At 37.0% G+C, this 57,671-nt stretch carries 36 protein-coding genes (2 of these 36 cut by a window edge); 33 read left to right on the top strand and 3 right to left on the bottom strand.

Annotated features, from left to right (window positions below; genetic code table 11):
* The 27 genes from AN34_RS15855 to AN34_RS15720 all read left to right on the top strand — a co-directional run.
* Window positions 1-159: the final stretch of an SCO family protein gene (locus tag AN34_RS15855; protein WP_029286937.1), read on the top strand. Its footprint begins 537 nt before the window's first position; the window shows 159 of its 696 coding nt (coding positions 538-696); the start codon falls outside the window, past its left edge; its stop codon occupies window positions 157-159.
* A 72-nt stretch (window positions 160-231) separates the two neighbouring features.
* On the top strand, window positions 232-774 hold the full coding sequence (locus AN34_RS15850; protein WP_029286936.1) for a DUF420 domain-containing protein: 543 nt from the start codon (window positions 232-234) through the stop codon (window positions 772-774).
* Between the two features lie 158 nt (window positions 775-932).
* Complete coding sequence (locus tag AN34_RS15845) at window positions 933-1,526, top strand: RNA polymerase sigma factor (protein WP_029286935.1); 594 nt, start codon at window positions 933-935, stop codon at window positions 1,524-1,526.
* A gap of 63 nt (window positions 1,527-1,589) precedes the next feature.
* Window positions 1,590-2,768 carry a FecR family protein gene (locus tag AN34_RS15840; RefSeq protein WP_029286934.1) on the top strand — a complete coding sequence of 393 codons (1,179 nt, stop codon included), beginning with the start codon at window positions 1,590-1,592 and terminating at the stop codon, window positions 2,766-2,768.
* A 343-nt stretch (window positions 2,769-3,111) separates the two neighbouring features.
* A complete protein-coding gene (locus AN34_RS15835) occupies window positions 3,112-6,732 on the top strand; it encodes a SusC/RagA family TonB-linked outer membrane protein (protein WP_029286933.1) in 3,621 nt (1,206 codons plus the stop codon).
* Window positions 6,733-6,742: 10 nt separating this feature from the next.
* The gene (locus AN34_RS15830) at window positions 6,743-8,203 is read left to right on the top strand and encodes a RagB/SusD family nutrient uptake outer membrane protein (RefSeq protein ID WP_029286932.1); all 1,461 of its coding nucleotides are present in this window, start codon (window positions 6,743-6,745) and stop codon (window positions 8,201-8,203) included.
* Window positions 8,204-8,205: 2 nt separating this feature from the next.
* Complete coding sequence (locus tag AN34_RS15825) at window positions 8,206-9,564, top strand: putative zinc-binding metallopeptidase (protein WP_051666680.1); 1,359 nt, start codon at window positions 8,206-8,208, stop codon at window positions 9,562-9,564.
* Window positions 9,565-9,580: 16 nt separating this feature from the next.
* Window positions 9,581-10,897 (top strand): DUF4302 domain-containing protein, encoded by a 1,317-nt coding sequence (locus AN34_RS15820; protein ID WP_197285543.1) that lies wholly within the window; start codon window positions 9,581-9,583, stop codon window positions 10,895-10,897.
* 366 nt (window positions 10,898-11,263) lie between these two features.
* Window positions 11,264-11,659 carry a type VI secretion system tube protein TssD gene (tssD, locus tag AN34_RS15815; RefSeq protein ID WP_029281978.1) on the top strand — a complete coding sequence of 132 codons (396 nt, stop codon included), beginning with the start codon at window positions 11,264-11,266 and terminating at the stop codon, window positions 11,657-11,659.
* A gap of 292 nt (window positions 11,660-11,951) precedes the next feature.
* Complete coding sequence (gene tssD, locus AN34_RS15810) at window positions 11,952-12,347, top strand: type VI secretion system tube protein TssD (RefSeq protein ID WP_029281980.1); 396 nt, start codon at window positions 11,952-11,954, stop codon at window positions 12,345-12,347.
* Between the two features lie 333 nt (window positions 12,348-12,680).
* Window positions 12,681-14,546, top strand: a complete 1,866-nt coding sequence (locus tag AN34_RS15805; protein WP_051666678.1) for a type VI secretion system Vgr family protein — start codon at window positions 12,681-12,683, stop codon at window positions 14,544-14,546.
* 2 nt (window positions 14,547-14,548) lie between these two features.
* A complete protein-coding gene (locus tag AN34_RS21720; protein ID WP_157263336.1) occupies window positions 14,549-14,725 on the top strand; it encodes a hypothetical protein in 177 nt (58 codons plus the stop codon).
* A 2-nt stretch (window positions 14,726-14,727) separates the two neighbouring features.
* Window positions 14,728-15,648 carry a hypothetical protein gene (locus AN34_RS15800; RefSeq protein ID WP_029286928.1) on the top strand — a complete coding sequence of 307 codons (921 nt, stop codon included), beginning with the start codon at window positions 14,728-14,730 and terminating at the stop codon, window positions 15,646-15,648.
* 1 nt (window position 15,649) lies between these two features.
* A complete protein-coding gene (locus AN34_RS15795; RefSeq protein ID WP_157263335.1) occupies window positions 15,650-16,585 on the top strand; it encodes a hypothetical protein in 936 nt (311 codons plus the stop codon).
* Window positions 16,586-17,527, top strand: coding sequence for a hypothetical protein (locus tag AN34_RS15790; RefSeq protein ID WP_029286926.1), 942 nt, complete (start codon window positions 16,586-16,588; stop codon window positions 17,525-17,527).
* Window positions 17,528-17,531: 4 nt separating this feature from the next.
* A complete protein-coding gene (locus tag AN34_RS15785; protein WP_029286925.1) occupies window positions 17,532-18,011 on the top strand; it encodes a DUF4280 domain-containing protein in 480 nt (159 codons plus the stop codon).
* 3 nt (window positions 18,012-18,014) lie between these two features.
* Window positions 18,015-20,798, top strand: coding sequence for an OmpA family protein (locus AN34_RS15780; protein ID WP_029286924.1), 2,784 nt, complete (start codon window positions 18,015-18,017; stop codon window positions 20,796-20,798).
* Between the two features lie 3 nt (window positions 20,799-20,801).
* Window positions 20,802-21,410 carry a hypothetical protein gene (locus tag AN34_RS15775; protein ID WP_157263334.1) on the top strand — a complete coding sequence of 203 codons (609 nt, stop codon included), beginning with the start codon at window positions 20,802-20,804 and terminating at the stop codon, window positions 21,408-21,410.
* Between the two features lie 373 nt (window positions 21,411-21,783).
* A complete protein-coding gene (locus AN34_RS15765; RefSeq protein ID WP_029286921.1) occupies window positions 21,784-22,839 on the top strand; it encodes a hypothetical protein in 1,056 nt (351 codons plus the stop codon).
* 475 nt (window positions 22,840-23,314) lie between these two features.
* Entirely contained in the window at window positions 23,315-25,444 is a 2,130-nt protein-coding gene (locus AN34_RS15755) for an OmpA family protein (protein WP_029286919.1), read from the top strand.
* A 2-nt stretch (window positions 25,445-25,446) separates the two neighbouring features.
* Window positions 25,447-26,451 carry a hypothetical protein gene (locus AN34_RS15750; protein WP_029286918.1) on the top strand — a complete coding sequence of 335 codons (1,005 nt, stop codon included), beginning with the start codon at window positions 25,447-25,449 and terminating at the stop codon, window positions 26,449-26,451.
* Between the two features lie 147 nt (window positions 26,452-26,598).
* Window positions 26,599-28,119 (top strand): WG repeat-containing protein, encoded by a 1,521-nt coding sequence (locus AN34_RS15745; RefSeq protein ID WP_029286917.1) that lies wholly within the window; start codon window positions 26,599-26,601, stop codon window positions 28,117-28,119.
* A gap of 230 nt (window positions 28,120-28,349) precedes the next feature.
* Window positions 28,350-29,387 carry a hypothetical protein gene (locus AN34_RS15740; protein WP_157263333.1) on the top strand — a complete coding sequence of 346 codons (1,038 nt, stop codon included), beginning with the start codon at window positions 28,350-28,352 and terminating at the stop codon, window positions 29,385-29,387.
* Window positions 29,388-29,663: 276 nt separating this feature from the next.
* The gene (locus AN34_RS15735) at window positions 29,664-29,936 is read left to right on the top strand and encodes a hypothetical protein (RefSeq protein WP_029286915.1); all 273 of its coding nucleotides are present in this window, start codon (window positions 29,664-29,666) and stop codon (window positions 29,934-29,936) included.
* A gap of 3 nt (window positions 29,937-29,939) precedes the next feature.
* Complete coding sequence (locus AN34_RS15730) at window positions 29,940-30,338, top strand: hypothetical protein (RefSeq protein ID WP_029286914.1); 399 nt, start codon at window positions 29,940-29,942, stop codon at window positions 30,336-30,338.
* Between the two features lie 139 nt (window positions 30,339-30,477).
* Window positions 30,478-31,140 carry a DUF2461 domain-containing protein gene (locus AN34_RS15725; protein ID WP_029286913.1) on the top strand — a complete coding sequence of 221 codons (663 nt, stop codon included), beginning with the start codon at window positions 30,478-30,480 and terminating at the stop codon, window positions 31,138-31,140.
* A gap of 57 nt (window positions 31,141-31,197) precedes the next feature.
* Entirely contained in the window at window positions 31,198-32,037 is an 840-nt protein-coding gene (locus AN34_RS15720) for an OmpA family protein (protein WP_029286912.1), read from the top strand.
* A 150-nt stretch (window positions 32,038-32,187) separates the two neighbouring features.
* Here AN34_RS15720 and AN34_RS15715 read toward each other — a convergent pair whose 3' ends face one another.
* Entirely contained in the window at window positions 32,188-34,767 is a 2,580-nt protein-coding gene (locus AN34_RS15715) for a hypothetical protein (protein ID WP_029286911.1), read from the bottom strand.
* A 214-nt stretch (window positions 34,768-34,981) separates the two neighbouring features.
* On the opposite strand from AN34_RS15715, the gene AN34_RS15710 reads away from it, so the two are divergent.
* The 4 genes from AN34_RS15710 to AN34_RS15695 all read left to right on the top strand — a co-directional run bounded on the left by AN34_RS15710 (window position 34,982) and on the right by AN34_RS15695 (window position 54,482).
* Window positions 34,982-48,502: a putative Ig domain-containing protein gene (locus AN34_RS15710; protein WP_082468437.1), complete on the top strand. Its 13,521-nt coding sequence runs from the start codon at window positions 34,982-34,984 to the stop codon at window positions 48,500-48,502.
* A 41-nt stretch (window positions 48,503-48,543) separates the two neighbouring features.
* Window positions 48,544-49,545, top strand: a complete 1,002-nt coding sequence (locus AN34_RS15705; protein WP_029286909.1) for a PorP/SprF family type IX secretion system membrane protein — start codon at window positions 48,544-48,546, stop codon at window positions 49,543-49,545.
* Between the two features lie 11 nt (window positions 49,546-49,556).
* On the top strand, window positions 49,557-51,557 hold the full coding sequence (locus tag AN34_RS15700) for an OmpA family protein (protein ID WP_029286908.1): 2,001 nt from the start codon (window positions 49,557-49,559) through the stop codon (window positions 51,555-51,557).
* 120 nt (window positions 51,558-51,677) lie between these two features.
* Window positions 51,678-54,482 (top strand): lantibiotic dehydratase, encoded by a 2,805-nt coding sequence (locus tag AN34_RS15695; RefSeq protein WP_029286907.1) that lies wholly within the window; start codon window positions 51,678-51,680, stop codon window positions 54,480-54,482.
* Here AN34_RS15695 and AN34_RS15690 read toward each other — a convergent pair.
* Window positions 54,466-55,362, bottom strand: a complete 897-nt coding sequence (locus AN34_RS15690) for a sensor histidine kinase (protein WP_197285542.1) — start codon at window positions 55,360-55,362, stop codon at window positions 54,466-54,468. The genes AN34_RS15695 and AN34_RS15690 overlap by 17 nt on opposite strands.
* Window positions 55,363-55,720: 358 nt before the next feature.
* On the opposite strand from AN34_RS15690, the gene AN34_RS21715 reads away from it, so the two are divergent.
* Complete coding sequence (locus tag AN34_RS21715) at window positions 55,721-55,861, top strand: hypothetical protein (protein ID WP_157263332.1); 141 nt, start codon at window positions 55,721-55,723, stop codon at window positions 55,859-55,861.
* Window positions 55,862-56,022: 161 nt separating this feature from the next.
* Here AN34_RS21715 and AN34_RS15685 read toward each other — a convergent pair whose 3' ends face one another.
* Window positions 56,023-56,763: a LytTR family DNA-binding domain-containing protein gene (locus AN34_RS15685; protein ID WP_036677393.1), complete on the bottom strand. Its 741-nt coding sequence runs from the start codon at window positions 56,761-56,763 to the stop codon at window positions 56,023-56,025.
* A gap of 445 nt (window positions 56,764-57,208) precedes the next feature.
* Between AN34_RS15685 and AN34_RS15680 the strand changes: the two genes are divergently transcribed.
* A protein-coding gene (locus AN34_RS15680; protein ID WP_051666673.1) for a type I restriction enzyme HsdR N-terminal domain-containing protein crosses the window boundary here: on the top strand, window positions 57,209-57,671 show its 5' portion. The gene runs 26 nt beyond the window's last position; 463 of the gene's 489 nt are visible here — the first part of the coding sequence; it begins with the start codon at window positions 57,209-57,211; its stop codon lies beyond the right edge, outside the window.

The raw sequence follows: 57,671 nt of genomic DNA, 5'->3' as shown, positions 1-57,671 counted from the left end.
CCACACTTCATTTTTGGAAATAAAATCTTATTAATTGATGTTCAACATCGCATTAGAGGGATATATGAAACAGATAGTCCGGATGCTACCGCAAAGCTTGAAGATGAGATAAAGGTACTTATAGCAGAGTATTTAAGGACTGTTAATGACGGCAGGTAGGGGAGTCTTTAGTCGCTAGTGTAAAATCGGGATTAATTACATTAACAAATAATAAAGAGATTTAAAATATTCATGGAAAATAGTTCAATTGAAAAAAAGTATAGCAAGTGGATCATCATTCTTTCGATCTTTATACCTGTAGCTGTTGCGTTTTTATTTGTGGTTAAGCTAAAGGATTTAGGTATAGATGCGCCAACTCTTCCTTTTTTACCACCTATTTATGCCACCATTAATGGTATTACCGCTGCGTTATTGGTGATAGCCGTTTGGGCTATTAAAAATGGTAAAATCACTTTGCATCAAAACCTGATGAAATCGGCCATCGGTTGTTCTTTATTGTTTCTGGTGATGTATATTGCCTACCATATGACAACGCCTTCCACTAAGTTTGGAGGGGATGGAGCCATCAAATATGTTTATTTCTTTATTTTGTTAACACATATTCTGTTGTCTATAGCCATTATTCCTTTGGTATTGGTTACCTATGTAAGGGCACTAGCTGAACGATTTGACAGACACCGCAAAATTGCCAGGATCACTTTTCCCTTATGGCTTTATGTGGCCATTACTGGTGTAGTGGTATATTTGATGATCTCTCCATATTATCAATATTGATACGATTTTAATTTTTAGCTTATTTTTAGTGAAACATTAGCCAATATTATGTATTATTGGTACATGTTTATGACATCCTGATACGGATGAATAAATATATCTCTTTTGATATCCCTCGTGATTTTAATTAACGAAAACGAATGATGACCAATTGATATATGGCCTTTAAGGATAGTGAAAAAGAGCGGGAACTGCTTATGGCAATTGTTGGAGGAAGCGAGAAGGCATTTTCTATTCTATTTTTTAATTATCTTTCTGTTTTGCAGTCTTTTGCGCTCAAATTTACCAAATCGGAGCATGCTGCAGAAGAGGTCATTCAAGATGCTTTTCTGCGTATATGGCTAAACCGAGATAAACTTGAACACGTTGATAATGTAAAAGCCTATCTATATAAATATGTATCAAATGAATGCTTAAGCTTTCTCAGAAAAAAAATTAAGGAAGAAAAAGCCATAGGCTTTTTAAAAATTCATCATGCCGATCAGGAAAATGTGACCCTTGACGTCATCCATCTCAACGAAATAAATCGTATTATTACTGCAACAGTCTCTAAATTACCAAACCAACGACGAAAAATTTATGAATTAAGTAGGGTGGAAGGTAAAAGTATTCCTGAAATAGCCGAAATTTTAGATCTATCTGCCAGTACCGTTAAAAATGCACTTGTTATTGCTTTAAGAAGTGTTCGGGAAAGCTTAGTTAAACATGGAATATCTCTTTTTTTGATTTATTTGATCAAGGGGATTCATTAAAAATAAAAAAAATAATTTTTCGATAGTCCTGATTTGTCTTTTGTGCTTCTTAGTATCAGATCTATGGAAGAAAGAGTATTATTTCTGATAAATAAGTTTCAGTCTGGCCAAATGGTGGAAGCTGAAAAGACTGAATTACTTCTCTTCATAGAAGATCATCCTGACGCTGTTAGTGAAGAAATTTTGAATTTACTCATGGCACATGATTCACTGGATACCAATGATGATGAAATACAGATTAATCATCATAAATGGGATTCAATTCTCCAGAAAATTGTATCTGTAGATCATTTAAAATATCAGCGAAAAAGCTCCATCTCCCTTTATTATAAATGGGCGGCAGCGGCTATCTTAATTCTGGCTTTAACTTCCATATTCATTTATAAAATACGAGAAAAGTTACCTGTTTTTACAACTGATATTGCACCAGGTGGAAACAAGGCAATACTTACCCTGGCTAACGGGAAAAAAATCTCACTAAGTGATGTGGCTAATGGAAATGTGATTAAAGAAGCTGGCCTTTCCATTTCAAAAACAGCTGATGGTCATTTGGTTTACCATGTGATGAATGAGGATCAGTCTACAGGTGGTAATGAAACCAATACCATTACAACACCAAACGGAGGCGAATGGCAAATACACTTGCCAGATGGCAGTGATATCTGGTTAAATGCAGCATCCTCACTGGAATATCCATTAAATATGGGCAAAGCCTCTATACGAAGTGTGAGATTAAAAGGGGAAGCATATTTTGAAGTGGCTAAAGATAGCGCTCATCCATTTGTTGTAGAAACAGAAAAGCAAAAATTAGAAGTATTAGGTACCCACTTTAATATTAATAGCTATGCAGATGAACGCACAACCAGAACAACGTTATTAGAAGGTAGTGTTCGCATTTCCTCACGCACTAATTTAGCAGAATATGAAATTTTAAAGCCTGGTGAACAATCTGTATTATCAGCTCAGGGAATTAAAATCAATACGGTAGATACTGATGAATCTGTTGCCTGGAAAAAAGGGTATTTTATGTTTAATAATGAGAAGCAGGAAAGTATCCTCCGTAAAATATCGAGGTGGTACAACATCAAAGTGGAATACGCAGACGAAGAAGCAAAGGATGTAATGTACTACGGAACAGTAAGCAGATTTGATAAAATTTCTCAGGTATTACACAAATTTGAACAAACCGGTGAGGTTCGTTTTGAGATGCAAGGCAATAAGCTTATCGTTTACAAAGATTAAAGCATAAAGATGAGGACGTAACTAACCCTTATCTATAAAAATATTACTAACTATCAACCTTAACCTAAACCAAAAAACTATGTACAAACTTCGACAACACTACTAACATTCAGAAGCCAACAAAATAAAAAAGGAGTGCTTGCAACACCCCTTTAATTTTGCTGTCTGGCTATTTCGGTAAACCGGAATCGATCAAAAATCAATTATTTCCTGAATAAACCACGATACCACATGATGCGCTTAAACAATAAGTGTGTATCGATAAAAAACAGACTATTAAATGTACAAAATTTATATAAGAATTTTATGTACGCATCGCCGCTACATACCTAAATTGCTATTGATGATGAAGTTAATTACGGTCATATTACTGGCCTCCCTGATGCAGGTTAGTGCAGCTTCGTTTGGACAACTGATTACGTTGAATGAAAAAAACGTAACGCTGGAAAGAATGATTAAAGAAATTAGAAAGCAATCTGGTTACGATGTTTTATTATCAACCAATAAGATTAAAAGTACCACTACGTTTAATGCTAATTTTAATCAATCAAACATAACAGAAGTGATGACGAAGATCATTGCTGGCAGAGATTTAAGCTATTCTATTGAAGATAAAACGATCTTAATTAAACCAAAAGATAAATCAATCTTAGATAAAGTAGTTGATTATTTTGTAGCTGTAAAGATAACGGGTAAGGTTAAAGACAAAAGCGGCAATGCGCTTCCTGGCGTAAGTGTTAGAGAAAAAGGTGTATCAAATGCGGTTTCTACTACTTCATCAGGAGATTATACCATCACCGTAAAAGAAGGAGCTATACTCGTTTTTAGCTATGTTGGATATAAATCAACAGAAATTGAAATTGGAAATAAAACCATCGTAAATGTAACTTTAACAGAGGATGCTGAACAACTTAGTGAAGTAAATGTAGTTTCAACTGGTTATCAGGACCTGAATAAAAAGTTATTTACAGGTGCTGCCACTTCGCTTAAGGCATCTGATGTGAAAAGAGATGGTATAAATGATGTGAGCCGAATGCTGGAGGGGCGGGTTGCTGGGGTTTCTGTACAAAACGTATCAGGTACGTTTGGCGCTGCGCCAAAAATCCGGGTTCGTGGTGCAACCTCCATTTCCGGAGATAATAAGCCATTATGGGTAGTAGATGGGATTATCCTTGAAGATGTTGTAAACATTTCCAATGAGCAATTATCCACTGGTGATCCTTCAACTTTGGTTGGATCTTCTGTAGCCGGGCTAAACCCTGATGATATTGAAAGTTTCAATATTTTAAAGGATGCAGCCGCTACAGCCCAATACGGTGCAAGAGCAATGAATGGTGTGGTGATCATTACCACTAAAAAGGGTAGAAATACGCAAGGAAAACCTGTTATTTCTTATACAGGTAACTTCTCTAGCTACATGAAACCTTCATATGATAATTTTGATATTTTGAATTCTGCAGATCAGATGAACGTATACCTGGAAATGCAAAATAAAGGTTGGCTAAATCATTCTAGTTCATCACGTAGTGCAAATGGAGGTGTGTTTACTAAGATGTACAATGAAATGTATAAATACGATGCTGCAACCGGAACATATGGATTAAAAAATGATGCGCTTAGTCAAAAACAATATTTGCAACGTTATGCAGATGCCAATACAGATTGGTTTGATATCCTATTCAAACAGTCTTTCATGCAAGAACATTCCATAGGGATTTCATCAGGTACTGAAAAATCAAAAATTTATGCATCAACCAGTTATTTGCAGGATAATGGTTGGACTGTTGGCGATAATGTGAAACGTTTTACAGGCAATGTTCGAGGAAACTTTGAAATTAATGACAGATTAAGTATTGAACTCATTACCCAGGGATCAATCCGTGACCAAAAAGCCCCAGGTACATTGGGTAGAAATGGTAATCCGGTTTATGGAACATATGATCGTGATTTTGATATTAACCCCTTCAGTTATTCACTTAATACCAGTCGTGCACTAACCGCCTTTGATGCAAATGGAAATCGAGAATTTTTTACGCAGAACTATGCGCCGTTCAATATTTTACATGAGCTTGAAAACAATACTTTAGAGCTTAATTTAATTGATTTTAAGGTTCAGGGTGGGGTAAGATATAAAATCACGAAAGATTTAAAATATTCATTTGATGGTGCCTACCGTTATGCTAAAACCAGTCAGGAACATAAAATTACCGAAAACTCCAATATGGCCGAGGCTTACCGTGCTGGTATAAGTCCAAATGATGCAACAGTTAGATCGAATAATAAATTTTTATACCGCAATCCTGATGATCCGAATGCATTACCGGTTAGTGTTTTGCCATATGGAGGCTTCTATAAAACCAATGATGATAATATCGTAAATTATTATGTTAGAAACAGTTTGGAGTATGACAAAACTTTTAATGTAGACCACCTGGTTAACTTTTTTGCTACCCAGGAGATGAGGTATATCAACCGTCAGAATAAAGTATTTGATGGTTATGGTTACCAATATGAAAAAGGCGGTATTCCGTTTATCGATCCTAATATTGTAAAATCAAATGTGGAGGGTGGTTTTAATTATTATAGTATGGGCTATCGTTACGAACGTTACTTAAACTATTCATTAAGAGGTGCATATTCCTATAAAGGCAAGTACAGTATTAACGCTACAGGGCGTTACGATGGATCAAATCTTTTAGGTGAATCACCTACGGCAAGATGGTTGCCTACCTGGAATGTATCTGGTGCATGGAATATTGATACAGAAAATTTTATGCAATCTGAGCGGATTAAAAAGATCGTTAACCGGGCTACACTTCGCGCTACTTATGGTCTAGTAGCAAGTATGGGTACTGCACAAAATTCTAGCCTTGTATTGAGAAGTATGGCCACACGCAGGCCTTACATCCCGGAAAAGGAGACCAAATTATATATCGATGGACTGGAAAATTCTGAGTTAACATTTGAAAAACTTAATGAGTTAAATCTCGGCTTAGATTTAGGCTTGTTTAGTGATCGGTTAACGCTTACTGTAGATGCCTATCAAAGAAAGAGTTTTGATTTAATTGGCGAATTTAGAAATGGCGGCATAGGTGGCGAAGCAGTAAAGCAAGCCAATTATGCTGATATGAAATCACATGGTATAGAAGCATCTCTTGGCGCTCGTATTTTAAAAACAGGTAACTTTAGCTGGTCATCACAACTCATTTTTGGATACAATAAAAATGAAATCACAAACCTCAAGAACCAACCATTAATTTTTGACTTAATTGGGCCAGATGGGGGTGCCTTAGAAGGATATGCCCAACGCGGTTTGTTCTCTATCGATTTCAAGGGACTAGATCCGTTAAACGGTTCTCCAAAATTTCTGAATAATGAAGGTGTGGTTAGTGGCGATGTTTATTTGCAGAGCAATGTGGTTAAGTATTTAAAATATGAAGGACCAATTGATCCGAAATATACTGGTGGTTTCTCCAATACATTTAAGTATAAAGATTTTACACTTTCTACACTGGTTACTTTTGCTGCAGGAAATAAAGTACGCCTTTCTCCAGCTTTTAAAACGAGCTATACCGATTTGGATGCTATGCCTAAAGCTTTTTTAAGCCGTTGGGAAATGCAAGGAGATGAACTTAAAACCAATGTGCCTTCTATTTTGGATGCACTTGAAGCAATTGACTTTAGAAGTATTTATGCCTATAATAATTATAACTATTCTACAGAACGTGTGGCAGATGGGGGCTTTGTAAGAATGAAACAAGTTATTCTAAGCTATAATATTCCATCAAAATATACGAAGAAGCTTGGGTTAACCAATTCTTCGATAAGTGCTGTAGGTAACAACTTATTCTTGATTTACTCAGATAAAAAGTTGAATGGGCAAGATCCAGAATTCTTCGGATCGGGTGGTGTTGCATTGCCGATACCGCGTCAGTTCACATTGTCTTTAAAAGTAGGATTCTAAATAAAAAATCATGAAAAAAATATTTATATCTATTGTTGCCCTTTCACTTCTTTCAAACCTGGGATGTAAGAAGTTTTTAGAGCAATCTCCAGATCAAAGAACGCAATTAAATTCAGTTGATAAAGTAGCAGAATTATTAACGAGTGCTTATCCGGAAGGGAATTATATTGCTTTTACGGAAACATCATCAGATAATGTAGAAGATAAAGGTCCGGGTATAGGTGATGAAAATAGGGAAATTGTTTTTCCTTACTATTGGAGGGATAACGACAATTATACCGAAGATACGCCTACTAATTACTGGAATGCCTGTTATACTGCAATTGCAGCCGCTAACGCCGCACTAGAAGCCATTGGTAAGGCACCTGATCAAACGGCTTATTTACCGTATAAAGGCGAAGCGTTGCTTGCCCGGGCTTATGCTCACTTTATGTTGGTTACGCTTTTCTCCAAAACGTATGAAGCTGGTACCGCTAATGATTCTCCTGGAATTCCGTATGTAACCTCACCAGAGAAGGTTGTAGTTGGTCAATATTCCAGAGGTACTGTTGCATCCGTATATGCGAATATAGAAAAAGACTTAACAGAAGGGTTGCCTCTTTTAAGGAATACGGCCTATAAAATTCCCAAATATCACTTTAATATTTCAGCAGGTAACGCATTTGCCGCCAGATTCTTTTTGTTTAAAAAAGATTACGATAAAGTAATTCAGTATGCAAGTGCCGTATCTCCGGGAAATTCATTTGCAAACATTTTGAGGCCGTGGAATACTCGATATAACACTTATACCCTTGATGAGATGTACCTGTATTTTACACAAGCTTCGGAGCCTTCTACTTTATTGTTAATTGAAACGGCCTCTTCTTGGGCTAGAACCCTGACTCCGCGTTTTGGTTATGGCCAGGTGATTAATAATGAGGTTTTTACCAATAATGTTACTGGAGCCCGTTGGTCGTATAAATCGGCTTATTATGGGCAACCACACTACAGTATGCTAAAATGGAAGGAATATTTTGTGAAAACAAGCCCTAATGCCACCATTGGAGAACCATATACGATAGTTCCTGTACTTACAGCAGATGAGACGTTATTAAATAGGGCAGAAGCTTATGCATCATCAGGACAAAATACACTGGCATTACAGGATTTAAATACATATGCCAGTACCAGGATTTTAAATTATAGTGCTACTATCCATGCGGTAACATTGGCTAAAATTGCTGCTTACTATGGTATTACTGATCCGAAAGAAGGATTAATTGCAACTATCCTTGATTTTAAGAAAAAAGAATTTACTCAGGAAGGTTTGCGGTGGTTTGACATTTTAAGATACAAAATACCCGTAGCACATCGTGTTTACGCTGTAAATGGTTCATTTACTACTATGGAACTTACTGCTAACGATCCAAGAAGATTATTTCAACTCCCTACACAAGTTACACTTTCTGGTATTAACCAAAATCCAAGATAACTATGAAAAAAACATTTAAATATGGATTGGTTGCATTAGCCATGTTTACAATCCTCGCATCCTGTAAAAAGGAATCTAAGCTAAATGCTAATCTGGATGCGATAGACCAAAATATAATAAAAGATAAAAATTCTACTGATATCTGGTTAGATCAAAACTTTTTGAATCCGTATAATATTGAAACCAAATATCGGTTTGACCGTTTTGAATTGGCCTCAGGAAAGAATATCACTCCTCCCGCTGTAGAACAGGTAATTCCTGCAATGGAAATGGTTCGTGATGTGTGGATCAGACCATATGAAGTTGCTGGTGGAGGAGATTTTATTAAAAAAATCTCACCAAAACAATTTGTTTTAGCTGGTAGTGCAGAATATAACAGCAATGGTTCTATCACTTTAGGTACAGCAGAAGGCGGGCGTAAAATTGTTCTTTATGTAATTAATTCATTTGATAAAACGAATATCAATTCTGTGAAACAGATGATCCAGGTAATTCAACATGAATACACACATATTTTAAATCAAACGGTAGATTTTTCTCCGGAATATCAAACCGTATCTCGTGGTGGTTATGAAGCAAACTGGACTCAACGGCCACTTTCAGAGGCATATTCTTTGGGTTTTATTACACAATATGCCAGGGTGTCGCCACTGGAAGATTTTGCCGAGCAGTCATCCAATATGTTGATGTTGGGGAGGGTACAATATAATGCCATTGTAGCCACAACACCTGCAGATGCTCAGGTTAAACTGAAGAAAAAAGAACAATATGTGGTAGACTATTTTAAGACTGCATTTAATATTGATTTCTATCAGTTACAGAAGGAAGTTCAGAAGGCATTATTTAAGGTGTCTCCTCCTGTTTTATCGAGGTTAACAGGTTATGGAGTAGGCTATACTAGCCTATATTCGAATCCTACCACGGATCCAAATCAATCTGCTGAATTTTTAGGTTTGTGGAACGCGGCCAAAGCATCAATGCAGGCTGGAGGATTTATCTTAAAAGATTTCTTAATGACTTTTAAAGCAAATAATGTAATGACATTGAGGTATACATTTACTAATGCTGCAGGAACTACAACGTATATGGCTGATGCCGATTATACTTTAGCGCTAAATGCAAATACAGGCTTAACTACATTTACCTTAATGGCGACTCAGCCGACTTCAACCACATATGGTAACATGGGGGTAATTAATGCTAGGATGGCAGGTGTGAATAGTTACTTTTCAACAGGGTCATTCAGGGCTAACTGGATTAATCAAATTATACCCGGCGAAATTGGATACTTAGGTTCATTAGGCGCATTTTATAAAACCACAAATGCTAACTCCTATTTTTATGGAACAATGGGACAATAATTTAAGAGAAATCAACATGAAAAAAATATTAATATATACACTTTTTTCTCTTGCCTTATTTACGGGTTGTAAAAAGGAAGAGGTATTGATTGATGGCGAAAGACCTGAAGAAAGGGTTTCTACTGCCGTAACAAAGTATAATGATGAATTAACCGGGAGTACAAACGGCTGGAAAGCATTTTTATATCCTGAAGGTGGCGGTGGCTATTCCTTTTATTTTACTTTCACAAAAGATAATAAGGTAAGCATGTACGCTGATTTGGATTCTGATCCTGCCAGCGAAAGCATGGAAAGTACCTATCGAATCAAGGCACTCCAAAACCCAACGTTATCATTTGATACCTACAGTTATATGCATATTCTGGCTGATCCTGATCCAAATACTTTTGGAGGTGCTGCTGGCTGGGGTCTTTTTTCAGATTTTGAATTTACATTTGATAAAGCAGTTGGCGATTCGATTATGCTTTCAGGTAAGCTTTTAAAAAGCAAGTTGGTTTTGGTAAAGGCAACAGCAGCAGAAAAAAAGCTTTATAATGAAAAGGGTTTATTAAATGCTATCCTAACATCTGTAGATTATATTGATGCTAACAGCAATCTCTATTTTACGCTGGTAGATGCTGTAAAGGTTCAAACCTCTATCAATTACTTCCAAAAGGTGGTTACATTTATTTGGGATAACGGTAATGGTGGCGTAACTACAACTTCAACTGGCTTTGCTTTTACCTTAACCGGAATAAGATTTAAGGAACCTTTAATATATAAAGATAAAGCCATTAGCGAATTCACCTGGGATCCAGCTAAGCAGGTATATTTTACCACAGTAGGCGGAGTAAGACTGGAAATCGTTTCTTCAACAACTTCAATTTATCCTTTACACTTACTTTTAGGTATCCAATATTCTGGAATTATCGTTCCGAACGGTACAAATTACCCGGGATGGGGAACAGAATTTGTTACCCGGAGAGCAGCCGCAGCAGCAGGTACACTTACATCAGGATATAATTTAAGACTAGATCGAATGGTCTTTAATTTTAATACCATAAATAACACCATGTTGTTAAGTGCTGATATTTATCAGGGTGCAAACAGGTTTGTTGCAGATTTTCCGTATACTTTTACTAAAACTACAGCAGGTGTGTACAAATTTACAGGAACAGCACCAACAGGGAATGCTGCTTTAATTGTAACACAAATGGCACCACTCACTACACAACGGATTAATGCAGATACTTTCACTCTGGCATATTTTACAAATCCAACAACGGGTGAGATCTTAGGTCAGTTTAAAAGTGTAGAACATCCAAATTTTACATTCTCCGGCTCTTTACAGTAAATTAAATTTATGCTTTCAACCCTCGCCTCATCAGCGGGGGTTTTTTTATGACATAATTTTTAACCTGCTCCAATCGTTAAATGTGGCCTAAATTTCTACAAGTTGTGGAGAATTACTACAGTTTTGTGTGTTTATTATTGTATTCATGTATACATTGTACCAAAGGTTTAAGTAAAAATTTTCCACATTTTTATTATAAATATTTTGTTTTCCAAGTTCAGAGAGATGATTGTTTTGCGTTTCCAACATTTTTTTTTAAAATTCTACTTTTTTATTTCTCACTTAAAGTACTGATGGCTTGATATTTGGTTATGGTTTAATAGCGTATGCTATAAGGAACCAATTTTTAACCAAAACCCTAAAACTATGGCTTTCAAAGCTAGATTGAATTTTTCGGGCAAGGAGTACGATGTGCTTCATTGCGCCTATGCATTAAACCGCGATGTAGACGCTAAAGGAAGACCTTCTTCTGGAGTTTACGGCGGTACCATTGACATTGAGATCGAGTCAACCGAAGACACCTCAATTATCGAAGCAATGGTCAACAATCAATACAAACCCATTACGGGGACACTTCTGATTAAGAAAACTGAAGAAGATGCTAAAATGAAAGAAGTAGATTTCGAAGATGGATACATTGTTAAATATTCTGAAGGAATTAACATTGTAGGCGATCATCCGATGACACTGAAATTCCAGATCTCGGCCAGAAAGCTGAAACTCGGAAATGCAGAGCATCTAAACGATTGGCCTAAAGCGTAGACGGGGTGATTGTTTAGGGTTTAGTGCCTTTAATTGGTTTAGTATTGTTTAGGGTTTAGTATAGTTTAGCGTTTTGTGGTTAGTTATAATATTTAATATATAGTCTAACCTCCTAACCTTATAACCATCTAAACAGATTTTAGAATTTGTGTTGTTTTAATATTAGTCTAACCCATCTAAACTTATAACCCATCTAAACATTTTCCAGGTTCTTACCAACTAACCGCTTAAACACCTAACCCATCTAACCACAATTCATTTTTTAAAAAAAAAACATTTAAAACTTACCAAAATGGCATTTAAAACCAGATTAACATTAGGTTCAAAAGAATTTGATGTATTACAGTGCAGCTTTTCATTAAACAGAGATGTAGATGCTAAAGGCCGTCCGTCATCAGGTGTATACGGTGGAACGATCAACATCGAAATCGAATCTACTGAAGATACTTCAGTAATCGAATCGATGGTAAATAACCAATATAAACCACAATCAGGAACCATTACTTTCAAAAAAGGCGAAGAGGATGCTAAAATGAAAGAACTAACTTTCGAAGATGGTTACATCGTTCAATATAGTGAAGGTATCGCGGTAAACGATAATACGCCTATGACACTTACTTTTGTGGTATCAGCCAGAAAACTAAAATTAGGTAATGCAGAACATGAAAACGATTGGCCGAAGGCATAGTCTGCTTCAGACACAAAATAATATAGTCAAAGCGATTGGTAGAAACCAGTCGCTTTTCGCTATCCAATTTTATTTTTAACAGAACAGTCCATTTAAATTATTCGTTATTTTGATATCTCATCGATGTAATATCAAAAATTGAAGTTTTGTTATTGCAGCTAATCCTATCTGCGATGGCAAAACATTCATTTTAACGGTTATACGTTGGACATCAAACTTAAACCAACATTTATTTAAACACGGCACGTGAATTAAATTAGTTCTTAAAAAGAACACCACATTCCTTTCTGAATAAGTTTCAAGTAATTGTTGAACCACTGATTTATCTCCAATATGGAAAAGAAACTCCTTGCAGAAATCAATATTGAAGGCAAAGAAATAACACACTTTGCTTCCTTCAGTTTAAAACAGGCTTTTAATGATCACCATCATTTCGAACTTCGTTTTAACCACGACCATATGGGTGCGCCCGGCTTGATCAGTTTAGATGATAGCCGCGATTTTGTAGGCAAATCCCTTACTGCATCTTTTGGCCATTCGCAAGAAGGGATGCAGCATTTTATAGGGATTGTTGCCAAAGTAGAACTCTCGCAGAGCCACGGCTACCACGGGGTGTTAATTGTAAGCGGCTATAGCCCAACGGTTTTAATAGACCGTGGACCAGACCTGGGCTCTTATTTAGATAAAGATTTAAATGAGATTGTAAAACTGGCCACCAAAGATACGCCGGCCAACGATTTAAAAGTGGTGGCCAATGCAGACAGAGATTCATCAATCGACTACCTGATCCAATACAAAGAAAGTGACTTCGCCTTTCTTAACCGCCTTTCGGCAGAGTACCATGAGTGGTTTTTCTATGATGGCAAACAACTCAATTTCGGCAAGCCCGACGTACAAAACGAAATCTCTTTATTTTACGGGAGGGATGTTCAGGAAATGCAGTATGCGATGGAAATCGGGCCGATCAAAAATAAACGGTTCTCCTATAGTCCAAATCAGAATGAAATGCTCCAGGGTGAAAGCACAGGAAAAACGGATGGATCGACACCAGATTTATCACATGCCATCAAAGCATCAAACCTCACTTATAGCAAAACCTTTAATCAACCCGCTTTAATCCGGGTAGATAATTCGAACGATATTAAAAAGCTGGTCGAAAATGAGGAAAAAGCCAATACCAGTGAACTATTAAAAGTTACCGCCAGAGGTGACAATGCAGAACTGAGCATTGGCAGCATTGCCGAGATTACAATGAGTCTTCGTAAAGAATTGGCATTTACCACCGAAAGTTTAGGAAAATTCCTGATCACGAGCATCAATCACCACATCAATGAAAATGGTAAATACCACCATACTTTTGAGGGAAGGATAGCTACCACTGAACGTATTCTGGTTAAAAATTTCGAAAAGCCACAGCCGGATATGCAACTGGCAGATGTGATTGACAACAATGACCCGCAAGGGCAGGGACGGATTAAAGTAAGGTTTAAGTGGGAATGTTTAACCAATGATGTTACCGAATGGTTGCGTGTTGTTACGCCTAGCGCCGGAACAGGTGAACGAGGCAGTAACCGGGGTTATTTTGCCATTCCAGAGATTAATGACCAGGTGATGATCGCCTTTGAAGAAGGTAACATCGCCCGGCCTGTTGTGATGGGCAGCGTTTACCACAGTTCGAGTGTGGATAGCAGCCCGTTGATTAAAAATCACCTCAAAAGTATCATTACCAGAAGCGGGCATTTACTAGAATTTGATGATAGTGAGGGTACACAAGGGATTAAGCTGACCGATATGCACCAGAACATTATCTATATTGATACCAAGGGCAACAACATTACCATAACCGCGCTGGAAAACATGACGCTGAATTGCAAGAATATGCAGATTAATGTAGGCGAGAATATGGATATGCAGGTGGGGAAAGATCAAAGTGTAAGTATCGGGAACAATCAAACCATTTCAGTAAGTAAGGATATAAATACCACGGCAGGAAATAATTATTCATTAAGTGCTGCCGGAGATATTCAGGAGAATTCTGATCACAGAAAAGAATTTGTTTCCAAAGACTTTGTTCGCCAATCCGATACCTCAAATGAACTGGCTAGTGCCATTAGTATTTTTAGTCAGTCTGAAAATATGACCTTACAAAGTGGTAAAACGGTAGAGGTAAACAGTGCAGAAAAATCCAAAATGTTTTAAACATGGCTATTCAGAAAACAAGTACAAATATGAGCATCCGGGTTAAATCTGCCTATGAGTTAACCGTTACGGGAAATATGCAGAAAGTAGCTGGCAAAGTTAATATAGAAGCGAGGCGGAATAATTTAATATTAGCCAGTAATAAGAAAGTTGTTGGGCAAGGTGGAAAATCAAGTTAAACATGGCGAACGTAGAATTTGGAAATTATAGTCCATCGGAAGAACCTAAAGATTCGGTTCAGTATGTGTATTACACCCGGGAAGGCGAATATCTTGGCGGCATAGCCGGAAGTGCTAAAATTTATATCACTACGAAAGAAAAATACGATCAGGCTAGTGCAGCAAAAAATTTTGAAACTGTAAACGACGAAACGCAATTGCTAAAATATAATGAAAAAGCAATTATGCATGCTGATTTTCGCTATATCGCTTATGTGGTTAGTCATGAGTCTGGCGATGAAGACATTAAGGAGCTAAGATGTGTGGCTTTTGCAAGTTATAACCGCTCGGTTTCTAAAAAGAAAACCTGGCGGGAACTGATGGCATCCAGCTATTCTTCTGTACCTAATAAAAAAGAACTTCCGGATAAGAATGAAAATAAATCTAAACTAGCCAGGTATGCTGTAATTGATGTTTTACGCGGAATTGAAGACCTTACTGATGGTGCTGAGTTCTGGGATGGTACTGACTTTTTAGCCTGGGGAAATTCTGAACAAAATCCATATAATAAACTTGGCCAGAATAAATTTGATGAGTATAAGTTTATCGAAATACCAAAGGGTATTTATGATGATTTTGTAGCCGCTCAGGGTACAACAACCACAACCTATGGAGATTCAGGTAATCATGACTTGAAAAATGATGCCGGAACCCACGAACATATAAAGGTAAAAGACAAAAAAGGAAATGAAAAATCGAAGATACGTTATTCAATTCCCGCGGCAGATTTTAACGATCAACAATACTGGACGAGCGGAAGTTTCTATTATAATACAGGCGCTAAAGCTACAAACGGTATTTCTGCAACCATCACCGCAGGTAAGAGTATTTTCTGGAAAATAACCCCTACACGTTTAACTTCAGAAACACCTGTAACACCATAAGATGATTAAACTCGTAAACATATTTATATTAAACGTACTCATTATTTTGAGTTGCGCGGGGCAACAAATTAAAATGCCTGGCAGCCAGCATCGTGCTGTTTTAATTACAAAAACCGTTGTATCAAAATCTCCGAACGAAAATGAACGTAGTGTTAGTAAAATTTTGTATACCTCCACGCCATCGGGTGATGAATATTTTGCCTATTCAATAGCAGATGGTTCGGTTTCTGAAGCGATCAGTTACAAGATGGTTAATACTAAAAATGGTCTTTTCTTTATTGCTAACAGGCTGTTTTCAAATCAGGATGAAACAGATAGTCTTCATATTACATTTGATGATCGCAAACACATGGTTTTAGTGGGTAAAACTGATCAATATGTTTTATTTCCTGCAAACTACAGTACCTTTAAACAGCAGGTCAATCATCAACATCAGGTTTTGAGTTTGTTGAAATTATTGGAAGATAATATTGGTAATTATCCAATCGAAAGTATGCTCCCATTGATAATGGTTTCCAAACAGGATAAATTTAGCAAGCAGATTAAACAGGCGAAGATTATTACACCAAGAAGTCAATCTGATGAAATTACAGATACCTGGGCTTGCATTTATAATTATAATCAGGCTGGAAAAATCGTTTTTGTTAAAGCTTCTTCAGGTCAGGAGGTGCGTTTTTATAAAACGGTAACCTACAACACCGGAGGGATTGCCATTAAAGTGCATCAAAATATAGAAGACCGGCAGATTACGGATCGAAAGATGACTTTTAATCCTCAACAAACTGGCGTAATAAAATGGACAGACCAGGTATTAGAAACAGGTAAGAATGTTCAGACGGACCTGGTTACTACCCTAATGAGAAGAGATATTCAAGCAGTTAAAAAAGCAGATATGTCTCAGGCAGAGGTATTAAAGTTAGTTAAACAAATGAAGTAAATGAATGCTGGAAAACCCATCGAAAAACATTCAGCCCAACAAGCTTTGAGGTTAAAATGGATTCCTGATCGATCCGTTAGCTATGGTGTATGTATCACCTTCGAAAATGAAAATAGTGTAAATGAAGTTAAGTATGAAGTTAAGGTTTCCCGTTTGAAACCAGGCAGTAATAATGAACCATTATTTCTAATTGAGCGGACGAGTGAGGTATTTGTAAATGAAGGTATCCCTGAACTTGTTGCGGATAGATTGGCTTATGAAGCTGGTAAGGTTTTTTATCCACTTGTAATTTCAGTGGATAACAATGGAGGGTTTGAAAGGGTTTATAATCATGAAGAGATTATTAAAAGATGGCCAAAAATTAAATCTAAATTACTAAGTAACTTCGATGGTGAGATGACTGATTATTATATTGCAAATATGGAAAAACTGTTGGCCATACCCCTTAATGTTACCAATGTTTTTGGCAAGAATGATTGGTTGATAAATACTTTTTTTAAGCCCCTATATAAAGTTTATCAAAAAGATAAAATTGAAAAAATGGCCTTCCCAATACTGAACAATTCTAATGTTGATAACTATTTGATTGCCGAAAAATTTGATAAGAATCCCAATAGTTTTGGGGTAATTGAGGTACTTCATGAAGGGAATATTGAGTTGGAAAACACAGATAATTTTGAACAGGCTTTTGGTAATTATCAAGGTAGATATTTCCTGCATCCTAAATATAAATATATCATTTCTTTGATGTCTGATTTTTCAATTAGTCGGTATATAAATGCTAAAGTAAAGGTTAGAATTTTTATGGTTCCCGAAGATGGAAGGGATTTCGATTATGATTTTCTTTCAACTTTTGATGAAAATAATACTATAAGCTCTCGATCAGTTATACTGGATGGACCTCCACAGAAAAGTTTTTGGGAACGTTTATTAAATTTTTAAAACCATGGCAGAAAAACATATCGTAGTTCAAGGTGCACAATGCATGTGTAAATTTGGTTCGGCCCCTGATAAATTAAAAGTTCTAACACATACAAAAGAGTATGCAAATGATCAGGTGGCGAGTACAAAGCCTATCGTAACAACAGTTGATATTGGTGCAACTTTTGAAAAGAATATGTTCGGTGCATGTTCTAAAATGAACAACAAGCCTTGCAAAGCTGTGGTTACTAAATGGTCAGGGTTTTATGAACATACTATACTTACCAATGGTGGTAAAATTTTGCTTGAAGATAGCAAGGCAACCTGTCCTGTGGGGGGAACTGATTGTATAGAAATTGTACAACATGGACAAAAGTCTGAACCTTCAAAGCAAAACTTCGATAATTCAGACAAAAATGTTTTAACACAACTCAATCCTATGTCAGAAGCTGTAATAGAATCTGTAACAAACTTTGAAGGCACTGAAGTTGATATAAAATCATAATATATGGCAAAGGGAGTAAAGAAAATTATTTGGACTGGAGAAGGCAGAGTATTAAAAAAGGGATCTATAGCTAATCATCTCTTGGTTTTGGCGGCTGGTGATTTTGTTTGGTTTAAAGTAGGGGAATGGTTAGAAGGAACAACTGAACAAGAAAAAACAAAAGACGTTAAATGGGCAATATTTAACGATAAGGGTTACATTGATCATCAAAGGACTATTCCCGGTAACTTCAAATATGGATATAAGATTCCAAAACCACTTTGTGGACCTTATACTTATTATATTGAAGCCTCTTTAACCGGTAATTTTGATGGAAAATCGGGTTTGAAAATTCGTGGTGAATCGCCTGCAAGAATAAATGATAGTAGATGGTCAAGAAATGAGGGTGGTGCAGATGTACGCAAAACCTACCAATTCTCTTACGGAGAATTGATTTGGTTAAGGCTGTTTACAGAAGGATTAAATGGCTATAAAAATGTTGAGGTTCGCGTTTTTAGGAAATTAAGATCTGCATTTGGACTATTGCCAAAGGATGATGAAGTTACAAGAAAAATCTATTTTGTTGAAGTAATCCGTGGCGAAATTAACCTTAAAATCCCTAATACTTATTTATGGCGCCAATCCATGAAAGATGTATCAAGTGTAGAAGAATTTTACATTCGTGTTGTACATCCAGTAACCGGCCAGTACATCCAGGATAATTTTGGTAGTGGTGATACGGCGCACGCTCGTTTTTTAAGGATAAAAGATAAAACGGTGTCTCAAGTGGTAGAAATACCACAAAACAGAACTCCCGTAACCATATATGAGCCTGATAAAAATGCCGCTAGATTTGAATTATGCAAATTTGAACAGATTACAGTTACAGAGGAAGGCAGTAAACCTGAACTGGTATTTGACAATGGTGCAGGTGTTAAAAATATTCTTAATAGAAAAGAAGATGTTGTTGAACCTATAATTTTTAACTTTAATAGTACTGAACTATCGTCTGAGAGTTTAAAAAAACTTAACAATATTCTTCAATTTCTTTTAGAGCATAAGCATAGTATCATTCATTTGGATGGTTTTGCCTGCGTAATAGGTAAACAAAATTATAATAATATCTTATCTGAGAATAGGGCTAAGACAGTGAGGGAATTTTTTGTCAAAGGTAAACTTGATCCTGTCAGGATGGTAACTTCTGGTCATGGAGAAGTTAATCCAACCGATGATAAAATGGGACGTGATAACATTAAATACAAGGATGAGGCAAGTTATAAGGGCAATCGACGAGTTGATATTTCTTTTCAATATTATGGACATAATGCAGAAACAATTATTTATCAGTCTATTGGAGGCCCAACTCCACGAAATATAAAAATAGAGCCAGTTAAATTTGAAACAAAGGCATGCTTTGAACGGCCTCAACACACTAAGAATATTACGCTTAGCAATGTTAACCTTAAAACTAGTAGCGTAGGCAGTATTACTATTCCGGCAATATCAACTATGAGCAAGGATCATCCAATGCCATTAAATTATATCTGGCCTATGAATAACCTTACCGAATTTGGTTCGTTTAGTTCTGCTAATGACTATTCAGTTCATATTCATAGTTGTAGATATTTTTCTGTTCGGAACAATCCGACAATAAAGGTTAAGGTATACCCAGATATTAAATGGAATCTAGATTTCATGCTAAATTTAAATAATGACCTAAGTGTTAAGTGGCAAAATTTATCTCCAGAACAACATAAAGAATTTCAAAGCAAAGCAGGAAAAATTGGTGCTGAACGGCGCTGGAAACAAAAAGATGCTACTTTTAATTTTGGTTTAAAAGCACAGTGGGATAAATCAGGTACGGTTTACGGTGAAGATGCAGAATTAAAAGCAGAATATGAAGGTAAATTCAAGAAGCTTTATAATATTTTTTCATCTATCGGATCAATTGCAGATGGTATAACAAGTGTTACTAAGGGAGCAGTTAAAAAGGCGATACCTGGAGTACCAGCGTCTTTTGTGGTTAAACCGCCAAATCTTTCCTTAACTGGCGAATGGTTTTTGAAGAAAGTATTAAATTCCAGTAATTTACCAGAAGTAGGAACAGATGTAAAGATTACACTAAACGCAAACCCTTTAATAGGCCTTGAAGTTACTATAGATTTACTGGCAGCAATAATTGTTGGAGCTTCTGGATTAATAAGTGGTGGTGCCGCAGCACCTGGTGTGAAACTACTATATAATGAAATTCAAGATAAATTGCGTACTGGAATTAATGTTGGAAATGATAACATTGGCTTTAAAGCAAGTGTTAATGTTTATATGGACTTAATCATTAGCAGTGATATTACAATTAAATCTGATTTTGAATTTAACACTGTTGGTAAGCCGTCTGATTCCAGATTGAAAGTTTGTACCGAAGCTAAACTCAAGATTGAGTTAAAAGTAGGTGTTAAGGTTAAGGGCGAAGTATCCATGGTTGTAGTTAAAGCCTATGCTTATTTTGAAGCCTCGGCTTCCGGTGATGCATCTATAACGTTTGGACATAAAATTATTTATGATGAGAAAGGGTTATATTATCGACCGATTTTAGGCTTTGATGGCTTGAATGCCAAATATATTGTATCAATATCTGTTGGCCTCGCAAAAAAAATTGTTATTGATAAAACCAAAATAAAACAGGATGAAAATAGTAAGGTTGTAATTGCTGAAGGTAATTATCCTGAAGTAATTCCAAAATTCGACATAATAGAACATTTAGAAAAATTATTTGAAACAAGTGCCAACATACCGTTAATCAAAAATTAAATTATGAAATACTTATTTTTTATCTTGATGGGAATGACGATCATCTCCTGTCAATCACAAACCAAAACCAATCTTCTATCCTTAAAATTTGATGCAGATCTTTCAAGCATTATCCAAAATGATAAACAACTTAAAAAAAATCAAGACCCTAATCTTGGGTTAATATGCTACACTACGAGTAAACTAGACAATTATTATATAGGCGAAATTAAACTTACTACTTATTCCTTTCCTAACGGAAATATTGCTGATTATAATAACCTATCCATATTTGTTACCAATAAGAATAAAGATAATTATATAGGATTTAAATATAACTCTGTTAATCAAGAAGAAACTAAATATATTATTAACTATTTAAAAAAAATATATCCAAATTATAATCAGAGTGATACGAGAGGCAGAGGTGACTCGTATTTTTGGGATATCCCCAAAATTAATGCTTGGATTTTTACCAGTCAAGGAATTTCGGTTGATAAAAGTGGCAATAATTTTTTTAGCACCAATTTTATATTTGTAAAAAAGGGAACAAGGATTGAGAACTCTGCTGATACAACCATAAATACAATTTATGATGACTATAAAATGGGTTACCCGAATTTACTTAAATAAACTTTGTAAAAAAATATCACTTTAAATTTTGTTTGCTAAATCTTAGAATAAAATATTAATTAATATCTCAATGAAATAGTGCTTTAACAAGGATTTCATCAGATTAATTTTAATTTTAAAGAATGTTTTTTTGGCGGGAATTAATTATTAAAATTATTTGTGCTCTTATTTGTATATCAATGGGATGTAATACCTCAAAGCCCATACAAATAGATCATATTAGTAATCTAAAAAAAATTGATTTAAGCAGCTATCAAAAAACAACTATTGACGGAATTAATTATTACCTTTTGCCATTTGAGCAAGATTACACCGTAAACCTTTTCCTGATACTGAAATTGATTTCCACAGGCATAAAGAACGTAATCGGATAGTGATACTAGAGATACAGAAGCCTAAAAAGGTAATTGGGTTTTCACTGCAGCTGGTAAATGATCAGGATGCGAAAACAATAGTTAGCAGCCTGCAATCCAAGCATAATCTTCAATTTACAATTGATACAATACATAAAATAGATTATGGTTATAACTTCGAAAAAAGAAAATTCCAAAACTTCAACACAACCTATGTTAATTTAATACAAAAAGATAATGCTTTATATGACATAAGGCAGCAATTAAAAAGAACCTTTCAAAAACAAATTAGCAATAAAACGATGAAACAACCATATTATCAATTAGATTTTAGTGCATCATCATGTAAATTCCAAATTAAAGTAAACGATATCGAAATTTTGTCAATGAATTTGGATGGGCAGACTGCCACAGATATTCCTATTAATGCAGCTGTTTTTGGAAGTGGCTTACAAAAAATAGAGGTTAAAGGTTATCCTTTGGACGGCACAAAAATTCTAAATCCAGAAGCTTATATCAGATATAAGATCGTAGAGCAAAATGTAGAAAATGGGCAGTTTATGTTTGTCAAAGGCTCAGAAAAATATCAAACACCGAAAGTCAAAGTAGGAGAACCATTTATTTATCATACTACTAACTTTATTGCTGAAGTACCTTATGAATTACAAAGTTGGAATACTTTGCGTTATATCAAAGATTTGAAAACGGATATTAAACCCTTTTTAATCAAGGCATATCAACGTTTGATTACAAAGGCGAAGGAAGGCGATTATAAACCACTTATTGAAGTTATTAAAATCGTTGAAGCTAGAAATTCAAAGACCATGTACTTAAGTGAGCAAGAAACTAAGCAGCGTATAAAAAGTATTTTGGATGATATAAATGACGGATTTGAAATAATGGATTTGGAAGGTGACCAAGTTTTATCTTATGCAGGTAATGGCAAATTGGTTCGGCTTATTAGAACAGACGGAAACTCAGCGTTAGCATTTTCAAATAGCAAAACAAGCGAAGAATTAATACTCGATATTTGGTTTTGTTTGCCAAATGGTGAAAGTGATTTCGTTGTTTTTTAATTGAGGCATTTCAGAAATCTGTTAGAGACTTATATAATAGTGAAGCGTTAATTACAAAAGCTGTATAATTAGTAATCGTAACCATAAAATAAGTAACCTATACTCAGAAATATATAAATGGCGTCCTGGATGTTCAGATCAGTGTCCAGGATTTTTTACAATGGAGAAAAGAAATAGGTGCCGAGAAACCTTTAGAACAATTTTACATCCAATTAAGTGTAGATGGTGCTAAAGGCTACGTTAAAGATACTACCCCGAAAGGTGATTTAAAACATGCAACGCATTTGTACATAAAAAACAGTTTCGGTAAATTAATTAGTAAAGTAGTGCCCTTACCGAAAGGTAACAAGCCAATTGTTATTGGCGAAGAAGAAAAAAAACCGATTAAATATGATCCTTGTTCTTTTTCTCAGATTAATATCCATGACAGAGAGACGGTTAAAACAGTGTTTGACAGTCTGGATCCGCATAAAATGTGCGTTTCATAGAACCATTTTCATTCGGCTTAAATATTTTTTATGATACCGATCAATATGAGGTTCCTGCAGCTAATAAGCAAATGCTAAATAACGTTATAAAGTACCTAAAAATAAATTCAAGGGTAGAAGTATTGATAGAATCATATGCAGATATTAGAAAGGATTATGCTTATAATGATGATTTGACCGAGAAAAGAGCAAATGCAATTTTGAGCTATTTCTATACCCATGGGGTCCAAAATAAACTCACTGCATTTTCATATGGTGAACGGAAAGCAAAGCAGTTTGACTATGTCACCAATGAAGACCGGCCGATCCATAAAATAAACCGTAAAACAGTACTCACCTTTAAGGTAAATAACTTAAATACTGTTTTTTACAACACCATTACCCCCAACATAGAAGATGCAGTTGATCTTGCCATTTTTGTAAAAAATTATGTAACAGAAGGTTGTATGATGGGGGATGATAAAAAACAACGACATGACCATACCCAGATTAAGAGCAATGTTTTAGTAAACCTTAATAATTTTGAGCCTACCAATGAAATCCCGCTTAATGGCGATGAAAAAAGTAGAAAAGCAGACTTGAAAATATTTTCGTTTGAAGGGGATATGTTTCCAACGGCAATTGGATTAAAGCCGAACAGGTATGAATTGGGTATTCATTCTTGTGCCTATTTTCAGAATCCAAATAAGGCCACATTGGTTATCAATGCCTTTACTGATGCTTTATGGATTTTACAGGCCACTTACGATTTTGATGGGGATTATCCTATTGTATATAGAAACAAGCCAGAATCCATATCAGTTATTAAAGGAATTAAACAACTGGCAGAAAGGGCAAAGTTTTACATTGATAAGTACATGTCCGTTATGAAATACTTTCCTATGGGCAGTAGTTATGAAACAATGGTAAACCTGGCTTTTGATTATTTTGTTTCAGAAGCAGAAATGTATGGAATAGGCTACGCAAAAAAATGGAATTATGTGGGTGGCAAATTTAGTAAAATACAAAACTATACAGATGCTAACCGAGATCTGGTAGAAAAAGGAATTTTAACCCTCACTGTTTTGGTTATGGTGGTGGAGTTAATTATTGCTGTATTGACCATGGGCGAATCTGCTGCTACCAAATTGCCTAAACTTAAAAAAGCGATCAGACTGCTTAAAAAAGTTGAAGAAGTAAAAAAAGAGGTTGGAGATCTGGGCTTCGATTTTATATTTCCAAAAGTTGCCTTTACCTACGGCACCTATTTAGAAAAGTATAAAGATTTGGTGCATTATGTTACAGAGTTTAATGTAAAAGCTGAACCGGTAATTGGTATAAAGTTTGATAAAACGCTTAGTTTAAAAGACCTGATACAAAGAGCACTTACCAAAGAGAAAGTAACAAATAAAGAAGGCAAGGAAGAATACGAGTATAACGATGATTTTAAAGATCTTAAAAGGGAAAAAATAGATGATAAGGATCCGTTAAAAAATAATTTTGAGAAAGCATCCAGAAACTTTGCTAAAAAACAGGCGGAAGGGCAGATGGGAGAAGGATTGCAAAACCTTTTAGATAAGGCTGGAGTTGATGCAAAACTCAGGATTATGTTTAGTGGTAGTATTAACCAGGAATATAAAATTAAAATTTCTTCTCCGGCTCCTCACGAACAGTTTGCTGGTAAGGTTAATATCGCGAATACCTTAAAACAATCCTTTAGCAATAGTGCCGGGAAAGTAATTGGAGAAAACGCCATTAAATTGGAAGGACAACTGATGGCGAAAGGACGGATTCAATTGGTAAACTGCGTACCTTTTGTACCATTTAGTGTAAGTAACTTTCTTGGTCGCTTTGTAGCACCGATTGATGCTAAGTTACAAGCAAATCTTGAATCGCATTTCATACACACCCGCACCTATGGCGCAAACGAAGCTGAAGGCCTATTTTATCAGGATGAAATTTATTTTTCTGGGATTAAGGGAATGGTTAAGCTAAGCGTGAGTAGAGAAAATGTAGATGGAGATGCTTCCTGGGATAAAAAAGATGAACATAATCTCATTGATACCAAATTTCATTTATTTAAAGATAAAAACTTTACCATGGCAAAAATTAATCTATTTTATAAAACCAATAATTAATAATGAAAATTAAGTTAACAATATTTTTATTCCTCCTAAGTTTAGGAGCTTGCACTCAAGACGATAACAAAACTATGGATAACAATAAACCGCTCATTACTGACTCCAACAAGGAAAAAATAACCGCACAAAATTATTTGGAAGAACAAGTAAAATATATTAAGCCCTCTTCAAATGAACCATTATATTATATATATGTCAATCATGAGCAGTGCTTTTTCGAAATTTTAGTAAATGACGTTCCAAGATTTCAATATTTTGAAGAAGGATCTATAATGACCCCGATAAACTTAAACAACTATATTAACCGTTCTGGAAAACAAACTATTACTTATCGCTTGTATCCTCAAACTACAAAGGGACTAAATCACCTTACAGAATATACCAGTATTAAAATTGAATTATATGAAAGAAACAATGCTGATACTGTAAATGGTTTTGAACACCAAAAATTATTATTAACTCATCGTTCTGCCACCAAGACAGATGGAAAAACATTTATAGGTGATGGCAAAGATTATTACGAATTCAGCTTTGATTTCGATGCCAAAGTTCTATATCAATTAGAGGGTTGGGAAAATAGTAAAAACCTAAGTAAAATGGATCAGAAAGAATTGCTGTCAAAAACAGAGGAGGCCTATCGATATTATTGGAATTTGATTAAGGATAAGAGAATGGATGATTATTTTAGATTAAGATTTAGGGGTTATATATCAGAGGCAATTTCTACCTATATGAGTAAAGAAATGATTATTCAAAGTGCACCAGAAGATAAATTTATTTTTAGTGAGCCTACATTCAGACTTGAACCTTTGAATAATTACAAAATGCACCTATATGGAAATGGAAAAATAGTTTGTTTGGAACAAACAAGTGAAGATTTAAGGCTAAAAAATAAAACGCCTATTTGGGGAAAATATAAAACGTCAGAAGGTGAAACAAGAGTCAGATTTAATAAATTATACCTTCACATCCCAAAAGGGAAAGATACTTTTGAAATTTTGTAATATTTAGGAGATATGTCAAATATACTGATGATTATGGTAGCGTAAGAGGTATAGTTCAAGGTTTTATCTGCATATTCGGAAAGTCAAAACGTATTTCATATATAAAACCAATTCCTTTTAAAAAAAAGTTGTAAAGTAAGAACAAAAATGATTAATAGCTTAACTAATAACCTCAAAATCCAAAAACTTTTATTCGCAATACTGTTACTCTTGATCGTGTCTTGTAATGGAAAAAATAAAGAATTGCTGAAAAAAGTAGACGATAAAATTGCTGAATTAGATAGTGCTATTAAGCTTAATTCTATTAAAATTTCGGTTGAACCCATTCCCGAAAAGGAATTAAGTACAGATATTACTGCTTTTAAAGATAAAAGTAGTTACAATTCCTCATTTTTCGATTCATTGGAAATAGAAACAACTAGTAGATTTCCAAATAGTTTCTTTTTGATTGATTATGATGAATTTGAATTAGTTAGATTATTAGGTTTTGATAATTTTTATTTTAATCATAATCCAAATCGCAAACCGAAATTCGAAATTCAAAGGGTAATGTATGCAGACGGCACGAACGAAAATGCTTCAACCGCAATCCTTAATAAATCAAACGCAAAGAAAATACCATATTTTGAAAATGATAAAATGATAAATAGCGGATTATATTTTTTTCAACGCAACAGCAAACCTATAGTAGGAATAGAAGCAAAAGTAATTACCAATTTTACGAGTACAAAGGATTATTATTTGGAAAAAAACCAAAAAATAATAAAAACAGATAAGGGCGATATCAAAATTCTTGAATTTAAAAATAATGAATTTACCTATAATGTACCCGCTACACTAGCAGAAAAAATAGAAATAAATGCACTTTACAAAAATGGTAAATATTTAACAACCAAAGGATCACAGACATTTGAGTCCACGCAACAAATGAAACAACTTGAAGAGTTGGAGAAAGCTTTAAAGAATGCTAAAGATAAAATTTCGGAGGGCAAAATTAATTCGGAAAACGAACTGCTAAAATTCTTGGAATCTGAACCAATGCAAAGCGATTCACAATCTAACGGATTCATAACCAAATCAATCTATTTTTCTGCAACAATAAGTAAGATAATTGTTTCTGTCGCCCAAAATGATAAATCTGTAGAAAGTGTACATACCTATTCTATCCCAAAATTTAAAATGGGCAGGTACAAAGAAACAGGTTATGTAATTTGCGAAGATGCAAAAACTGGAAAAAAAGGGATCGTTGATTGGAATGGTAAATGGTTGGTAAAACCCATTTATCATGACATTAGTCAGCATAATTTTGTAAAAAATTATGTGGAGGTAGCATTAAATGAAAACGAATCTGCAAATACCCTCTATTGGGTAGATAAGAAAAATAAGCGGTTAGTGAAATCTAATTATGAACTAAATTCCTATACTTTACAGCGGGACCACCCCAGGCTGATAATTGTAGGAAAACCAATTCGGCAGGCAGATGGCGGAACAATAGATAAATTAGGAGTTGCAGATAGTGAGACGGGGAAACTTATCATTCCATTAGAATACGATCATATAACATTTTCAAATGAAACTATTATTTGCGAACGCTCGAATCAAAAAGGTGTAAAAATTTTTAACGAAAAAGGCGCTCTTCTTGAAGTAAAAACAAAAAGAATAGCATAAATATTTTATGCTTGAAATCAACTTATATTCATAAAATAGGCAAGGCAGACATGATTTTACCAAATTCTATCTTCATGTCTCTAAAAGCAAATGAATTTCTAATAATTTGAGATTTTCTAAGAGTAAAATGAAGTTTGATATTATTTACCTATCATCCCTACAGAAAAAATGTGATAAGTTAAATATTGCTGATATCCCTAAAGCAGAAATACATTTAAAATTTAATAACGATGATGAGAACACTGTTTTTTTGTTTAGTTGCATGCTTGCTGCTTAACTGTGATGGCAATAGGAATACTGTTGAACAACCTCCTATTACTGATGCTAATCTTGATAAAATTACAGCACAGAACTATATACAAAAAGAAGCAGCATTTATAAAACCTGCTTTAGAAGGAATACAATATTATTTTAGTGTCACCAATAATGAATGCTCCTATGAGTTTTTGGTAAATGATATACCTGTTTTTAGTTTTGATGATGAGGCTGCGGTAGGCTATCCAGTTTGCATAAATCCATATATCAGTAAATCTGGCAAGCAGTCATTTACCTATCGTTTATACCCGAAAAAATCAGATAAAGACAGCGCTAAGCAACTTGCCGATGCTACCAGCATAAAAATTGAATTAGTTGGGCGTAATGAATCAGACAGGATAAACGCTTATAAAAACGAAAAACATATTTTCAGCCATAAGTCTGCCATAAAAGCTGACGGAAAAACATTTATAGCTTCTGGTAAAGATATTTATGAATATACCATCACTTTTGATGCTGAGGTTCCATATACCATTCATGATGATACAGATAGTGAAGACCTTCGCAAATTAGACCAAAAATTATTGTTGGCCAAAACGGAAAAAGCTTACCACTATTATTGGGAATTGATTCGGGATAAAAAAATTAATGATTACGCTAGACTTGGATTTAAAAGCGATATAGCCGAAGTATTGTCTTTGTATATGGATAAAGAAACTTTGGAAGCCAAAAGGGAGGAAGAGAAAGAACTTTTCTTATTTCCAGGGTTTAAAATTAAACCCATGGAAAATTATCGTATGAAGCTTTATGGCAATGGTAAAATTGTATGCCTGGAACAGAAAAATGAGGATAGAAAATTTTTGAAAAGATCTCCAATATGGGGAGAAATTAAGGGTCAATATGAAGATCCAAATATATATATTTACAAATTATACCTTTATATTCCAAAAGGTAAAGACACTTTTAGGATTTTGTATAAAAGTGCAGGGTTTGACGATAACCCTTTTTTTTAATTTTTGATTTGACAGCTTGGGGATAAATGTTCGTGATTATAGAAAATCAACCATCGTTTTAACGTTTAAAAGGTGAACTATTTTGTTTGCAAAAGGATTTTGTGAACAAAAAATTAAGAAACTGAGTATTAACCTGGTTGCAGAGAATGATGGGAAAACAACTTTTTAATTTTATGATTATTATAGCCATACCCCAACTTTAAAACCTTTAAAAGCACGTTTTTTATGACATAATTTTTAACCTGCTCCATTCGTTAAATCTGTATATTTGTGAACATGAAAAGGAAAATTATTTTCGTCTTATTTCTAGCGTTACTAAACTTTGTAACCGTGTTACAGGTGAATGCGCAGTGTGCCATGTGCAGCATTAATGCAGAGCAGGGTAATAAAAATGGCAACACTGTTTCTGCCGGTTTAAATACTGGTGTACTTTATCTCTTAGCTATTCCATATTTAATGGCTATTGTTGTTGGCGTGGTTTGGTATAAAAAATATCGGAAGAAAAATATTCATCTGGAAATGAAAAAAGAGCCATTTCATATGAATTAACTCATGGCTGAACAAACAACCTCTAAACTTTATGCCATTGTGCATTGTAAATGTCCGCATTGCCGCAGAGGTGATGTTTTTACAGGTAGCATGTATGGGTGGAATATTCAGCATACCAAAATAGTTTGCGGTCATTGTGCGCAAAGGATAGAAATAGAACCTGGCTATTTTTACGCGGCCATGTACGTAAGTTATGCTATGAATGTGATTGAAATGCTCCTTGCGAGTTTTGTAACTTATCTCATTTTTGGCCCCTTAACTGATGCAACCTTCTGGCATTATCTGATTGTAATTTTTGCCGGATGCTTTATTCTATATCCTTTTAATTACCGGTATTCGCGAATAATATTGCTGCATGTTTTATCACCCAACATCAAGTATAAGCCATATTATGATAAGTAAGGATGGCAAAAGTTAGGTAGAGATCTGGTGAAATGTTGATAGCTTATTATTTAATCAGCTAAATCCAGCTTGCCACCTAACCAGATGATCAACTTCACACCTTACCAACTTGATAGCTTAACAGATTAATACCTCATCTATGTTAAAGAAAGAGACCTTAAAATTTATAAAAGATGTGGCCAGCCACAATAACCGGGAATGGTTTGCCGAAAATAAATCAAAATATGAAGATGCCAGGCAAGACGTTTTAAATATGGTTGCTGCGCTTATACCCGAACTTGCTAAAGTAGATCCGCTGATTTCTGCAGATACTGATCCCAAAAAAAGTTTAATGCGCATTTACCGCGATGTTCGTTTTAGCAAAAATAAAGACCCTTATAAAAATAACTTTGGCATCTGGTTCTCTGCAAAAGGCAAGGGAGGAAACGGACCAGGCTATTACCTGCATATTCAGCCTGGTAATAGCTTTATAGCTGGTGGTTACTGGATGCCTGATGCACCAGATCTTAAACTGATCAGACAGGAGATTGATTATAATATCAATGATTTTGAAGAGATTATTAACGATAAAAATTTTAAAAGCAACTTTAAGTTAGGCACTTCAAATGCTTTAAAAAATGCACCCAAGGGTTATGATCCTTCTGATCCAAACATTGAATATTTAAAACTCAAAAGTTTCGAAGCAACGATGAAATTGGATGATGAAGAATTTTTTAAGTCAGAACTCGTTAATAAGTTGATAAGTTCTTTTGCAACTGTTCAACCATTAGTTGCATTTTTACGGAATGCTATTGAACAATAGCCCTAAAAAGGCTTAACACTCAATAATCGTTAATAACCTAAATCTCAATACTTAAAAATGAAAAATACCTTTTTAGCTTTTGCACTTCTATTGTTCATTTCATCACTAACATCATGTGTAGTTCTATCGCCCAAAAAGTATAAGGCATTGTTAGGAAGCAAAGATTCTTTATATACTGCTTTTAATGAAGGCCTGGTTAAAATAGAAAATCTGGAAAAAGAAGTATCGAGACTAAAAAAGGATACGACAATGATGGCTGAAGAGTTAAGAGATATTCAAAATAACTATAATGAAATTGATGCCAATTACAAGAAACTTAAAAACAATTCTAGTAGCGAAATAACCAAATTATCAGGCGATTTAGCCGCGAGGGAAAAGCGGTTAAAAGAAGTTGAAGAGGTATTGCGTAAACGTGATGAGGCTACCAATTCATTAAAAGAAAAATTACAACAGGCTTTATTAGGCTTTACGAAAAGTGGCTTAACTGTAGAAATTAAAAATGGTAAGGTATACGTTTCCTTAACAGATAAACTTTTATTTCCTTCGGGAAGTATCATCATTGATGAAAAAGGTAAGCAAGCTTTAACCCAGCTGGCTAATGTGTTAAAGCAACAACCAGAAATCAATATCGCAGTGGAAGGTCATACGGATAATCAAAAAATTAATAACCTGGGGCAAATTAAAGATAACTGGGATTTGAGTGTATTAAGAGCAACATCTGTTGTGCGCTATTTAACTGAAAATGAGAAGGTAGAAAGTGTAAGGATGACAGCTACAGGAAAGGGTGAATTTCAGCCATTAGGCGCTAATACCACTGCTGAAAGTAGAAGCAAAAACAGAAGAATAGAAATTGTACTGTCGCCGAAGCTGGATGAACTTTACAACCTCATCAAATAAAAGGATTGGGTGCTGTATTGGTAAGTATTAATTTATTTCAGTTATATCAGGATTTGTCACGTTGAGCTTGTCGAAACACTGTTAATGAGATTTTTTACGAGTTCTTCAACAGACCCATGATAACATTTCGGATTTATGATACTGGCTCTTTTATTTTCGATATGATTTTAATACTTTAAATGTTTGCTCAAAGTCTCCTCCATTTAAATTGGTATAATCAGGCATGGAGATTTTATGGTGGGATAAAAAGTTTAACAGTTCCTTAATGATATTTGATACTTCTTCGGGTACATCAGTATGTTTAAGTGAATCTATTTTTAATAGGTATAGCGCTACCTCCAGCATTTTAAAATCTTCTCTTTCTGCAATTTCTAAACCTTTACTGCTTTCAATAATGGACTGTTCATAATGGTGAATGCAATTGTAAAAACTGGCTTTGAAGATAAAAAAACCAACTGAAATGAACGGTGTATAATAAGTGTAATCACATTTGATTATTTTATCAAGAAAATCAACAATTCTTTGTGCCTTTTTATAATAATTTAGTTTAAGATAGGTATGACCTAAATGAATTAATAAAAATGGTGAGAATACAGAGTTTCTGATATAAAAAATGTTTGGGTATTTGTTTAGGATTGCCATAATAAACCGATGGCATTCTGCATAATTTTTTTGTGCAAACAGAGTAAGCAATACCAGGCGATAGCAAAGTATTTCAGCACTGGTAAGTGCTTCATTGCGTAATGGTGGGCTTTGGTCTATGAAATGGCAAAGCTTAATGATTTTATCTTCGAGCGAGCGGCCTTCATTTGGCTTATTGATTAAATTATTATAAAAATATAAGATTAAATCATACGGATTGATGGGGAAAAGTTCATTTAGCCTCTTATAATTCCGCTTTAATAATTGCATGGTATTTACCAAAGAAGCCTTATCAATATCGATCAGCAGGATGTTACATTCAATGATGTGCAGCATGATTTGTATATCCTGATTTAATACATTATCAGAAATATTCTTAATCGTTTCCTTATACAATTTGCTCATGGTTCTGCCAGAAGCCATCAGATCAATAAAATCCTGCCCGATGCTTTGTTTATTAAACATCGAATTGGGTTTATTCAGCTCATATTTTGCAACACTACAAATGAAATCAAAAGCTTTGTTCTTTTCTTCATTGGTAAATGGGAGCATTAATATGTTTTTAAGCTCGGCTATCTCATTTCTGTTCACACAAAACCTTACAGACCAGTTTAGGATGTTGTTTCTTAATACTGTTTTGGGCGAGAAGTTTTGTAATATGTATTCGAAAAATGCCTTGCTAGACTTATATTTAAAAATCTCTGTGATTTGTATGAATAAAAAATATATATAAATATCATCGTTTAGAAAACGAATTATTTCTGTTGGTACAACGGTGCTAAATCGCTTTTCTTCAATTAAAATCCCGGTGTATAACAATTCTTCATATGCATCAGGGTAACTGTCAATATAGCTGAGTATATTCTCCTTTGCCACCCGTAAACCTTTGTTTCCCTGAGAAATGTGCTCAGTAATTTTTTTCAGCAAGAAGATTTTTTCAGTACTTTTTTTAGCAAGAAAGATTTTTTTCTCGAGAAAGTAATTAATTAACTCATAGCATAACAATGGATCTTCCAGTTCCAGACTTATAAACTCAGTAGAAAGTTTAAAGTAAACCTGTAGCCAGAAAGGAGTTTTAAACTGTGTAATTAATGGCTGACTGATATCGCTTATGGTAATGGGCTTTTTTTCAATATGACTTAGGGTATATAAAATTTCTTTAACACTGAGCGGTGGAACATTGCTCATCGTTTCCTCATCATAGAATACGCCTGTATACCAGGATTTTGTTAAAAAAGCAGATCCTGTTAAAGCCGGTTGAAGATTTATCCAGGTATGGGTTCTAACACTAATTACCGTTTTAAAAAAGTTGTTTTCCTCAATACTATATAGAAAATCTATAAATAATTTAAATCTAATATTGCTTGACAGGTAATCATCTATGCCATCAATAATAATAATGAACCGCCCTTCTTTTTGATTTGGATTATTTTTAAAATGAATGATCATATCACTCACACTGGGAAAATTAAATTCCTTAAAAAACCATTCATTTAATGATAATCCAGCCTGAATAGTCGACATGATCACTTCTGAATTGATCAGTAAAACAATATCATTTTTATAGGGAGCTTGTTCTGAATTAAAAAAATGCTCTACCAAATGAGCCATTAGTATGGATTTGCCATGCCCTGGTTGCGCACTCACCGTAGCAAACTGATAATTATTTTTTAAAAAGTAATCGAAATCGGGATAATAAAAACTTCGCTTTGAAGTAGACTCAAATGGTACACCTGAATTGTTTTTTTTGATTACCAGAGAGGTATCTGTAATCGCCCTTGCCTTTAGTTTTAAGGTTTGCCATAAGCTTTGGGTAACAGATACATGATCCTTTTTGTCTCTCATGAAAGCATCCCAATCGGAATAGCCAACATATTGAGACAAGCTGTTCAATGTAAACAAAGAAAATTTATGCAACGTATTTGCAAAACCAAAAAAACGCTTGATAGTGGTTTCACTAACATAGTTTTTGGTTTCCTGGAATACGTACTCAGAAATTACCTTACAATGAGCCGGATCAATATTTCGTAATCCAGATTTTGTAAGTACAAACTTCCTGAGTTCAATAAGGAGTTCATTTGAGTTCATTAATTATAGAGATGATGACTACGCTAATGTCATTAAATTTTAACAATAGCAGAAATGATTTGAGTAACAAATGCGAGTATGAATGAAATGAATGGAATAGGAAAGCCAAACAATGAATAGTAATGGATAAGACAGGTTATTGTCCGGAATGTAGATTTGTTGCCAAAGTACTACGGAATTTAATTGTACAATGTCACCCTAAATAACGCCTGGAATGATGAAAACCTCTACTACAATATCCTTAACTGGGATAATCCGCAATTTGTTAAAATTTGTGGTCATCGTTTTAATAACGCTCTTGTATTCCAAATCGTATGCACAAACAAAAATTTATGCAAATTCGGTAACGGCCTCAGGCAATGCCACCAGTCTTACAGGTTGTGGCCCATTGGGTTTAGGTGCATGTTCTGTTACTACGGTAGATAATGCTATAAACGCGATCACTAATGATGAGAATACCTTTGCAACAGTAAAATCATCTGGTGGTATTGCTTTAAATATTTTAGCTTACAACGGTGAACTCGAATTAAAGTTTCCATCTAACATTCCTGCAAATACGACCACTTATATCAGGATAGATTCCGATCCTGATTTATTAAACGCACTTTTAGGCGGTAATTTGGGCGGTTTGCTGGCTAACGTTTTGGGGAACGTAGTTTTAGGAAATCATAGTTTCTACATTGCAGCTAAAAATGCTGCAGGTAGCATTATTACGGATGGAGCCAGTAGCGGACAGTTTACCAATAATAACCTACGTTTGGTAAAAGATGGTTTAGGAAGGTTTTATGTAGCGATTACGCCGAACCAGATTTATGACCGGGTGCTCATCCGGGATATTACCAATGCTGCTTTACTGGGCGTAAATAACAATACTAAAGTTTACTATGCCTTCTATACTTCAGGAACGGATCCTTGTGCACAAGCCTTTGCTACCAGTTTTGAAGGAACAGGTATTACCCTGGACGCTTTGCGTTTGGGAAATTCAGGTGTGATCAATAGTGAACGGGCAATAGACACAGATCAAAATAACTTTTCACAAATTAGCCTTGGAGTTGCCGCTGTTGCTGGAACAGCCAGTCAGAATTTTTATTTTACCACACCATCCAATGCGACTGATGATTTTAATTTGAGGTTTAAAACGTCACCTGCACTTTTAACACTAGGTCTCTTAAATAATATCAGGGTTACAGCTTACAATGGAATTGATGAAGTTTTCACCCAAACACTAGATCCTGCGTTACTAAATTTGGAGTTGCTTACGCTACTTAATAACGGATCAATTGTTTCCGTCCCATTCTCACCCGGGAGATCTTTCGATCGGGTAAAAGTTACGCTATCATCACTTGTAAATGCAAATTTAACACAAACGATTGATGTTTACGGATTAACACGATCTGCCGGAAGACCTACCTTTACCGCTCCGGCAAGTAATGCGGTAGCTGCCTGTTACAATGCTCCGGTAGTTTTAACGGCTACCACCGCCAATACAAATGAATTAATTTGGTATGATGCTTTGCAAGGGGGTACTTCTTTAGCCACAGTTGCTTATAATGGTGGATTTACCACACCAGCTTTAACGGCCAATAAAATTTATTATGTAGCAGCAAGACGTTTAAATTGTACCACTGAATCGGTACGGGTTCCTGTAGTCATTACTGTAAACCCACAAATTACATTTGCAGGGGCTACCTTAGTAAATGCGACCAGTCAGTTCGCTTACAACCAGCAAATTACCCCAGCAACTGGCGGTACGACAGGTTTTAACTACACTTTAGCCTCAGGCAGTACTTTACCAACCGGATTATCACTTTCTGCCAATGGAACGATCAGTGGTACGCCAACAGTACCTAACTTATATAACTTTTCTATCGTTGCAACAGATTTAAAAGGTTGTACCGTTACCGCTGCATACACAGTTACTGTTACCGCTGCCCTAACATTACAGTCAGGAAACTTGCCCGAAGGCATCACAGGTACTACTTATCCAACGCAAATTATTCCTGCGGCTGCAGGCGGAACCGGGCCTTACACCTATACTGTTGCAAATCCCCTTCCGTCTGGTTTAACATTTAATCCGGCAACAAGAGCAATCACAGGTACACCTACAACACCAGGCAGTTATACCATTCCGGTTACAGTAGCGGATGCCAATGGAAATACCATCACTGCAAATTACAGCATTAAAATTACCGATCCATTTGTATTGCCTCCTGCAACGCTTGCCATGGGAACCAAAGGAATGGTATATACGCCACAGTTTATTCCATCCGCAACAGGCGGAACAACACCTTATACCTATGTGGCTACAGGTTTGCCTGCAGGTTTAGCTTTTAATCCGGTTACCCGGGCAATTACTGGTACACCAACTGTTGATGGTTCTTTTACAGTAGCTGTTACGGCCACTGATGCAGATGGAAAAACAGCTGCCACAAATTATGCACTTACTGTAATTAATCCCCTGGTGTTGCCATCTGCTGCACTTCCTGATGGTACGGAAAATGTATTTTATGCCACACAAACACTTCCACAAGCAACTGGAGGTGTAGGGCCATATACTTATGTAGCTGCTAATCTTCCAGCTGGATTAAGCTATAATCCAATAAACAGACAATTAACCGGGACGCCTACTCAGGCAGGTAATTATTCTATATCGATAACCGCAACCGACAGCGAAGGCAGAATAGCAACTAATACTTATCCAATTAAAGTAATTGGTACACTTAGCTTACCATCATCTACTTTACCAAATGGAATTGTTGGAACCGGGTACCCAGCTCAAACTATACCCGCTGTAAATGGCGGAACTGCACCATATACTTATGCAGCGGTAAACCTGCCTCCAGGTTTAACCTTTGATCCATCAACAAGAGTTATCACCGGGACACCATCTGTAGGGGGTACTTTTAATGTTCAGGTTACGGCAACAGATGCCAACAACAATAAAGCCACCACATCTTATAGCATAACAGTAGATGTAAATGCTCCGGTGGTGGCGTCTGCAACAGTTTGCTCCGGTTCGGTTGCTTCCTTAACCGTTAGTAATGTATTGCCAAATGTTTCTTACAGGTTATATGGGCCAGCAGGAAACTCCGTTTTACAAACCAGTTCATCAGGTACCTTTGCCACTCCGGCAGTTACTTCTCAAACTACTTTTTTTGTGGAAGCATTTTCGGGTACCGCGGTGAGTTCCAGAACTTCTGTTACGGTTTCTGTTAATCCACCAGCTACTTTAGCTACGGTAACTACCAGCAACCAGGTCATTAATGCTGGTCAAACTACCACTTTAACCGCTACTGCTGATTCTGGCAATACAATTGCCTGGTATGATGCGGCCACTGGTGGAAATCAGGTTGGCGTAGGTACTTCATTTACAACACCAACTTTACAAACCAGCACAACCTATTATGTGCAAACCACAAGTGCCACAGGTTGTATCAATGCTACGCGTGTTCCTGTTTTAGTTATCGTTATCACAGGTGGAGGAAATACGGCATGTAATGCGGCTAGCAGTCAGAATACAGGCATAAATGGCACTTGTTTATTATGTTCAGTTAATGGTGCAGGCAACTCTACTGATGCCGATGTTAATAATTTTACCAGAATTTCACTGGCTGTTGGCGTGGGTGCCACAGGCTATCAACAATTGATTTTCCCTGCCGCTGGTGCTGCAACGGATAGTATCCGTTTAGACCTGGGCTTGCCTGGAGGTCTTGCAGATGTTAGCCTTCTAAATAATATTACGGTAAGTGTATTAAACGGAGCCAACGTTGTCAGAACTGTTCAAATTAATGGAAACTTATTAAATCTCACACTATTAGGTGGAAACAGATTTGCTGCTACCGTATTAGCAGGCGGTGTTTATGATCGTGTTCAGGTGAGCTTTGGTGCATTGGTATCAGCATTAAGTAGCTTAGATATTTATGGCACAACGGTTATCTATCCACATCCAACCATCACATCCGGTGCACAGTCAATTTGCGCTGGTGGCACGGCTACTTTAACGGCAACAGCAAATGGAGGTACAACTTTAACCTGGTTTAATGCCCCAACTGGAGGAACACAATTAGGTGCAGGTGAAACCTTCACCACTCCGGCAATTACTGCTACCACTACTTATTACATTCAGATCAATAAGGCAAATTGTGCGAATACTACACGTATTCCTGTTGTGGTTACGGTAAATCCGGCTATTGTTTTTAATGGAACGACACTTACTAATGCAACGATTGCATCGCCATACAGCAAACCACTTCCGGTAGCAACAGGCGGAACACCTGGGTTTACTTATGCGCTGGCATCAGGAAGTACGCTTCCAGCCGGATTAACTTTATCCTCAACAGGTTTAATCAGCGGAACACCAACAGCAACAGGTGCACCTACGTTCTCCGTAGTGGTTACAGATACTAAAAATTGTAGTGTAACGGCAACATTCAACTTAACTGTAACGCCAGCCTTATCATTGGCTGCAGGGACATTGCCAGATGGTGTTACCGGAGCAGTTTATGTTCCTCAAACCCTTCCAGCCGCAGCAGGAGGAACTGGTCCTTATACTTATACAGCGAACAGTCTTCCTCCGGGATTAATTTTTGATCCGACAACAAGAGAAATTTCTGGTACTCCAACACAAATTGGCAACTATACTATTCCAGTAACAGTAACTGATGCAAATGGAATTACCTTTACCGCTAATTATACACTTAAGGTTAATGATCCATTAGTTTTGCCACCTGCTACTTTAGCCAGTGGAACCAAAGGATCTGTTTATCCTGCTCAAAGTATTCCGTCGGCAACAGGTGGAACAACTCCATATACCTATTCGGCCACAGGCCTTCCTTTGGGTTTAACTTTTAACAGCACTACCAGAGAAATTACAGGTACGCCCGGTGAGTCTGGGACCTTCAGTATTCCGGTTACCGTAACTGATGCTACTGGTAAAACAGCAACGACCAATTACAGCATTTCAATTATTGATCCGTTGGTATTGCCACCGGTTAGCCTGGCTGATGGCAATGAAAACGTGGCTTATCCTGTTCAGAATATTCCGGCTGCTCTTGGTGGAGTAGGGCCATACAGTTATGTTGCCACCAATCTTCCTGCGGGCTTATCATTTGATCCGGTAACCAGAAACATCACAGGTACGCCAACACAGGCCGGTAATTATGTTGTTTCGGTAACTGTTACGGATAGCCAGAATAGAACAGCATCAAATAATTATAACCTTACGGTAATTGGTGCTTTAAATTTACCAAGCGCAACCTTGCCAAATGGCGTGGTTGGAGATAGCTATCCGGCGGTAGCACTTCCTGCGGTAACAGGTGGCACAGGGCCATATACTTATCTGGCTACAAATCTTCCGGCAGGATTATCCTTTAATACCACTACGAGAGAAATAACGGGTACGCCAACTGTAGGTGGAACGTTTACCGTTTCCTTAACAGCTACCGATGCAAATGGCAATAAGGCGACCACAGGTTATAGCCTAACAGTAACCGTAAGGGCACCAATTGTGGCTGCGGCTACCGTTTGTGCAGGTTCATCAGTCACATTAACCGTTAGTAATATCCAATCAGGCGTTACTTATAACTGGTATGCATCTACTGGAAATACACCGTTAGCTGCCAATAATACTGGTGTGTTTGTTACACCGGCGGTTACTGCTGAAACCGTATTCTATGTGGAAGCGGTATCTGGTACAGCAGTAAGCACCAGAACGGCGGTAACAGTTTCTGTTAATCCATCTGCAACACTGGCTACGGTAACTACGAACAGTCAGGTCATTAATGCCGAACAGTCTACTATCTTATTGGCAACTGTTGATGCAGGAAATACCATTGCCTGGTTTGATGCGCCAACAGGTGGTACACAGGTAGGTACCGGAACTTCTTTCGTTACACCTGTTCTTAATGCCAGCACTACCTATTATGTTGAAACCACCAATCAGGCCGGCTGCGTGAGTGCAAGTCGTGTTCCGGTAACGGTTACTGTAATTCCGGGCGGAACAGGGACTGCCTGTAATGCAGCAAATACTCAAAACAGCGGTATCACTGGTTTATGTCTGTTATGCGGAATAACTGGTGCGGGTAATTCAACAGATAACGATGCGACAAATTTCACCCGGATTACTTTAGGTGCCGGTGTGGCTTCAACAGGGTATCAGCAATTAATTTTCCCAACAGCTGGTTCTGCTACAGATAGCGTCCGATTAGATCTGGCTTTGCCGGGTGGATTGTTGGATCTTCAGTTGCTGAACAATGTAACTGTTAATATCCTGAATGGAACAACAGTAGTTAGAACGGTTCAACTGGGTTCTTCTTTATTAAATCTTCAGTTACTGAGCGGAAGCCGTTTTGCTGCAACCTTAGCTGCTGGTGGTACTTTTGATCGGGTTGAAGTTAGAATTGGTGCCTTGGTTTCTGCCGTAACCAGCTTAGATATTTACGGGGCAACAATGGTGTATCCTAATCCAACTGTTACCGCTGGTGCGCAAACCATTTGTGCTGGTAGTACTGCTACACTTGCAGCTACCGCAAGTGCTGGTACCACTTTAGCCTGGTATAATGCGCCAACAGGAGGTACCCAACTGGCAACTGGTGGAACTTTTACCACGCCGGCCTTAACCGCAACTACCACTTATTACATACAGGTATCTAAAGGTAATTGCCCTAACACTTTACGCATTCCGGTAACGATAACTGTAACACCTGCGCTGGCTACGCCAATAGTGTCAACAGTAGCTACTTATTGTGCTGGTAATGCTGCCACACTATCTGTTACCAATCCGCTTGCTGGTATTACTTATAACTGGTATGATGCTCCAACCGGAGGAAACTTATTGTTTACCGGGGCAGTGGTGACCACACCAGTATTAAACGCTAATGCTATTTATTATGTAGAAGCTGCTCAGGGAAGTTGCACAAGTGCCACCCGGGCAACTGTAGCTGTAACTGTAAATCCACGTCCGGCCTTGCCTGTCGTTACTGCAAGCGCATCAACCGTTGCACCTGGTCAAACCGTTATTTTAACGGCAACTTCTACCGATCCTTCGGTTACCTTTAATTGGTACAATTCGGCAAATGCAACTACACCAATTTACACGGGTGCTACTTATGTAACGCCACCATTAACCACCACAACCAGTTATTTTGTAGAAACCGTATCGGCTAACGGATGTACCTCAGCCAGCAGGATTCAGGTAACCATTAATGTAGATGGGAACAATACTCCGAATGTTGTTCCTTGTGAGGCAGCTGTTGCACAAACCAATGGCGTTACCGGAGTAGCATTGCTGGCAGGCGTATTTAATCCCGCATTGGCGATTGATAATGATACACAAACAGCTTCTTCGTTGGTGCTACCAGTAGGAGCATTAGGTGCTTCGGTTTACCAGAGAGCAAGCTTTGGTACTGTTTCAAATGCAGGCGATACGGTTCGGGTACTGGTTTCTTCACCAGGAAGGCTGCTTTCACTTAGCTTATTGGGTAATGCACAAATCACCAGTTACCTTGGAACCAACAGTAATGGTGATTCAAGATTTTTAAATAACAACCTTTTAAATGTTCAATTATTAAATGGCGATACACAAGCGCTTGTTACATTCGTACCTGCAACAAGCTTTGATGCTGTTGAAGTACGTTTAAATGGTGGCGCTTTGGGTGTGCTTACCTCAATTAACTTTAATTATGCCCAACGCATTTTGGTGGCACCAGCGGTGGTTTCATCAAATGTAACTGCATGTGTGGGTCAAACCACGCAGCTGGTGGTTAACAATCCATCGTCAAGCTTAACTTACAGGTGGTATGATGCTGCGGGAACTTATTTAACAGGTAACGACGGGATTATTTTTACCACTCCGGTTTTAACCGGCGATACCCGTTTTTTTGTAGCTGCGGTATCAGCATCAGGCTGTGTAAGCGCTAAAACAGTGGTCAACGTAATCACTAATCCAGCGCCGGTTACGCCAGAATTATTAAATCCGGATGTGAATACCTGTATCAATACTGGTGTGGTATTGCAAGTCAAAAATCCTGTTGCAGGCACTATTTATAAATGGTATGATGCCGCAAATATATACCAGGCAGGATTAGACGGTGCAACATTTACCATTGCTAATGTAACCAGTAACACCACTTATACTGTAGAAGCTGTTAATAGTTGTGGTGCGGCATCTGCAAGAGCAACTGCAACCATTGCCATTGGTAATATAGATATTCCGGTAATTACTCCATCTGCCGTTACCATTTCTCAAGGTGCTGTGGCCGCATTAAGAGCAACATCAAGTACTGCAGGTGCCACCATTAATTGGTATACTACAGCAAACGGAACCACTCCAATTTTTACAGGAGAAAATTATGTAACAGATCCATTATCAACCACTACAACCTTCTATGTAGAGGCTACTATCCCTGGCGGATGTACTGCCATTGCGAGAGCAGAAGTTGTGGTGACTGTAATTCCTAATGGTACTCCGGTACCAACACCTTGCGGGGCAGCAACTACTCAAACCAATGGTGTAGCTGGTGGAATTACCATTGGTGCAGGTGTCATTAATCCAATTCAGGCAATTGATGGTGATGTTAATACGGGATCAAGTCTGGTGATTCCGGTTGGCTTATTGGGTTCGTCTGTATTTCAGCAATTGGGTTTTCCTACATTATCAAATGTTGGCGATACGTTAAGGGTAAAAATTACCACTCCAGGCCAATTAATTTCTGTTGGATTACTATCAAACTTAACCTTAACAACGTATCAGGGCAATGCTTCAAATAACGATGGCGTAGCCATCTCTAATCCATTAATTAGTCTGAATTTACTGAACGGAGGAAATTCTGCCATACTTACTTTCGTGCCAGCTAGTCGATTTGACGGTGTAGAATTGAGATTAGGTTCTGGCTTACTCGGTGCGTTAAATTCTGTGAATTTTGATTATGCACAAAGAAGTATTCTGGCACCAACGGTAACTTCCACCACGGGTAGTGCCTGTCAGGGCGCTTCAGCTACGTTGAGTGTACAAAATCCTCAGCCAGGAATTATTTATAAATGGTATTTGGGTGGCGTATATCAAACCGGTAAGGATGGAGCAACATTTATAACTGATCCGGTATTGGCGGCAGGTACCCACGAATATGCCGTAAGTGCCAATGCCAATGGTTGCGAAAGCATTAAAGTAAAAGTTACGGTAACCATTTTGGCTCCTCCAGCGCCACCGGTACTTTCTTCAACCAATCCGGCAAGTACTTGTATCAATTCATCAGCTACGCTAACCGTTATTCCTGTAGCGGGCAATACTTATAACTGGTATGATGCCCCTGTAAATGGCAATATGTTGGTTACCAATAACAGTAGTTTTGTAACGTCTGCCAGTTTACCTGCCGGAACTTATGATTACTATGTAGAAGCTGTAAATGCAAATGGCTGTAGCAATCCAACCAGAACAAAAGCATCTATTACAGTGCTTCCAGCTGCATTAGCATCTGATATCACGGTTACAGGAAATACGGCATTATGTGTTTCAGCAACCACTACAATAACTGCTTCGAGCACAAGCGTTACTAACCCGGTGTTTACCTGGTATAGTGATGCCGGTTTAACCCAGGTAGTGAGTAATTCTGCTGCATTTACTACACCAACCATTACTGGTACAACTAAATATTATGTAACCGTTAGGGGCGATAACAAATGTGCCAATACACCGGGAAATGCACAGGAAGTAACGATTACCACTAATCCGGTAGCATCACCATCCGATCTGAATCTGGCAGGACCAACATCTATTTGTGGAGGTTCAACTGTAACCTTATCAGCCAGTAGCACAACTGTTATTAATCCGGTATTTACCTGGTATAGCGATGCCGCTTTAACCATTCCGGTAAACACAACGGCTCAATTTACAACGCCTGTATTAACCACTACCACTACCTTTTATGTAACAGTTAAGGGTGATAACAGGTGTGAGAACACTGCAGCATTGGCTCGGGCAATAACCATAACGGTAAATCCTTTTGCCACTGCCGCAGATATTAACCTGAATGGAATCACTTCGATTTGTCAGGGGGCTACCACCCAGCTATCGGCATCAAGCACTACCGTAACTAACCCGGTTTACACCTGGTACAGTGATGCCGCCTTAACTTCAGTAGCTTATGTTGGTGCATCATTTACTACACCAGTATTAACCAATACAACAAGTTATTATGTAACGGTAAAAGGTGATAATAAATGTGAGAATCTGGCAAATGCGGTTGCTGTAGTTACAGTAACTGTAAAACCATATGCCACAGCAGCAGATATTGCGGTGGCAAACACTCAAATCTGTGCTGGTTCTACAACGATGTTAATGGCATCGAGCTTAACCGTAACTCAACCTGTATTTACCTGGTACAATGATGCATCCTTAACCAGTGTGGCATTTGTAGGACCAACATTTACGGTGAATGGGTTAACCACAACGACAACGTATTACTTAACTGTTAAAGGGGCAAATAAATGTGAAAACACGGCAGCTGATGCGAAGGCCGTTGTGGTAACGGTTAATCCGCTGGCTACTACAACCGATGTGATTGTGAATGGTAATACCAATACCTGTTCAGGCGTAGGTGCAACTTTAACCGCAAGCTCTCCAACGGTAACCAACCCGGTATTTACCTGGTATAGTGATGCAGCCTTAACCAACATCAATTTTATTGGCAGTGTTTTCACCACACCTGTTTTAAATGCAACAACCACTTATTATGTAACTGTTCGAGGTGATAATAAATGTGAGAATGCTGCAAATACGGGTAAACCGGTAACCATCACCATTACGCCAGTTGCAGGTGCTGCAGATGTGACTGCAAATGATGCAACTATTTGCCAGGGTACATCAGCAGTTCTCGTGGCCAATACAACAACAGTTACCAACCCAACATATACCTGGTATACTGATGCAGCCCTAACTTCTGTTGCTTTTGTAGGTGCAACATTCAATACACCTGCATTAAATGTAACCACTAGATATTACCTAACGGTTAAAGGAGATAACAGATGTGAAAGTTCAGCAGCTACAGCGAGGGTAATTGTTGTAAATGTTAATGATGCAGCAACTGCGGCAGATATTACGCTATCTGCTCCAGCAGTAATATGTGGTTCAGGAAACGCAACCATCAACGCCAGTTCAACTACGGTAACCAATCCGGTATTTACCTGGTATAATGATGCTTCGCTGACCAGTGTTGCCTTTGTTGGTCCGATTTTTAATACCCCATTGCTCACAGCAAGCACCACTTATTATGTGACGGTAAAAGGCACTAACAAATGTGAAAATTCGGCTGCAAATGCTAAACCAGTTACAGTAACCATCAATCCACGGGCGGTACAAGCAGATATTACCGTGAATGGATCAAAATCAATATGCGGAAACGTAGCAACTGTGTTAACCGCAGGTAGTACTACGGTAACCAATCCGGTGTTTACCTGGTATAGTGATGCCGCTTTAACATCAGTAGTGTTTACAGGTAGTGTGTTTACTACTCCGGTATTAACCACCAATACTACTTACTATGTAACGGTTAGGGGCGATAATAAATGTGAAAATGCATCAGGAAGTGCATTAGCAGTAGCGCTTACCGTTACGCCAATTGCAGGTGCTGCAGATGTTTCAGCAAGTGATGCGACCATTTGTGCGGGATCGGGTGCTACACTCATTGCAACAACCACAACAGTAACTAATCCGGTATTTACCTGGTACACTGATGCAGCCCTAACCTCTGTAGCCTTTGTTGGTGCAACATTTAATACACCATCATTAAACGCAACCACTAGATATTACCTGACGGTTAAAGGAGACAACAGATGCGAGAGTTCTGCATCTACAGCCAGGGTAATCACTGTAAATGTAAATGAAGCGGCAACAGCAGCAGGTATTGCGTTATCTGCACCAACAGTAATATGTGGTTCAGGAACTGCAACTATCAATGCCAGTTCTACTACGGTTACCAATCCGGTATTTACCTGGTATAATGATGCTTCATTAACCAGTGTTGCCTTTGTTGGTCCAATCTTTAATACACCAGCATTAACGGCTAACACTACTTATTATGTAACGGTTAAAGGCACCAACAAATGTGAAAATTCGGCTGCTAATGCCAAAGCCATTACCGTTACCGTAAACCCAAGAGCGGTGCAGGCTGATGTTACCGTAAGTGGAAACAGATCTGTTTGCGGAAATGTTGCTGCAGTATTAACAGCAAGTACGAATACTGTAACCAACCCAGTATTTACCTGGTACAGTGATGTTGCATTAACCTCACCAGTATTTGTTGGCAGCGTGTTTACTACTCCAGTTTTAACAGCCAATACCACCTATTATGTAAGTGTTAAAGGCGATAATAAATGCGAAAATGCTTCGGGTAATGGTTTAGCAATAGCCGTTATGGTAAACAGTGCACCAAATAATCCGGTAGTTGCCAATACCGGAACAAGCATTTGTTCTGGAGAAGCTACACAATTGGTCATCAGCAATGCACAAACTGGCGTTACATACGAATGGTACAGTGCTGCCGTAGGTGGAAACTTATTATTCACGGGCTCAACCTACAATACCCCAGCCTTAACCGCTACTACCGATTATTATGTGGCAGCAGTAAATGCCGGAGGCTGTAATAACAATGGTGGTAGAGTGAAAGTTACGGTTACTGTAAATCAAAAACCTGCAGTTCCGGTTGTTAATGCTACCAATGTAAATGTGTGTATAGGAAATGCAGCCATCCTAACGGTAACTAATCCACAAGCAGGTGCAGTTTATAACTGGTATACTTCGGCAACTGGTGGCACCCTTGCAGGAACAGGTATTTCATTTACCACACCAACCATCACAACCAATGTAACCTATTACGTTGAAGGAGCAAATGGATCTTGTACTTCAGCATCAAGAACTCCGGTAAATGTAGTGGCCTTACCTGTGCCAGCCGCGCCAGCATCAGCAACGCCAGCTAATGGAATAATCTGCGCAGGCAGCAATACCATATTAACTGTAAATAATCCGGTACCGGGAATCATTTACAGATGGTACAATGTAAGTGCTAATGGAAATGTGTTAGGTGAAGGGGTTACGTTTACTACGCCAAACATCACCGCAACAACCATCTTTTATGTAGAAAGTATTGCCGTTGGTGGTTGTGCAAGTGCAACGAGGACACCAGTTATGGTAACGGTTCTCCCTGTGTTGGCTACGCCTTCGGTTGTGGTACAATCCACCACTCCTAATAGTGTAACATTTGCATGGGTAGCCATAAATGGTGCATTAGGTTATGAGATTTCTACTGATAACGGATTAACCTGGCAAGCCACGGCAGGAACGAGTTACCTGGCTGCGGGTTTAAAACCAGATCAAAGTGTTACCATTATTGTAAGGGCTAAAGGTCAGTTGGCTTGCCAAACCAGTGCCAATTCAAGTCCGGTAACTGGGAAAGCTACCAATCCACTCGGCAATCAGATTTATATTCCGAATGCATTTACTCCAAATAATGATGGTAAGAATGATACCTTCCTGATTTATGGAACAACCATCGCATCAGCCAGAATGACCGTATTTACCCAGTGGGGTCAATTAATATTCCAGTCTGATAATATGGCTAATGGCTGGGATGGAACATTTAAAGGTATTAATCAGCCAGTGGGCGTATACGTATACATGGTAGAGGTTGATTTTGCAGATGGTACCAGCACCATGAAAAAAGGAACAATAACCTTAATTAGATAGTGATGAGCAGGATAAATTATAAACAGATAAAATTTAATACCATGAAAATACCATCGTCTTTAAAATCATTGGTGGCAATGCTCAGCTTGCTACTCTGTACATCAGGGTTATTTGCACAAACTGATCCGCATTTTTCTCAATATTATGCCTATCCGCTTTGGTTAAATCCTGCGCTAACAGGTGTTATTGATGGTGATTATCGGGCATCAGTCAATTTTAAACAGCAATGGGGTGCTTTAAACAGTTCCTTTTTAACTGGAGGAGCATCCTTTGACCTGGCACCGAAGAAAAACTTTGCATTTGGGGGCACCATCCTCAATCAGCGGGCAGGTGAACTTGATTTTAATTATCTCACCGCTTTGGTATCGGGTTCATATCGTTTAAGATTTGGTCGTGAAGGTTTGCAAACCATAAATTTTGGTTTGCAGGCAGGTATCATTAACAGGAGTTTTGATTATTCGCAAGCTAGGTTTGGCAACCAGTTTAACCCAATTACTGGTTATGATGGTGGTTTAATTAGTGGTGAAACTTTCCAGTCGCAATCTACATTGGTACCCGATGTTAACTTTGGGGTGATGTATTTTGATGGTAATCCAAACCAGAATGTAAATGTTTTTATTGGGGCAAGTGCTGCACATTTAACCCGGCCAATAGACCGGTTTACCGGAACTGAATCCAGAATTCCGATTCGGTTAACAGGGCACGGAGGAGCCAGAGTTAAGGCTTCAGATTTTTTAGATCTTGTTCCAAATGCATTGGTCATGTATCAGGGAAATACCAGTGAAGTTTCTGTTGGAGCCTATGCCCAGCTTAATGTGAGTCAATCTTCAAATATTTTATTCGGCGGTAATTACCGTGTTAAGGATGCTGCAATTGCATTTGTGGGTTTACAACTCAATAATATGGTATTTGGGTTAAGTTATGATGTGAATACTTCCACCTTTAACCGTGCATCCAACAGTAATGGAGGTATAGAACTCTCCATTTCTTTAATCGGTCGCAATGGAATTATTGGTCCGAATTTCTTTTGTCCACGCTTATAACTGATCATCAGATGAGAAAGATATTATTGTTTTTATTATTGGCAGTTGGAGGTTTAGCTCAAGCGCAGTATGTAGTAAATTACAAAAAAGTGGCTGATACCTACTTTGAAAACAGGGATTATTACGCTGCATCTACCTTTTATAAAAAGGCATTGAGAATTACGGGTGACAGTACTCAGGCCATTCTGCCTTATGGTAAAGAGCGTAAGGGCACCTCAGAAGAAAAGGTGATTGAAGATTATGAAGGGTCAATTTATAACCTGGCAGAATCAAGCCGCATGTACCGCGAATTTGCCGAGGCTGAAAAATATTACGCCATTGCTATTACTTTTACTAATACAAGGTATAGAAAAGCACTTTTTTATTATGCAGAAAGCTTAAGAGCAAATAAAAAATTCAATCAGGCAATTGAAGCGTTTGAGTCATTTATGAGCAAAAACCCTAATGATATTTTGGTTAAAGATGCCCGTAAAGAAATCTCTTCCTGCAAATTTGCAATAGAAGAAATGCGTTTCCCGAGGATGGTTCAGGTGAAAAAGATGCCCACAAATGTAAATGGATTAGGTTCTAATTATGCGCCGGTAAATATGAACCAAAATTTTTATTTTACCTCATCAAGGCCTCTCAACATCGCTGGCAAACGAGATGTGGTAAAAACAGAAACAGGTGAGGTACAGGTTTCAACCAAGGCCAATCCATTTTTAAATACACTTTACACGGCTAAAAATGAACTCACGGCAAATGAAATTTCGGTCAAAATGATGAACCTGAATTTACCAAAGAATATGGAAGTAGCTGCCGCAAGTTTCTCGCCTGATGGCAATACGGTATATTTTACCGGATGGAAAGAAAAATCGCAATACTCCATCTACACTTCAAAAAAAAATGACGATAAATGGTCAGAACCTCAGCCGGTAGGGCTTGAAGTTAATAGTAAGGATTTTAATTCCTTGCAGCCATTTGTAACCAGAGATGGTAAATTTCTGATCTTCGCATCAGATCGTACTGGCGGTTATGGTAAACTGGATCTGTGGTATTGTGCCATTCGCAGCGATGGATCGCTCGGACAACCTGTTAACCTGGGGCCAACAATTAATACTGAAGATGACGAACGTGCACCTTATTATAATCCGGTAACCAAAAAATTAATGTTTAGCACGGATGGTAGAATAGGTTTAGGTGGCTTAGATTTTTTTGAATCGGATGGCGATCTCATTTCCTGGTCAGAACCTAAAAATCTGGGTTATCCGTTCAATTCATCAAAAGACGATTTATATTTCACCGCTATTAATGCCGCTGGCACTAGGGGGTATATCAGTTCTGACCGTGAATCTTCATGCTGCCTCGAGGTATTTGAAGTTAAAAAGGAATTCTTTTCAGTGGATGGCCTGCTTACCGATTGCAAAACAAAATTACCAATGGCAGATGCGGCAGTAGTTTTTACCAATGTAGAAGGCACGCAAAAAGTAGTAACCGGTAGCGATGGAAAATATCACTTTCAAACAGATTCCAAGCGACCTGTAAAGCTCTTATTCGCTAAAGAAAACTATTTTTCTATCACTAAAAACTACCTTTATGAGGAATTGGCAAAAGCCGATACCATGATTTATAAAGATTATTGCCTAAGTCCATTTAAATTGGGTATTCCAATTGCCCTGGATAACGTTTATTATGAATTTAACAGTGCAGAACTTACAGACCCTTCTAAAAATGTGTTGGATAATCTGATTCCCATTATGGAAGATAATCCTGAAATGGAAATTGAACTGGGTTCACATACAGATAACGTTGGTACGGATGAATACAACCTGGATTTATCCAATAAAAGGGCACAATCTTGTGTAGATTACCTGGCAAGTAAGGGAATTGCTGCAAGCAGAATGACCTCTAAAGGCTATGGAGAGTCGACGCCGATTGCACCAAACGAGATCGGCAGGGGAAAGAGAAAAAAAGACAATCCAGATGGGAGAGCTAAAAACAGAAGGACTGAATTTAAGGTAACTAAAAAATAGACGCTCATCTTTTGCCCCCGTTGACGGTCACTTTCATTGCGATGGAAGTGGCTTTTTTAATTGAATGTAGATGGCGATTTTATCATTAATCTTTGTAATTTTCGCTGTCTATACTTCTTTATGAAACTTAACCTGCATCCGACACTTATTTTTAGAACACCAATTTTTTCGTATCAATCTAATTTGAAGGATTGTTGGGAAGAATTGAAAAATGCCATTGCTATTTCATCTGGCGATTTTTATGAAACGATTAAGGATGTTGAGGTGGAAGATTTGGTTGATTTGCCACCGAGAATTCAATTTACAATATGGAAATATTTTAACAGGGCGAGATATCGCGCTACACCTTATGGTACATTTGCAAGTTTTGGCATTTTAAAAAATGCCATAAAGCAAACTGAGTCTAAGGTGCAGGTTAGTGAAGAACAAATTATACATCGCCTGATTGATTGGCCATATCGCAATCAACTTGAATTTGATTTTGAACTTACCATACAGCAAAACGGGTTCCTTTTTAGTAACAGTAGTTTTTATGCCACCCTAAACGGGATCAGGTATATTGCCTGTTCAGATGGTGTTTTTGAACTTTCTGAAATTGATCATGATGATTTTATAGTGCAAATTCTGAATGCCTGCGAGCAGCCGATCCGGCTAAAGGATTTAATCTTAAAACTTCAATTGGAGCAGGATCGTAAATCAGATTTGTTTACCCTTTTAAATGACATGCATGATCTTCAGCTGCTTTTTACAGATCAGGACCCAAACATTATCGGTGAAGATTTTTTTGAAAGAACGGGTAAAGGGATTGAAAAAAATATACCTGAATACCTGATTGCAGAACGTAAAGCATACAACGGATGTATTGATCAAAGCCTGCTAAAAGCTATTCCAAACCTACTGGATTTGCTGGGGAAAATCATACCAAAGGAAGAAAAGACTGCATTAACTACATTCATCAGGCAGTTTAAAAAGAAGTTTGAACAGCGTGAAGTTTCGCTTCTTATGGCACTTGATCCGGAGATAGGCATAGGCTATGATGAACTGGAGCAAAGTAGCGAAGGGGATGATTTTATCATTCAGTTTAACAACAAAAAAAAGGATCACAAAACCAGCACTGATTTTAAAGCTGGGTTAAAAAAGGCTTTATCATTAGAAAATTTTGAACGGGGAAAAACACTTTTCCTTAATCAACTCCATCTGGATTTAAATGAAAAACCTGTTCCCTTGCCCAATTCACTTAGTATTTTAATTCATATTGCTGATGATCTAATTCTGATTGATCAGATAGGAGGGGTAACGGCTAATGCATTGGCCGGGCGTTTTTCGATGGCTAGTGATGACATAACGGATTTTTGTAAAGAAATTTCCGGTCTGGAAGAAAGTGCTAATCCGGAAGTATTGTTTTTTGATGTAGCCTACATGGTTGAAGCCAATGTAGATAATATTAATCGCAGGAAACTGGTTTACAGCCATCAGCTATCTATTCTTAATTATGACACATCGGCAAATCCGCTTTTATTAAATGATATTCAGATTTCTGTTAGAAACGATCAGGTAGTTCTACGTTCCAAATCATTAAACAAACGCTTGATGCCACGGATGGCATCGGCGTATAACTACACCAGATCGGATCTTGCTGTATTCCGTTTGCTTTGTGATTTACAGCATCAGGGAATACAAGGTAGTTTATCACTCCCTTTAGATGGGATCTTTCCAGATTTAAATTATTACCCAAGGTTACAGTATCAGAATATGGTATTGAACACTCAAAAATGGCGGGTAGATAAGGAAACTTTTTTTCCTGCTAAAGTACAGCTCTCTGTTGATGCCTGCCGTCAGTTTCTTACTGAAACTGGAGTATCCAGATACTTTAAGACAGGTTTATCCGATCAGACTTTATGCTTTAACCTATCCAGTGATGAAGATCTAAATGCCTTAATGCAGTTTATTTATAAGCAGAAAAGCATCTATCTGGAAGAAGTAATTTTGCCAACACAAAATGCAGTGGCTGATGAAAAAGCAAAACCCTACCTCGCTCAATTTGTGGTTAGCGTTACACATCACGAATGTATTTATCATGGGGCTTCATCCATAAACGCAGATAGCACAGGCAACCTACCACAGATTTTTATGCCTGGAAAAGAATGGCTTTATTTTGAAATTTTTTGCCACCAGCAACGTGCCGATGAAATTTTGATGGGTGTAATTCATCCATTCTTGCAAGTACATGCTCAGGAAATCAAGTCGTGGTTTTTTATCAGATACAATGAAAATGGTAATCATTTAAGGTTTCGGGCCAATCTTAACCGTGCAGCGGATGGACAAAAGTTAAGTGCCTCTTTTGCTGACTATCTTTCTCCTTATTTTGTATCTGGTTTGGTGTCTGATTTCCATTCCAGAGCCTATAGGCGGGAGATAGAAAGATATGGTAGCGATTTAATTGCACAAGTAGAAATGCATTTTAGTGTTGATAGTAACTTTGTATTGTCCATGCTTCAGGTTCAAACAGATTCATTTAGTAAATACAGCTTTTGCGCTGAGATTGTATCGCAATTATTGAAACATGGGGTTTTTGAAGGCGAAGAGATCAGGCAGATAATCAAACTTGCATCAGACTCATTTAACCAGGAACATCATTTAGAAGCAGCCAATTTTAAAAAACTGAATCAGCAATATCAATCTTACAAGAGCCATACGGTGGCGCCATTAGGGGAAGATCAGCTGAAATATTTTACAGTGCTGGTGCAATCAATGGTTGCATTACTGAAAGACTTGCCGCCTAATCGAAAGACCAGATTGTTTACTGATTTAATGCACATGCATGTGAACCGTCTTTTTAATAAAAATCAACGAACACATGAAATGGTGATGTATTATTTTCTATTAAAAGATTTTCAACGAAACAAAACTATTGAGTCACATTAAGCTTAGCCAATGGGTTGATCACATTTATGCAGATTTCGGTTACATATCGGTTCAGGGGATCAGTATAATGTTTGAAAACGTAGTCTTCCTTATAAAAACTTTTTAATCGGTTGGCTACATTTTCAAGCCCTACATGATGACTCTCATGTCTGCCTCTATTGTCATTTACCATATTAATGGTGCTGATCATTAAAGTATTTAAGCTATAATCTATCCTAATAATGGCAGGCTGGGTAGAGTGCGATACATTTCCATGCTTAAAAATGTTTTCTACCAGTGTAAGCAGAATTAGGGGTGGAAACCGCAAGCCAAACAAATCTCCGTTTACCTCAAGTGATAAATTAATGGTATTGGCAGTACGCAGTTTGTGTAGATTGATTAAATGTTCTATTTGTTCTACCTCTTCACGTAGCGGTACCAGTTCAGAGGCTTCGGGTAGTTTTAAGGCATATCGCATCATTTCGGATAAATTCATAATGGCATCTGCAGCTAATGGCGCTTTTTTGCGGGTATCATTATAAATAAAGTTTAATGTGTTAAATAAGAAGTGCGGATTAATCTGGCTTCTTAGAAAGTTGTTCTGTGATTGAACCAAATCATTTTCCAGACTCTGCTTTTCAAGCTGACTGATCAGGTTTTGACGCTCTAATTTCTCCACCTTTTTTTGGTCTTCAAATGATTTTAAAATGTATACATATCCGGTAGAAAAGCCGATGAAAAGTAATGATCTGTAAATGCAAGATAGAATAAAACTCCTGTCAAAAATGCTTAAAGTGTCAGCGTCAATTAATTTAAATTGTTCAAAAGCAATCACCAGTAACTGTGTAGAAATGATATAGATCAATACGATCAAAGTATCTAGTAATAAGATTTTTACCACTTTAACCGAACTATTTTTATTATTTAATATTTTTTTTAAGAGATAAGCTTGCAAATAAAAAGTAAAAATGTTGATAATGTAGACGATAACATAAACCCCTGGCTCTCGAAATTTGGATATAAAACCTAAAATAAATACGTCATAAAAAACATAAATACTCCAAATTAATAGGTGAAGTCTGTAGTTTTTATAATATGTTTTGAGGTTAAAAGAGGTCATTTTTGGTTTGTTAATCTATTAAAGTATGGATTTTATCTTCTAAAACTATGGTTTTGTGTAAAAAAGTGGTTGCCCGAAAGTTTACGATGCACCTTTACATAAATAATAAGAACAATTAATTAAATTAAATTATACGATTATGAAACCACAAGGCCAATCTAAAATTACAAAAAAAACTGTTTTTATTTACAAAGCTGTAAAGGTACAAGATAATTTTTCTACTCATCCAACTGGAGATATGAGCCACAGTATTGCCACTAGCTTTATAGTAGCCAACTAATGGTGGATCAATTTATTCTGCAGATTAATATACTTCCTTAATGAAAAAGCTATTTAGGTTCTGAAAGCAATTGTTAAAGATAAAATTTGAATTTAAAACGATCTTTTACCTTTTTGATTGAAGCAAGAACCTTACAATAGTTAAAATATTTAATCTGAAGTTTACTGATTTCGGTTTGATTTGAGTAAGCTATTTTGGACATAGTTAAAGAAAGCTTCTTTGTAGCCTTCACCAATCTGAATAACTTCATTATTAACCAGGCGGATGATATTACCATCGACCTTTTTGATTGCCGCTTTAGCCACAATATTTGATTTGTTTACTCGAATAAACGGATGTCGTTCTAAAGCTTTGTCTATTTCTTTTAAGGTGAGGTAAGTGGTGTGGGATTCTGCTTTGGTAATGATCTGAATATAATTCTGAAGGGATTTGATGTAAAGTATTTCATCAATTGCAATATTAGAAAAAGCATATTTATGATCTCCTTTGATATAGAGGGCAGCATTATGATCAGTTTCCTTTGTGGCTCTGGCATTATTGGCTTCCTTTTTTAGAATTCGATCAATGCCTAAAGCAAATTTTGCAAATGAAATGGGTTTAAGCAGGTATTGGTCAGATTGTACATCAAAAGCCTGAAGTGCATAATCAGGGTGTGCGGTGGTAAAGATAAGATACTTTGCCTTTTCCCTGATGTTTTTGGCTAATTCCAACCCATTAATGCCAGGCATGTCAATATCCATGAATAATAAATCTATATCATCATTTAAGCTAAGTTCTGTTAATGCCTGAACAGGACTGGTAAAGGTTTTAAAAATAGTTAAACCGGGCATCTCTGCTATATGATCGGTAATCACCTCAATAGCATGTTGTTCGTCGTCAATAACAACGCATTTTAGATTCATGATAGTTATAATAATATTGCTTAAAATGATTTCTATGCAAGTTAAATAAAAAATAGGTTGTATTTAGCTTCCTGTATTAAAAAAAACTTAACATGTGTTTCGTCTAAAAAACTACGGGTTTCGTGTAATAAACTGGTAGGTTCATGTAAAAAAATCTCTCGCTCAAGATATTATTCTAATCTTTAAGATGTTTGCCAAAAACAAATAATTAAGATGCCTAATCTCTTATGGTTTATCATTTTAATTAACCTAACATCTGCCTGCCCAAATTTGTGTAGCCTGTTAAAAAGCATTTTAAACAGGCCACACAATACAGGGTTTAGCAAAAAATTAAGGGGTGTTTGGTAAGCAAACGGATGAACTGGATACAGTTATAGATAGATAAACGAATATGGTATTTCACAATACTATAAAACTTGATACCTCTAAAAACAAACATACTATCATGGAACTTAAAGACGAAATAGGGCAATTTGCTGTCAGGATCAAAAAAATGCTCCCACAAGTTCAAACAGAAGACTTAACGAGAAATGCGTTGGTTTTACCTTTCATTCAAATTCTAGGCTTTGATCCTTCAGAGGTTCAATCTGAAGCAGTTTTAGACTTTGGTGTGAAGAAAAGCAAAAAAGTTGATTATACCATTATGAAAGATGGTGAACCAACAATATTGGTAGAATGTAAGCATCACGAAGATAGTCTGGATATTCATGATTCGCGTTTATCTAAATATTTCCGTAAAACAAAAGCCAAATATGGTCTATTAACAAATGGTTTGGTTTATCGCTTCTATACGGAGAAAATGGTAAGGTCAAAGAAAAACCAGGAGCCTTTATTTGAATTTAAATTAACTGATACAAAAGCAGCTACAATTGCTAAAATGATCGAAGAACATAAAGATTATTTTAATG

The organism is Pedobacter sp. R20-19, assembly GCF_000708265.2.
GTDB lineage: Bacteria > Bacteroidota > Bacteroidia > Sphingobacteriales > Sphingobacteriaceae > Pedobacter.
This window is presented reverse-complemented; position numbering and strand designations above follow the sequence as displayed.

What these genes read in the sequence shown, in the direction of transcription:
- AN34_RS15850 (WP_029286936.1), top strand. Translation starts at nt 232, where the DNA reads ATGGAAAATAGTTCAATTGAAAAAAAGTATAGCAAGTGGATCATCATT.
- AN34_RS15845 (WP_029286935.1), top strand. Translation starts at nt 933, where the DNA reads ATGGCCTTTAAGGATAGTGAAAAAGAGCGGGAACTGCTTATGGCAATT.
- AN34_RS15840 (WP_029286934.1), top strand. Translation starts at nt 1,590, where the DNA reads ATGGAAGAAAGAGTATTATTTCTGATAAATAAGTTTCAGTCTGGCCAA.
- AN34_RS15835 (WP_029286933.1), top strand. Translation starts at nt 3,112, where the DNA reads ATGATGAAGTTAATTACGGTCATATTACTGGCCTCCCTGATGCAGGTT.
- AN34_RS15830 (WP_029286932.1), top strand. Translation starts at nt 6,743, where the DNA reads ATGAAAAAAATATTTATATCTATTGTTGCCCTTTCACTTCTTTCAAAC.
- AN34_RS15825 (WP_051666680.1), top strand. Translation starts at nt 8,206, where the DNA reads ATGAAAAAAACATTTAAATATGGATTGGTTGCATTAGCCATGTTTACA.
- AN34_RS15820 (WP_197285543.1), top strand. Translation starts at nt 9,581, where the DNA reads ATGAAAAAAATATTAATATATACACTTTTTTCTCTTGCCTTATTTACG.
- tssD (WP_029281978.1), top strand. Translation starts at nt 11,264, where the DNA reads ATGGCTTTCAAAGCTAGATTGAATTTTTCGGGCAAGGAGTACGATGTG.
- tssD (WP_029281980.1), top strand. Translation starts at nt 11,952, where the DNA reads ATGGCATTTAAAACCAGATTAACATTAGGTTCAAAAGAATTTGATGTA.
- AN34_RS15805 (WP_051666678.1), top strand. Translation starts at nt 12,681, where the DNA reads ATGGAAAAGAAACTCCTTGCAGAAATCAATATTGAAGGCAAAGAAATA.
- AN34_RS21720 (WP_157263336.1), top strand. Translation starts at nt 14,549, where the DNA reads ATGGCTATTCAGAAAACAAGTACAAATATGAGCATCCGGGTTAAATCT.
- AN34_RS15800 (WP_029286928.1), top strand. Translation starts at nt 14,728, where the DNA reads ATGGCGAACGTAGAATTTGGAAATTATAGTCCATCGGAAGAACCTAAA.
- AN34_RS15795 (WP_157263335.1), top strand. Translation starts at nt 15,650, where the DNA reads ATGATTAAACTCGTAAACATATTTATATTAAACGTACTCATTATTTTG.
- AN34_RS15790 (WP_029286926.1), top strand. Translation starts at nt 16,586, where the DNA reads ATGAATGCTGGAAAACCCATCGAAAAACATTCAGCCCAACAAGCTTTG.
- AN34_RS15785 (WP_029286925.1), top strand. Translation starts at nt 17,532, where the DNA reads ATGGCAGAAAAACATATCGTAGTTCAAGGTGCACAATGCATGTGTAAA.
- AN34_RS15780 (WP_029286924.1), top strand. Translation starts at nt 18,015, where the DNA reads ATGGCAAAGGGAGTAAAGAAAATTATTTGGACTGGAGAAGGCAGAGTA.
- AN34_RS15775 (WP_157263334.1), top strand. Translation starts at nt 20,802, where the DNA reads ATGAAATACTTATTTTTTATCTTGATGGGAATGACGATCATCTCCTGT.
- AN34_RS15750 (WP_029286918.1), top strand. Translation starts at nt 25,447, where the DNA reads ATGAAAATTAAGTTAACAATATTTTTATTCCTCCTAAGTTTAGGAGCT.
- AN34_RS15745 (WP_029286917.1), top strand. Translation starts at nt 26,599, where the DNA reads ATGATTAATAGCTTAACTAATAACCTCAAAATCCAAAAACTTTTATTC.
- AN34_RS15740 (WP_157263333.1), top strand. Translation starts at nt 28,350, where the DNA reads ATGATGAGAACACTGTTTTTTTGTTTAGTTGCATGCTTGCTGCTTAAC.
- AN34_RS15735 (WP_029286915.1), top strand. Translation starts at nt 29,664, where the DNA reads ATGAAAAGGAAAATTATTTTCGTCTTATTTCTAGCGTTACTAAACTTT.
- AN34_RS15730 (WP_029286914.1), top strand. Translation starts at nt 29,940, where the DNA reads ATGGCTGAACAAACAACCTCTAAACTTTATGCCATTGTGCATTGTAAA.
- AN34_RS15725 (WP_029286913.1), top strand. Translation starts at nt 30,478, where the DNA reads ATGTTAAAGAAAGAGACCTTAAAATTTATAAAAGATGTGGCCAGCCAC.
- AN34_RS15720 (WP_029286912.1), top strand. Translation starts at nt 31,198, where the DNA reads ATGAAAAATACCTTTTTAGCTTTTGCACTTCTATTGTTCATTTCATCA.
- AN34_RS15715 (WP_029286911.1), bottom strand. Translation starts at nt 34,767, where the DNA reads ATGAACTCAAATGAACTCCTTATTGAACTCAGGAAGTTTGTACTTACA.
- AN34_RS15710 (WP_082468437.1), top strand. Translation starts at nt 34,982, where the DNA reads ATGATGAAAACCTCTACTACAATATCCTTAACTGGGATAATCCGCAAT.
- AN34_RS15705 (WP_029286909.1), top strand. Translation starts at nt 48,544, where the DNA reads ATGAAAATACCATCGTCTTTAAAATCATTGGTGGCAATGCTCAGCTTG.
- AN34_RS15700 (WP_029286908.1), top strand. Translation starts at nt 49,557, where the DNA reads ATGAGAAAGATATTATTGTTTTTATTATTGGCAGTTGGAGGTTTAGCT.
- AN34_RS15695 (WP_029286907.1), top strand. Translation starts at nt 51,678, where the DNA reads ATGAAACTTAACCTGCATCCGACACTTATTTTTAGAACACCAATTTTT.
- AN34_RS21715 (WP_157263332.1), top strand. Translation starts at nt 55,721, where the DNA reads ATGAAACCACAAGGCCAATCTAAAATTACAAAAAAAACTGTTTTTATT.
- AN34_RS15685 (WP_036677393.1), bottom strand. Translation starts at nt 56,763, where the DNA reads ATGAATCTAAAATGCGTTGTTATTGACGACGAACAACATGCTATTGAG.